General features: G+C 42.6%; 49 protein-coding genes, 1 tRNA gene and 1 pseudogene (1 of these 51 running past the window's edge). 20 read left to right on the top strand and 31 right to left on the bottom strand.

Features of this window, described 5'->3' with window-relative positions; genetic code table 11:
• On the top strand, positions 1-299 hold the 3' end of the coding sequence (locus FWE23_03630) for a CotH kinase family protein (GenBank protein MCL2844528.1). Its footprint begins 1708 nt before the window's first position; only the last 299 of its 2007 coding nucleotides appear in the window; its start codon lies beyond the left edge, outside the window; the stop codon is at positions 297-299.
• A 144-nt stretch (positions 300-443) separates the two neighbouring features.
• On the opposite strand, the gene FWE23_03625 is transcribed toward FWE23_03630, so the two are convergent.
• The 17 genes from FWE23_03625 to FWE23_03545 all read right to left on the bottom strand — a co-directional run bounded on the left by FWE23_03625 (position 444) and on the right by FWE23_03545 (position 20467).
• Positions 444-1670 carry a pyridoxal phosphate-dependent aminotransferase gene (locus tag FWE23_03625; protein ID MCL2844527.1) on the bottom strand — a complete coding sequence of 409 codons (1227 nt, stop codon included), beginning with the start codon at positions 1668-1670 and terminating at the stop codon, positions 444-446.
• 89 nt (positions 1671-1759) lie between these two features.
• Complete coding sequence (locus tag FWE23_03620; GenBank protein ID MCL2844526.1) at positions 1760-2218, bottom strand: GNAT family N-acetyltransferase; 459 nt, start codon at positions 2216-2218, stop codon at positions 1760-1762.
• Positions 2219-2231: 13 nt separating this feature from the next.
• The gene (locus FWE23_03615; GenBank protein MCL2844525.1) at positions 2232-2807 is read right to left on the bottom strand and encodes a hypothetical protein; all 576 of its coding nucleotides are present in this window, start codon (positions 2805-2807) and stop codon (positions 2232-2234) included.
• A 24-nt stretch (positions 2808-2831) separates the two neighbouring features.
• Positions 2832-4319, bottom strand: a complete 1488-nt coding sequence (locus FWE23_03610; GenBank protein MCL2844524.1) for a putative DNA binding domain-containing protein — start codon at positions 4317-4319, stop codon at positions 2832-2834.
• Between the two features lie 335 nt (positions 4320-4654).
• Positions 4655-5260, bottom strand: a complete 606-nt coding sequence (locus FWE23_03605; GenBank protein ID MCL2844523.1) for an Abi family protein — start codon at positions 5258-5260, stop codon at positions 4655-4657.
• Between the two features lie 451 nt (positions 5261-5711).
• Positions 5712-8669, bottom strand: a complete 2958-nt coding sequence (locus tag FWE23_03600; protein MCL2844522.1) for a hypothetical protein — start codon at positions 8667-8669, stop codon at positions 5712-5714.
• A 349-nt stretch (positions 8670-9018) separates the two neighbouring features.
• On the bottom strand, positions 9019-9921 hold the full coding sequence (locus tag FWE23_03595; protein MCL2844521.1) for a hypothetical protein: 903 nt from the start codon (positions 9919-9921) through the stop codon (positions 9019-9021).
• Between the two features lie 163 nt (positions 9922-10084).
• Entirely contained in the window at positions 10085-10786 is a 702-nt protein-coding gene (locus FWE23_03590) for a hypothetical protein (protein MCL2844520.1), read from the bottom strand.
• 329 nt (positions 10787-11115) lie between these two features.
• A complete protein-coding gene (locus tag FWE23_03585) occupies positions 11116-11283 on the bottom strand; it encodes a hypothetical protein (protein ID MCL2844519.1) in 168 nt (55 codons plus the stop codon).
• Between the two features lie 56 nt (positions 11284-11339).
• The gene (locus FWE23_03580) at positions 11340-11570 is read right to left on the bottom strand and encodes a hypothetical protein (GenBank protein MCL2844518.1); all 231 of its coding nucleotides are present in this window, start codon (positions 11568-11570) and stop codon (positions 11340-11342) included.
• Positions 11571-11678: 108 nt separating this feature from the next.
• Positions 11679-13475 carry a translation elongation factor 4 gene (gene lepA / locus FWE23_03575; protein ID MCL2844517.1) on the bottom strand — a complete coding sequence of 599 codons (1797 nt, stop codon included), beginning with the start codon at positions 13473-13475 and terminating at the stop codon, positions 11679-11681.
• An 84-nt stretch (positions 13476-13559) separates the two neighbouring features.
• Positions 13560-14693 (bottom strand): class I SAM-dependent methyltransferase, encoded by a 1134-nt coding sequence (locus tag FWE23_03570; GenBank protein ID MCL2844516.1) that lies wholly within the window; start codon positions 14691-14693, stop codon positions 13560-13562.
• Between the two features lie 30 nt (positions 14694-14723).
• Complete coding sequence (gene greA / locus FWE23_03565) at positions 14724-15191, bottom strand: transcription elongation factor GreA (protein MCL2844515.1); 468 nt, start codon at positions 15189-15191, stop codon at positions 14724-14726.
• A gap of 32 nt (positions 15192-15223) precedes the next feature.
• On the bottom strand, positions 15224-17815 hold the full coding sequence (locus FWE23_03560; protein MCL2844514.1) for an ATP-binding protein: 2592 nt from the start codon (positions 17813-17815) through the stop codon (positions 15224-15226).
• Between the two features lie 131 nt (positions 17816-17946).
• On the bottom strand, positions 17947-18834 hold the full coding sequence (locus tag FWE23_03555) for a hypothetical protein (protein MCL2844513.1): 888 nt from the start codon (positions 18832-18834) through the stop codon (positions 17947-17949).
• Between the two features lie 3 nt (positions 18835-18837).
• Positions 18838-19080, bottom strand: coding sequence for a hypothetical protein (locus FWE23_03550; protein ID MCL2844512.1), 243 nt, complete (start codon positions 19078-19080; stop codon positions 18838-18840).
• A 16-nt stretch (positions 19081-19096) separates the two neighbouring features.
• Positions 19097-20467, bottom strand: a complete 1371-nt coding sequence (locus tag FWE23_03545; protein MCL2844511.1) for an aspartate kinase — start codon at positions 20465-20467, stop codon at positions 19097-19099.
• A gap of 212 nt (positions 20468-20679) precedes the next feature.
• Here FWE23_03545 and FWE23_03540 point away from each other — a divergent pair, with 212 nt between their 5' ends.
• Positions 20680-20859: a hypothetical protein gene (locus FWE23_03540; GenBank protein MCL2844510.1), complete on the top strand. Its 180-nt coding sequence runs from the start codon at positions 20680-20682 to the stop codon at positions 20857-20859.
• Between the two features lie 305 nt (positions 20860-21164).
• On the opposite strand, the gene FWE23_03535 is transcribed toward FWE23_03540, so the two are convergent.
• Positions 21165-21704, bottom strand: coding sequence for a hypothetical protein (locus tag FWE23_03535; protein MCL2844509.1), 540 nt, complete (start codon positions 21702-21704; stop codon positions 21165-21167).
• A gap of 307 nt (positions 21705-22011) precedes the next feature.
• Between FWE23_03535 and FWE23_03530 the strand changes: the two genes are divergently transcribed.
• From FWE23_03530 to FWE23_03520, 3 genes are read left to right on the top strand one after another with little or no spacing between them, the layout of a single operon-like run.
• Positions 22012-22764 carry a hypothetical protein gene (locus FWE23_03530; GenBank protein ID MCL2844508.1) on the top strand — a complete coding sequence of 251 codons (753 nt, stop codon included), beginning with the start codon at positions 22012-22014 and terminating at the stop codon, positions 22762-22764.
• A gap of 4 nt (positions 22765-22768) precedes the next feature.
• On the top strand, positions 22769-24049 hold the full coding sequence (locus tag FWE23_03525; GenBank protein MCL2844507.1) for a peptidylprolyl isomerase: 1281 nt from the start codon (positions 22769-22771) through the stop codon (positions 24047-24049).
• A gap of 5 nt (positions 24050-24054) precedes the next feature.
• Positions 24055-24804 (top strand): class I SAM-dependent methyltransferase, encoded by a 750-nt coding sequence (locus FWE23_03520; protein MCL2844506.1) that lies wholly within the window; start codon positions 24055-24057, stop codon positions 24802-24804.
• Here FWE23_03520 and FWE23_03515 read toward each other — a convergent pair.
• The 3 genes from FWE23_03515 to FWE23_03505 are packed head-to-tail and all read right to left on the bottom strand — an operon-like array spanning position 24787 to position 27069.
• Positions 24787-25518, bottom strand: a complete 732-nt coding sequence (locus FWE23_03515; GenBank protein ID MCL2844505.1) for a polyprenol monophosphomannose synthase — start codon at positions 25516-25518, stop codon at positions 24787-24789. The two genes, FWE23_03520 and FWE23_03515, sit on opposite strands and share 18 nt — an antisense overlap.
• Positions 25508-26554 (bottom strand): UDP-3-O-(3-hydroxymyristoyl)glucosamine N-acyltransferase, encoded by a 1047-nt coding sequence (gene lpxD, locus FWE23_03510; GenBank protein ID MCL2844504.1) that lies wholly within the window; start codon positions 26552-26554, stop codon positions 25508-25510. Before lpxD ends, FWE23_03515 begins: the two co-directional genes overlap by 11 nt.
• Before the next feature lie 2 nt (positions 26555-26556).
• Positions 26557-27069 carry an OmpH family outer membrane protein gene (locus FWE23_03505; GenBank protein MCL2844503.1) on the bottom strand — a complete coding sequence of 171 codons (513 nt, stop codon included), beginning with the start codon at positions 27067-27069 and terminating at the stop codon, positions 26557-26559.
• A 187-nt stretch (positions 27070-27256) separates the two neighbouring features.
• Here FWE23_03505 and FWE23_03500 point away from each other — a divergent pair, with 187 nt between their 5' ends.
• Complete coding sequence (locus tag FWE23_03500) at positions 27257-27643, top strand: T9SS type A sorting domain-containing protein (GenBank protein ID MCL2844502.1); 387 nt, start codon at positions 27257-27259, stop codon at positions 27641-27643.
• 39 nt (positions 27644-27682) lie between these two features.
• Here FWE23_03500 and FWE23_03495 read toward each other — a convergent pair whose 3' ends face one another.
• Both FWE23_03495 and ilvD read right to left on the bottom strand, forming a co-directional pair.
• Positions 27683-28096, bottom strand: coding sequence for an EamA family transporter (locus tag FWE23_03495; GenBank protein MCL2844501.1), 414 nt, complete (start codon positions 28094-28096; stop codon positions 27683-27685).
• Positions 28097-28099: 3 nt separating this feature from the next.
• Entirely contained in the window at positions 28100-29932 is a 1833-nt protein-coding gene (ilvD, locus tag FWE23_03490; protein MCL2844500.1) for a dihydroxy-acid dehydratase, read from the bottom strand.
• A gap of 222 nt (positions 29933-30154) precedes the next feature.
• Here ilvD and FWE23_03485 point away from each other — a divergent pair, with 222 nt between their 5' ends.
• From FWE23_03485 to FWE23_03465, 5 genes and pseudogenes are all read left to right on the top strand, one after another.
• Positions 30155-30460 carry a hypothetical protein gene (locus tag FWE23_03485; GenBank protein ID MCL2844499.1) on the top strand — a complete coding sequence of 102 codons (306 nt, stop codon included), beginning with the start codon at positions 30155-30157 and terminating at the stop codon, positions 30458-30460.
• 146 nt (positions 30461-30606) lie between these two features.
• The gene (locus FWE23_03480) at positions 30607-31482 is read left to right on the top strand and encodes an NAD(+)/NADH kinase (GenBank protein MCL2844498.1); all 876 of its coding nucleotides are present in this window, start codon (positions 30607-30609) and stop codon (positions 31480-31482) included.
• Positions 31483-31485: 3 nt separating this feature from the next.
• Entirely contained in the window at positions 31486-32559 is a 1074-nt protein-coding gene (locus FWE23_03475) for a Fic family protein (GenBank protein ID MCL2844497.1), read from the top strand.
• 151 nt (positions 32560-32710) lie between these two features.
• Positions 32711-34375 (top strand): DNA repair protein RecN, encoded by a 1665-nt coding sequence (recN, locus tag FWE23_03470; protein ID MCL2844496.1) that lies wholly within the window; start codon positions 32711-32713, stop codon positions 34373-34375.
• A gap of 128 nt (positions 34376-34503) precedes the next feature.
• A pseudogene (locus tag FWE23_03465) lies at positions 34504-34584 on the top strand (prepilin-type N-terminal cleavage/methylation domain-containing protein).
• A 437-nt stretch (positions 34585-35021) separates the two neighbouring features.
• Here the strand turns inward: FWE23_03465 and FWE23_03460 are convergent.
• Positions 35022-35663: a PqiC family protein gene (locus tag FWE23_03460; GenBank protein MCL2844495.1), complete on the bottom strand. Its 642-nt coding sequence runs from the start codon at positions 35661-35663 to the stop codon at positions 35022-35024.
• Complete coding sequence (locus FWE23_03455) at positions 35660-36547, bottom strand: MlaD family protein (protein MCL2844494.1); 888 nt, start codon at positions 36545-36547, stop codon at positions 35660-35662. Before FWE23_03455 ends, FWE23_03460 begins: the two co-directional genes overlap by 4 nt.
• Before the next feature lie 96 nt (positions 36548-36643).
• On the opposite strand from FWE23_03455, the gene FWE23_03450 reads away from it, so the two are divergent.
• The 8 genes from FWE23_03450 (at position 36644) to ligA (ending at position 50390) form a co-directional block, all read left to right on the top strand.
• Entirely contained in the window at positions 36644-37576 is a 933-nt protein-coding gene (locus FWE23_03450; protein MCL2844493.1) for a hexose kinase, read from the top strand.
• Position 37577: 1 nt separating this feature from the next.
• Complete coding sequence (locus FWE23_03445) at positions 37578-38825, top strand: hypothetical protein (GenBank protein ID MCL2844492.1); 1248 nt, start codon at positions 37578-37580, stop codon at positions 38823-38825.
• Positions 38816-40654 carry an ABC transporter substrate-binding protein gene (locus tag FWE23_03440; GenBank protein MCL2844491.1) on the top strand — a complete coding sequence of 613 codons (1839 nt, stop codon included), beginning with the start codon at positions 38816-38818 and terminating at the stop codon, positions 40652-40654. Before FWE23_03445 ends, FWE23_03440 begins: the two co-directional genes overlap by 10 nt.
• Before the next feature lie 111 nt (positions 40655-40765).
• Entirely contained in the window at positions 40766-43852 is a 3087-nt protein-coding gene (locus FWE23_03435; protein ID MCL2844490.1) for a hypothetical protein, read from the top strand.
• Between the two features lie 21 nt (positions 43853-43873).
• Positions 43874-45928 (top strand): hypothetical protein, encoded by a 2055-nt coding sequence (locus FWE23_03430; GenBank protein ID MCL2844489.1) that lies wholly within the window; start codon positions 43874-43876, stop codon positions 45926-45928.
• 16 nt (positions 45929-45944) lie between these two features.
• A complete protein-coding gene (locus FWE23_03425; protein ID MCL2844488.1) occupies positions 45945-47879 on the top strand; it encodes a hypothetical protein in 1935 nt (644 codons plus the stop codon).
• A gap of 115 nt (positions 47880-47994) precedes the next feature.
• Complete coding sequence (locus FWE23_03420) at positions 47995-48423, top strand: SoxR reducing system RseC family protein (GenBank protein MCL2844487.1); 429 nt, start codon at positions 47995-47997, stop codon at positions 48421-48423.
• Between the two features lie 5 nt (positions 48424-48428).
• A complete protein-coding gene (ligA, locus tag FWE23_03415) occupies positions 48429-50390 on the top strand; it encodes an NAD-dependent DNA ligase LigA (protein ID MCL2844486.1) in 1962 nt (653 codons plus the stop codon).
• A gap of 115 nt (positions 50391-50505) precedes the next feature.
• Here ligA and FWE23_03410 read toward each other — a convergent pair.
• A tRNA-His gene (locus FWE23_03410) sits at positions 50506-50581 on the bottom strand.
• A 52-nt stretch (positions 50582-50633) separates the two neighbouring features.
• Entirely contained in the window at positions 50634-51467 is an 834-nt protein-coding gene (locus FWE23_03405; protein ID MCL2844485.1) for a hypothetical protein, read from the bottom strand.
• 95 nt (positions 51468-51562) lie between these two features.
• Between FWE23_03405 and FWE23_03400 the strand changes: the two genes are divergently transcribed.
• The gene (locus FWE23_03400) at positions 51563-53071 is read left to right on the top strand and encodes a hypothetical protein (GenBank protein ID MCL2844484.1); all 1509 of its coding nucleotides are present in this window, start codon (positions 51563-51565) and stop codon (positions 53069-53071) included.
• An 86-nt stretch (positions 53072-53157) separates the two neighbouring features.
• On the opposite strand, the gene FWE23_03395 is transcribed toward FWE23_03400, so the two are convergent.
• From FWE23_03395 to FWE23_03380, 4 genes are all read right to left on the bottom strand, one after another.
• Complete coding sequence (locus FWE23_03395; protein ID MCL2844483.1) at positions 53158-54396, bottom strand: DEAD/DEAH box helicase; 1239 nt, start codon at positions 54394-54396, stop codon at positions 53158-53160.
• Positions 54397-54404: 8 nt separating this feature from the next.
• On the bottom strand, positions 54405-55436 hold the full coding sequence (locus tag FWE23_03390) for a right-handed parallel beta-helix repeat-containing protein (protein ID MCL2844482.1): 1032 nt from the start codon (positions 55434-55436) through the stop codon (positions 54405-54407).
• On the bottom strand, positions 55436-56869 hold the full coding sequence (locus FWE23_03385) for a glycosyl hydrolase family 8 (protein ID MCL2844481.1): 1434 nt from the start codon (positions 56867-56869) through the stop codon (positions 55436-55438). Before FWE23_03385 ends, FWE23_03390 begins: the two co-directional genes overlap by 1 nt.
• A partial coding sequence (locus FWE23_03380) for a glycosyl hydrolase family 8 (protein MCL2844480.1) occupies positions 56869-57671 on the bottom strand: 803 nt, incomplete at its 5' end. The genes FWE23_03385 and FWE23_03380, both read right to left, overlap by 1 nt.

The following is a 57671-nucleotide window of genomic DNA, read 5'->3' as shown; positions in this document are numbered from 1 at the left end:
TTTATTTTCATCAACACTCAGCAAACGCTTTTTGGGGACGTTTTTTTGAAGATCCTGTTTTTGTAGCAAGATACAGAGCGCGTTTTACTGAAAAACTTACCGAAATACTTGCCGTCAGCGATTTTATAAAATCGCAAGGACTTGCAATCAGAGCAGGCGTTAAAGAAGATTCCAAAAGATGGATAATGGAATGCGGAAGCGGTTATTGGGAAGGATATGACCCAGACCACGCCCGACAAGTAGAACTTATGGCTGATTGGTGGATAAGGAGGGTAAATTATCTGAATGCACGAATTTAATATAGCTGTTTAATTTTATTGGCTTTACTTAACTTGCTGACCAGTCTAAAAAACACAGGAACAAGAAAAAATCCTTGTCCCTGCTTTTCTATATGCGGCAGACGAGAAAAATATGCTCTCGCCTTGGTGGTGGAGGCTTTCACCTCATTTCTGTCGGTAGGTCGAAAGGAACTCTTTCAGCCTACCGATAGCGTCTTCAAGAACGGGAACTTCGGGCAAAAATACCAACCTGAAATGGTCGGGGGCTATCCAGTTGAAACCTGTGCCGTTTACCAAAAGTACCTTTTTTTCCGTTAAAAAATCCATAACAAATTGCTTGTCGCTTGTTATGTTAAATTTTTTTGTATCAATTTTCGGGAACAAATACAACGCGCCTTTCGCCTTTACGCACGAAATTCCGTCTATTTCGTTCAAAAGTTTTGTTGCGACCGTGTTTTGTTCGTAAAGCCTGCCGCCGGGAACTATAAAATTATCCATTTGATAGTCCGCTTCCAAAGCCGCTTTGCAGGCAAACTGCGCGGGAACGTTAGAACAAAGCCGCATCGAAAGCAAAGTCGTAAGCCCGTCCAAATAGTCGCCCAATTCGCTTTTGTCGCCGCAAACCGCAAGCCAACCGCCGCGAAATCCGCAAGCCAAATGCGTTTTTGAAATCCCGTTAAAAATAAAGCAAGGGTGATCCCCCGCAAATTCGGCAATGCTGTGATGAATTTCGCCGTCATACAAAATTCTGTCGTAAATTTCGTCGGAAAAAATAAGCAATTCGTATTTTCTTGCAATTCCGACAATTTCTCTCAGCACTTTTTCGCTGTAATTTGCACCCGTCGGATTGTTCGGATTTATTATTACAATCGCCCGCGTTTTGGACGTTATTCTCGCCTCAATGTCCGAAACGTCGGGGTTCCAATCGTCTTCTTCGTTGCAGATGTAATGCACTGCCTTTGCTCGCTGTAAATTTACCGCCGCCGTCCAAAGCGGGTAATCGGGCGCGGGCAAAAGCACCTCGTCGCCGCTGTTTAGGAGCGCCTGCATACAGGCAGTTATAAGCTCGCTCGCGCCGTTTCCGATATAAACGTCGTTGCTTGTAAGGTTTTTCGCGCCTCTTTTTATGTGATATTCGGCAATTGTCGCGCGAACTTCTTCCACGCCTTTTGAATGCGAATACGATTGCCCGCCTTCCAAGCCAAGCAAATTGTCTTTCATCGCGTTAAGTAGCGTTTTGTCCGCGTTAAATCCGAAAACTCCGGGGTTTCCGATATTCAGTTTCAGGACTTTATGTCCCTGCGATTCCAATTCGTAAGCCCTGTCCAAAACCGGACCGCGTATTGCGTAGCTTACTCCCGCCATTCTGTCCGAACGAGGTATTATCATAATCTATTTTCCTTGTTTTTTCAACTTATTAAAGGCAAAAATAATATTTGGGCGCTTGTCGTGCGGGCGTTTTTATGTTTTTTCTGCGGTTTTCACAACACTTTTCTCATACAAACGGCATTTTCTGCGCCAAGCACACCGTCTTGGGTGTTTTTGTAGTAATTTTTACGCGTAAGATATTTCTCAAAACCTAAATTTGAATATAAATTTATCGCCGCATTATTGCTTTCACGAACTTCCAAAAACACCTTTTTCGCCCCGTTTTTAAGCGCAAAATCAAGAATTTCGCCAATAATTTTCTTCGCCATTCCGCGATTTCTATGTTCGGGAACAGTCGCCAAATCGTAAATTTCCCATTCGTCCAAAATCGGTTTAACCGAACAAAAACAGGCAACATTCTGCTTTTCGTCGAATTCAACAAAAAACAAAACCCCGCTTTCTGCAAGCGATTTAACGGAATTAACATCCGATTTTTCAAACAACACCTCCCGCTGAATTCGAGCGATTTGCTCGGCTGTTTTGTCGGGAATGGTTTGGGTGAATTTTTCCATTTTTTGCTCCTCTTTACGAAATCATCGTCATTGTTGTTTCAACAAACTCCCAAGCGCCGCTATTGAACCGCCAATTTGTCCGAAACCAATTCGCCGCTCTTGCACCGCGATATTTCATACCGTCAATAATTATTTCATTTTCCCTTTCGGTAATTTTATTTATTGTCAAAAAAACTCCGTTGGGAATACGCATACCGTCAAACAAATTTTCCGCTCTCAAACCGTCTAAATTAGTGTTTTTAACAGGCGCGTGTTTTAATTCTATCCACGCAACAATTGCTTTTTTATCATTATCGTCGGCAAACTCTAATGTGGATAAATCAACGGCAATAAAATCAACATTTTCGTTCAAAGCAGGGTCTTGCTCTAAATAACTGTTAAGCGTAATTTGATAGATTTTTGCCCATTTTGTCAGATTTTCGGCTGTATTATTTGGATTTTCAGCAACATTCTCATTAACGGGTCGGGGACATCCGACAAAAAAAATTGCCGCAACAAAACAAAAAGCTGTGCGCCAGATGTTGCGGTAGGCAATTTTTGCAAGTGTCGCCGTGCCGCCGCCCTGTTTTTGTTGCGCTGTGGTTGTCATATTGAAAATTTCTCCTTTTTGAAATTATCTTTTCAGCACGTAATAGGTATATCGTTTGTCGCCGACTTTTTCAATAAGCTTGTCGTTTATCATTTCTTGAAGTATAACCCTTATGCGCGCTTGGCTGAGATTTAAGCGGGCGGAAAAATCGGAAATTCTTGTTTCCGAATGCCTTTTTATATGCGAAAGAATGAAGCGTTTGCTATCGCTTGTCAATCGCTTGTTTTTTGTGTTTTTATCGCTTGTTTCAATCGCTTGTTTTTTAGCGGTAAGTTGTTTGTTTTCAGGTGTATGCGCGGTTTTTATGTCGCTTGTTTTTTGTGTTTCTATCGCTTGTTTTATGTTAGCTGTTGTAGTTGATAAAGGCTGTTGATGGTCGATAATTTCTTCTTTCGGAAATCGTCTGAATGTTGCCTTGAAAAAGCCTGAAAGTTCAAAAATCGGCTCTGCAACTTCCGCGTTTCGCGCGGCATTTTTTATGCGCATAATGCCCGTTCCCATTTGTTCAATATAATTTATGCGAAAAAGCATACTTGCAAGAAGCGAATTGCGGGAAATGCTTATAGTTCCGAAATTTTCGGGAGTAATTCCTTTGCAAACGCCGCCCGGGCTTACAATATCCACTCGGTCGTCAAAAATTTCGACCATAACTCGCGCGCCTTTTTCAAAATAATCTCTGTGGCAAACGGCGTTTACAACGGCTTCACGAAGCGCGTCTTCGGGCAGTTCAAGGATATTTTGGCGTTGCAACGTTTCTATTTTATAACTTATACGAAGATGTTTTTTCAAAAATATTATTGCATCGTCAACATTGCTGACAATATCGCCGTTTAGCTCTTTTGCGTCTAAAATATACGATTTGTCTGTGCCTTTGTAAAGCGCGCAAACAATTCCCGCGTGGCGAAACTTTACGTCTTCGTCGTTAATCCTGAAAAATAGCGCGCCCGCGTTAGTAAAGCACAACTTGCCGCCGACATTGCCTACGCAATCAAGATTTCTGAGGATAGCTTCTTTGTTGAGTACTTCGCTGATTTGGGCAAGTTTGATATACCGCTTATACGCCGCTTCGTTAAACCTTTCCGAAATCGGCAAGTCTTCTCGAATAATTTCATCGTAGCGAATTCGCCCCTCATTCTGAAAAAACTCTATAATGCTGTCGCGCTCCAATTTTTGCGAATTCGGACCTGAGCGCAAATAAAAACCTTTTGAGCAGGAATAAGGCTTGTGCGCACCTTCAGGAACAGTTATCACAATTATGTTGTCGTGAATATCAATGTTTACTTTTAGGCGCGGCTCAATTTGGTTGACAGTGTCCTGAATTCTCGACCGAGCGACATTGCTGACATCTGTGCCGACAACTTGACCGTTATCATTAACGCCAATAAAAATTCGCCCGCCCGAAGCATTTGCGAATGCACAAACTTCGGCGGACAGCGATTTATCTGCGCTTTCTTTGAATTCAATAGTATAACTTTCGCCCTCGCTGAGGATAACGTCAAAATCTTTAATCATTGGGTGAACTTTCTCCTTTTCAAGATAAAATATACATTCTGCCATAAATAAAAAGAGACAAGGTATTGCCTTGTCTCTACAAAAACTACTAAAATCAGGCGTTTTTTGTGGAAAATGTTTTCATTCCACTATATCAAACGCAAAAAGGCAAGGGTTCTCGATATTTTCGTTAATGGGGGAAATATCAACCGATTTAATTCTTAGTTTTACACCTAACGTTGTTTGCAAGTTATCTAAACGTCCTCCAGCACAGCCCTCGTAATATGACATAAACGGCGCTGTAAATTTTCCTTTAAGAACGTGTTTATAGCACTCATTGCAGGCGAAAGAAACTGTTATAGTGTTGTTGTTCTTGTGAGGAAATGTGTGTATTTTAATATAATTTCCCAAATTTTCAGCATATATCCGTCTGAAATTTCGCCGCTTCGGTTAAAACAAATCGCTTCGTGATGGGCTATTCGGTTGCGGAAATCTCTTATTTCATCTAATTCTTTGTAGATAAATTTGCAGTTTATGCCTTTTTCTTTATTGGGGAATATTTTGAGCAAAGTTTTATTACCCTTAGTAAAATGCGGCTTAAAAAACATATCTGTCCAAAAGCCGAAAGTCAATGCCGCAACAAGTTTATCGTGCGAACAAGAATTTGTCCTATTAAGTTTTTTCTTTTGTTTAGCAATACTATCTTTGTAGTACTCTTCAAAAAAATCACCATTTGCTTGATTTAAAATCCAGTCGTCATCTTCAAAATGATTTTTGTAATGTTCGTTAATTGCATTTCTTAGAGCAACTTCAAACAAATTAAGTATGCCGTAAAAATTTTTAGACATTTCGATATTTAACATATACAGTTCAAGCGCTTTTTGCTCATTTCCGCGGCAAGATTGCTTGTATTTGGTTAATCGAGGTTTTGAAAAGTGTTTTTCATAGTCGTTGTAATTCATTAAATTTCTCCTTTTTTCGGGGAAAATAATATTTTTTTTGCATAAAAATGGTAAAAACCTTGCATTAGTTGTGAGAATTATAGTATATTTATAGAGAGGTGCCTGTTTGTCCCTGTCGAAAGACATACTTTCAGGTGGTGGTCGGGGAGGTCTTAGGCACCTCCCCATTTTATTTTCCGCCGCTTTCACCTCATAATTTTTATACAAAAAAGGAAGTGTGTTTTCATACACTTCCTTAAAAAACGAGCAATTACACAGATTTGCCCTAGGTTAATTTACCGCTTCACATTAATCCTCTGCCTCAATACCGAAACGCCGTCTTCTTGTTTAACATTGAGAATAAACACGCTTAAACCCTTTTTAAGAATTTCACTTTATTGTCGTCGATAAAAAAGAAAACGCCCCGCCAATTTAAGCGGAGCGCGTTCTTTTTAATTGTTGAAAGGTTGTGTTATCTGTTTACGCCAATTCTCGACGAATAGGTAAATCTTCGACCGCCGGCACTTGTTGCTTCGACCACAATCAAATATGTGCCGTTGGCGACAAATCTGCCTGATTGGTTTTGCAAATTCCAGATTACCGTGCAATTAGGAAACGCAAGGCATTGCGTCTCTACATTATGGACGATGTTGCCTGCGGCATCGAAAATTACAATTTTTGCGTCTGCAACATCTTCGTTATCGGGAAGAACGATGTGCAATTCTGCGGATTCCGATACAGGATTTGTAAACAAAATGCCGTGATTGCGCTCGTTTGACCGACGATTGGATGTTATATTTACCGGTGGGCAATTGCAGTTTTCTATCGGTCTGTCGCAACGGTCGCAATATTCTAATTTGTCTATCGGCAAGGTTTCGACGTGAGTAGCATCTAATTTACAAACTCTTCTTAATTGTCCCTCTTCGGTGCGTGTCGGAAGTTTTATCAGCGACCAATTTCCCCAATCGTGATTTGTCGAAATTGCGGGTATGCTTTGTCTGCTTGTTTCTTCGCAATCCGTTCTCGAACAACGACCCGTTAATTCGCCGGCGGCTTTGCAAGTCGGTTGTGTGGTTATTGTCCAATTTGTAAACAAGTGGTCTAATTTCGGCAGCGGTGCACTTTCTACGTGAGTATTATTACGAGAACACACTCGTCTTTTGCTGCCCTCTGCTGCGCAAGTCGCCGCTGTTGTAGTTGTCCACTCGCCCCAAGCGTGCGCGTTGTGATCAATCGCAATCGTTTCTCTTATGTAGTGCCCGCAAGCTCGTGTGCAGGTTTTTGTTCTACTACCCTCTGTTGCGCAAGTTGCTGCAATTACAGTCCAATCGGCAGGCATTGAGCAACCCAACGCTGCAATTGCTTCAATTTCTTCGCCGGCACTGTTGCAACGCTGACAAGTTCTTGCTCTTTTTCTGCTGCCGTCTGCTGCACAAGTCGCCGCAACATCGCCTACCCAATCGCCCGGATTACCCCAAACGCGTAAGTGCGGGAAGCCGTCGTTGGTGTTTGCTGCAATTCCCCAAATGTTCTCGGTATCCCAAGTGTTGAAAGTCGCCGGTGTTTTTAGTTGCTCTGCTGTTCTGAATCCGGAATTTGTAGTGCTTGAGCCGGACCAAGCAACAAATTGGCTCGCCGTGCCTTGAAGAGCGTAAGAATTGGTGATTGTGCCGGAATTTTGTACTGCAAATCCGCCAATTCCTCCCCACGAAGCACTGACTGTTGCGAGAGAATAAGAATTGCTGATTATTCCGTTGTTCACGCTCACAAAACCGCCAATCCATTCGTTTCCGCTTACATTTCCTTTAATATAGCTGTTTTGAATGGTTCCAAAATTTTCTCCTGCCAATCCGCCGACATACCACCCCCAACCGGTAATATTAACTTCAACACCAAGGTTTTTTACAGTTGCTTTCTGTCCGATAGTACCAAAGAATCCCCGCTGCTCACCATTATTGCTAATCTCAAGCCCGCTGACAATTCTGCCGTTACCGTCAAATATGCCGCTAAAAGAACTAGCACTATTTGAATTCCCGATAGAAATCCACTGACCGCCTTCAAGTTCTATGTCGTTTGCAAGGACAATAGTCTGCCCCTCAAAATCTCTTACTCCGCTATTGACAACTGCCGCCAAATTTCTTAAATGTGTTTCGGTGCTTACCGTTATGTTATCTGCGTTCCACATTGTTGCAGGGATAATGCGAGTTTCAGGAGATGTGCCGCATATTCTCTGACAAAGCCTTGTTTCTTGTCCGTTCGTTTCTGCACCTGCAGGGATAACTTGTGCCCAAGCACTCCAATCGTGTCCTGCGGGAATTACTTCTGTTTGTACGATTTGTTCCGAGCAAGTTCTGCAAGTCATTGTTCTTGTTCTGCTTCCGGAGCTGTGGCAAGTGCCGGCTGTTGTGATATTCCAAGTCCCCCAATCGTTCCAGTTATGCTCGCCCGACGGACGCAAACGCGGGAAACCGTCATTTTCGCCTGCACTGATTTGCCAGATACAAACAAAACTCCAATTTGTGTAGGTGGTTTGCGTTTTCATTTGCGCGGCTGTTCTAAGTTCGGTATTTCCTGTAATTGTGCCGTTGTTATGTCCGACAAGTGCAGAGGATGCGCCTTCCAAAGCAAATGAGTTTATAATAGTTCCGTTGTTTTGTCCTGCCAAACCGCCGATTTCCCAACTTCCCGAAACATTTCCGACAGCGTAAGAATTTCTAATAGTGCCGAAATTCTGTCCGACCAATCCGCCGACACTCTGACCGCCGTTTACGTTTACAGAAGAATACGAATTCTCAATTGTGCCGTTGTTATTCCCTACTAATCCGCCGGCATTATTACTCCAAGTGGTTATTGTTCCGGATGTATGGCTATTTCTAATTGTGCCGCTGTTTTGTCCCGCTAAGCCGCCAATATTATCACCCCAATTTTGCATTGTAATATTCACATCAACGCCAAGATTTTTCACCACTCCTTTTTGACCGATACTACCGAAAAACCCTCGATTGCTGTTCCAAACTTGGATAAAAACACCGCTGATAACATTGTTGTTGCCGTCGAATATTCCGTTAAAAGGACGGCTTGAGTTTCCGATAGGTGTCCACGGATTTGCCGAACTGCCGTTAAGATTGATGTTGTTGTCGAGAATAATCGTTTGCCCTTCAAAATTTCTTGTGTCAGAATTCACCAAAGACGCCATCACTCTCAACTGCTCTTCGGTGGTAATTGTAATTTCTGTAGCCGCCCAATCTGTTCCGGTGTTATCATCTATAACACTAAACATTGAAGCGCTTACGGCAGAAGTTCCTGAAACTTGCTGCTCACTGTTTCCTCCGCGAGGACCACGGGGACCAAACCGCGTTGTCTGCCCCCAAACCATACCGACGATAACCAATATCGCCGCCAAAAATTTAAGACTTGTAAATTTGCCCATAAGGCAACCCTCCCTGTATTAAAAAAGTAATTAAACTCAAGCCAAAAACAACGAAAAGGCTGCCCTGCCAGTAAATTCATTGTTTTACTTACTAACAGCGAATGCTCTAATTGATTTTATTAACACAGATAAGAGGTAAGGCAGAACAACCTCATAGGTGTTCTACCTCTCTACTGCGCCGAAAACAACAAAAGAGCAAACAAAATCGGGAACAAAATCCCAAATTTGCCGTTAGTAAGTAAGGGAAAAATAATATTTGGCAGTGATGGAAAGGGGGGAGATGTTCTTTATTTTGTGTTTTTGATTGAAGAGTTTGTGAAAAAAGATTGCCTCAACTTGAATTTTACCGCTATTGCAACTGCTTCCAAGCGATTTCAAAAGCGCCGTCTAAGCCGTGTTCTCTGAAATTGCTTAAAAATGTGTCGCCGAACGCGTTAATTTGACGTTGGGCTTCTTCGCGCATTTGATGAATATCCGCGCTACTCATATTTGCGGCGCTTTCGCCTTCCAAATTCTTTCTTGCTAATTGAGCGGCAAGCATTTGATTGTTCAGCAAATGCCTGAAAGCCGCTTCCGAAGACTGAATATGCTGATTGGAATTGCCGAATTCCTCGCGCACTGCCGCAAAAGCGTTTGTCATTTGTTGCAGGCGGTCAAATAAAGTTGCAGACTGCGATTGAAGTGTAATCGGTCTGTCGGGATTAAGATGAAATTCGGGAGTGCCGACGTGTTCGCGCGCTTCAAGATTATTCGGCACAAAATCAAGTTGGGGAGTGTAGCCGCGCTCAATCAATCCTATTCTTGTGATTTCGGGCGGTATATGCGAAAGCATTTTGCTCAGATGTTCCAATTCCCGTATTGTGGATTGAGCCACGCCCGGAACGCCTTTTGAAGTATCGAGCAATTCTGCGGATCTAAATGCGCTGTCGCCGTTGCCGCCGCTTTCTTTCCAAATACCAAGAGGCGTTATAATCGCACGAAAACTTGTGTTGCCTTGTTCCACCAAAACGGAGCGCATATTAAGATTGCTGTTCAGCAGTACGTTTCTTAAATCCGAACTCATACTCCCGACGGCGTTTCGCGCCTCCGCGCTGAGTTCTATAACGTCCGATTGCGCAGTCGCGGCGTTGCTCGGTTGATACTGCGGCAATGATTTTTCGGTCGCAAAATCTTTTGTGCCGTTTGCGTACGCCCAATTATACGCCGCAAAATGTGAATTAACCGCCGAATTGTTGTTTACATTCCCCGCCACAAAAACCTCCGTGTTAATGTATCGATACAGTTCCCTCTATTGTGCAGTATCGGCAGATTTGTTGAAAACTTGAGGGGGTAAAAAAAGAAGTATCAAGAAAAGAGACGAGATTTTTTCTCGTCTCTGCTATTGCTGGGTTAAAATTGTCTGTTCAAGTCAATCATTAGTCAATAGTAAAATAAGATAACCACCATCGTCCGTTGCTAACTTCTCCTAAGGATACTGTTATGGTGCTGGCAATATCGCCGACGCGTTCTTCTTTTTGGTTAATAATATTCCAACCCTTTTTGAGATTGAGGGTAAAATCATTGGTTGTGATAGTAGCTATTCCGTAATCATAGCCGTCAAATGTTTTGCCTTTGCCTGTTATATTAACGTTTCTGTCAACGTATATATATAACTCAAACTGAACAGTTCCGCCATTTGCTGTTTCTACATCATGCGCTCTCAAAAATTCCACTGCATGTATGTTGCCTCCTACACTAAGCCATAAATCCGCCATCATTGCTTCATCGTTGCTGACAACAATATTGTCATACTCATCTTCTGCCCCTTCAAGCCATTCAAGAATACTTATTAATTGCGAGGTGTTAGGCGTGCCGATAGTGAAATTTAATTGTCCGTTGTTAATATTTCCACTGCCACCTATACCGTCGGGTCGTCCATAAACAACGCGGCTTCCTGTATATTTCACAAGATCTGTCGCCCATACCTGTCCGCTTAATCTCAATTCTGTAAGCCCTGAAAAATCTCCGCCGCCGTTGCCGCCTTTATCGCCATTGCCATTATCCGAACATCCCGCCCAGAACGCCATACCAACCACTACTGCCAAAATCCCAAATAACCGTTTTGTTTGCATTCCCATAATGCAACCCTCCTAATAAAATTGTGAAAAGTTTAAGCAGAAACAACATAAGGCTGTTCTGCCCATATTAAAAATATTTACCACAATTACTGAATATGTTCACCACCTTTGTTCTAGCACACTAAAACCGACAGATGACAGAACAGCCTGAGGGACTGTTTTGCCGGTTTAGCGACAAACAAAACGTAAATCAAAGAACAGTGAAAAGCGGAAATAAATCCGACAATTCAGTAATAGTGGTATCGGGAAAATACGTTATGCTGACAGTGAAGCAGGAAAAATCTTTGGTTTGGGGGAGAAATTTGTTGTTTTTACATTTCAATAAACAATTATTGTTCATAAAAAAATAGCCAGTAATCGCGCGGCGTCAATATTTTAGTGTTTTTGTATTTGGGGAAGGTAAAGTCGTTTGTATTTCCAGTGATAATGAAATCGGCATTGCTTTCATCGGCGAGTTCTACTATTTTGTTGTCGTCTTTGTCCGAAATTATATTCAATTACTATTTTTCTCGGAAAATTATTTTGTATTAAGGCGGACACAAATACATTTGTATCAATTATAACTTTTTGCATTTTTTCTTACTGCCCTGACTTCGTTTGAAATTTCGTCCATTGTCATATTTGAAAGTCCGCATTCTTTGGCATAATATAAACTTTCGTCAAGCAGGCGCTTGGCTATTTTTACTTCTACTATCTCTAAAAGGTCGGTAAAGTTCATTTGAGTTCTGCTGAAACCAAATGCACCATATTCCGTGTCCGAAATCTTTACGTTTAATGTTTGCATTACAATCTCCTTTTTTACAGAAAATAACATTTGCGCAAACAAACCGACGACAAACTTCCAAAACTTTCGGCTTTTTTCTGTTTTGGAAAGTTCGCCAAATTTTCGCTCTTATCCATTATCATCTCTCTTCAACACCGCCAAAAACGCTTTCTGCGGGATTTCTACGCTGCCGATTTGCTTCATTCGTTTTTTGCCCTCTTTTTGCTTTTCGAGGAGTTTGCGTTTTCGGGAAATATCGCCGCCGTAGCATTTTGCGGTTACGTCTTTTCGATACGCTTTTACCGTGCTTCGAGCGATAATTTTGCTTCCGATTGCCGCCTGAATTGCTATTACAAACTGCTGTCTCGGAATTAAATCTTTTAGTTTATCGGTAATAAAACTGCCGTAATGATAGGCTTTGTCTTTGTGAATTATGCACGAAAACGCGTCCACCAATTCGCCGTTTATCAAAATATCCAGTTTGACCATAGCCGATTTTTGATACTCCGACACTTCGTAATCCATAGAAGCATAGCCCGAACTGCAACTTTTGAGACGGTCGAAAAAATCCACAATCAACTCTTGCATCGGGATTTTATAATGAAGCGTAACCCTTGTCGTATCAAGGTATTCCATCGTTTCCATTATGCCGCGTTTTTCGTCGCAGAGCTTCATAATTGCGCCTGTGTAAGTCGTCGGAGTGATTATCTGCACTTTGGCAATCGGCTCTTCAATGTATTCTATTTCGCCGACGGGAGGCAAGTCGCCGGGGCGCTCGATTTCTATAATATCGCCGTTTGATTTCGCTATTTTATACACAACGTTTGGAATTGTCGTAATAATTTCCACGCCAAACTCTCGCGAAAGCCGCTCCTGCGTGATTTCCATATGCAAAAGCCCCAAAAATCCCGTGCGGAAACCAAAGCCCAAAACTTCCGACGATTCGGGAATAAAATTCAGCGAAGAATCGTTGAGCGCAAGTTTTTCCAAAGCGGCGCGCAAAACGTCGTAATCGCCCTTTTCAATAGGATACAAACCCGAAAACACCATCGGTTTTACCACTTTATAGCCGGGAATTGCCGTCGGCGCAGGATTATTCGCAAGCGTAATTGTGTCGCCGATATGAATGTCCGCAAGAGTTTTCAGCGAGGCGATAATGTAGCCGACCTGCCCTGTTTCGAGCTCTTTTGTCGGCACTCTTTTAATCCCGAAAACACCTAATTCTGTGATTTCGTAAATCTGTTCGGTTTTCATAAATTTAATTTTGTCGCCCAACTTTATGCTTCCCTCAAAAACGCGAACGTACGCGATTGCGCCCCTATAACTGTCAAAAACCGAGTCGAAAACCAGCGCTTTTGTGTATGGCTCGTTTTTAGTTCGCGGGACGGGAACTTCTTCGATAACTTTTTCCAGTATTTCCTTAACGCCCATACCGCTTTTTGCGGAACAAGTCAGGATTTCGGAAGGGTCAACGCCGAGCAAATCCGAAATTTGTTGCCCGACCGCCTCGGGATTTGCCGCGGGTAAGTCGATTTTGTTCATAACGGGAATAATTGTCAGGTCGTTTTCCATAGCCAAATAAATGTTCGACAGGGTCTGCGCCTCAATTCCCTGCGAGGCGTCCACGACCAAAATCGCGCCTTCGCAAGCGGCGAGCGAGCGCGAAACTTCGTATGTAAAGTCCACGTGCCCGGGCGTGTCAATAAGATTTATGGTGTATTCTTTGCCGTCTTTGGCAAGAAATTTCATCTGGATAGGATGCGCTTTAATCGTAATTCCGCGCTCTTTTTCCAAGTCCATATCGTCGAGCAACTGATTTTGCATATCACGCTCGGCAATCGTGTTTGTGAGCTGAATAAACCTGTCCGCAAGCGTACTTTTCCCGTGGTCGATGTGAGCGATTATCGAAAAATTTCTAATTAACATATATGTTCTCCAAGTTTTTTCCCTTTTGGGGGACTTTTTTGCAGGGAAAATACGTTATGCCGCAAATAAAAATCTTAAAAAAAACTAATCAACAAAATGTTCCCCAAACAAATTCCTAAAATAGTTGTTTATCAAGATTTCGGCGTTTTTTACGGCGCTCTTTTTCGCCAATTTCGGCAAAAAATCGTATTTTGAAACCGATTTTTCCACAAAACAATCTTTTATTTTCAGAAATTCTTCGTTATTTATGAAAACGTCGCTGTTGCCGAAATAATACGGCAGGTTTTTTATATACTCCTTAAAAACATCGACGTAGCAATAATACGCAAAGTTTTCTTTGGCTACGCGCAAGGAATTTGCGCTTTCTTTTTTCAAAAAAGTCCGCGTTCTTTTTAAGGCGTTTATATCGCGCATTGTGTAAAAGTGTGCAACAGCATTATCTTTGCCGACCGTGCTTGAATTCGGATATTTCGACAAATAATTTCCTATAAAATCGAAATCGTTTATCGCAAATTTTTTGCCGTCTTGGGTTTTGAATTTATATTTTTGCATATACGAATAGTCCATACCGACCGAATTTCTCTCGTAAAATGCAATAATTATCGGAAATTGCGTCGTTTTTGAAGTTTGCGGAAACTCCCCGCTCGAAACAATTACGCCGTCTTTCAGAACATAATTTTTCGTAAAAGCCTTTAGCGCGTTAAAATTTGCTTCTTTAATCAAATAAGATAACGGATGCAAAACGCAAATAAAATCCGCTCGCAATTTATTATACGAAAGCAAAAACGACAAGCCCAAGTCGCGCGTTTTAAGGTCGTCGTCAATTTCGGTTTTGTCGCATTTTATTGTATTTCTTATTTGCGAAGTTCTGTCGTTATACGGCGGATTGCCTATGATAACAAATTTCGAGTTTTCGTTTAAGCCGTATCGCTCTCTGCTGACATTTTTGAGACCGTTTTGCTCTAAAAACTTAGTTTTCTCATTTTGTTTTTGCGCAAAACTCAGCGCTTCGCCGTCGATGTCGGCGCCTATTGCATTTTCGCCTCGCAAAAAACCGCCGTAGCCGCAACTTGTGTCCAAAATCTTGTAATCAGAGAAATTTGCGACATTTTTTTGCACGAGATTATACGCAATATCGACCAAACCCGGCGGCGTGTAAAAACTGCCGAGATTGACCGAAGCTTTAAAATCAAGGTGTTTTACCTCGTGCAAATTCATATCGTAATTTGTAATTCGTAATTGCTTAGCTTACTCAAACGAAACGATTTTTATTTTGTATTTTCCCGCGGGGGCGACAACTTCTACAATATCGCCGCCTTTTTTGCCTAAAAGCGACTGCCCTAAGGGAGATACCACCGAAATTAAGCCGTTCGACGGATTTGCTTCGTCCGCGCCGACAAGCGTGTATTCGTCCTTTTCGTCTTCGTCGTCGATTTCGCAACAGACGACTTTTGAGCCGAAACGGATTTCGTTGCTGCTTCCTTCAACTTCAATGATTTTCGCTTTGGAAATCTGGTCCTGAAGATAACGGATTTTGTCCTGAATTTGCCCTTGTCTTTCGCGCGCGGAATGATACTCCGCATTTTCTTTGAGGTCGCCGTGAGAACGCGCTTCCGCCACTTTTTCGATTATTGCGGGAAGTTCGATTTTTGTATATTTTTCAAGTTCTTTCACGAGATTATCAAATCCGTTTTTAGTCATTGGAACACGAGTCATAGTCTTAGTATCCTTTTTAAATGTTTAAGTTTTTATTTCTGCTTGTCGTCTCTTTTGTCGCGAACATACTTGTTCAACACGGAATTTAATTGACGAGTATCAATCGGCTTGGAGATAAAATCATCAAAACCGTTCGCTAAAAATTCTTCAGCCTGACCTATCAAGGCGTTTGCCGTAAGAGCCACTATCGGTTTTTTGTAGCCAAATTCCCGTATAATTTTTACCGTCTCAATTCCGTCCATATCGGGCATCATGTGATCCATAAATATAATGTCGTATTCTTTGCCCGCTTTTATTTTGGATATTGCGCCTTCTCCGCTCATAACCGTGTCTATCGTTAATCCGTATGGCACCATTAAACCTTCCGCAACCAGCAAATTCGACTCTACGTCATCAACAATTAAGACGTTTCCGTAAGGCATATATTCGCGCACAATATTCAGATTTTTCAGTCGGGAAGGCTCTTTTATACGGAATGTTTGCAAATTCTGCACAACATCCTTACCCAAAACATCCGAGCAATTTGTTGTTTCCTGAGGCAGGCGCACCGTAAATGTCGTTCCCTCAAACGGCTCGCTTTCCACCGTAATTTCGCCGTTCATCATTTTTACCAGACGCCACGTAATGTTCATACCCAAACCCGTTCCCTGAATGCTTCGGTTCGCCTCTAAATTGTAGCGGGAATATTCCGTAGAAAACACCTTGTTTTTCTGCTCTTTGGTCATACCCTGTCCTGTGTCTATTACTTGGAAAACAAGCGTTTTCATATATTTCTTTTTGTCGCTGCATTCTTCAACGTGAACTTTAAGTTTTATGCTTCCTTTTTTGGTGTATTTATAGGCGTTCGACAAAAGATTGTTCAAAATTTGCTTAATACGCAGTTCGTCGCCAAAAAATTCCGCGGGAATGTTTTCGTCCACGTAAAGTTCAAATTCCACGGATTTACTGCCTTGCATCATATTCAAATGCACCGTGTCGTTTATTAAACTTGCAACCTCGTATTTGCTTAAATTCAGTTCCATTTTGTCCGCTTCAATTCTCGACAAATCCAAAATATCGTTAATTATGGCGACCAGCAAATCGCCCGAATTGTAAATTTGAGTGAGCACTTCCTGCGTTTTGGGCGGAAGTTTTTTATCCTGCAAATGAATTTCAGCCATACCCAAAATAGCGTTCATAGGCGTGCGAATTTCGTGGCTCATCATCGCCAAAAACTTACTTTTTGTTTTGTTGGCAATAATCGCCTGCTCTTTTGCCTCAACCAACTCCGTAATATCTATAGAAGTTTGAAGGTGCACCATTTTACCGTTGTACAGCTCTATTAAACAGTCGGTATTCTGATACGTGCGACCCGTAAGTTCGCTTTTTTCTTCCCATCTTACAATGGTGTTCGGGTCTTCTTTAAGTTTATGGCAAGGACACCAATCGCATATTTTATAAACGTCTTTCATAAACACCGAGTAGCACTTTTTCCCGACGACGTCGCCCGTTAAATTGTAGTTCTTTTTCATTATGTCGTTTACAAAAATCAACTCTCCGGTATCAAGGTCGTTAACGTATATCATAGCGCTTACTCCGTTAAGAATATGCCCTAAAACCTGTTCCATTTTTTGGGAATATTCCGCTTCTTTAATTCTGGCGATATATCTGCCCGAAGCGCGCATTAAGGCTACGCTCAGCAATATGGTAAGCAAAAGATTTATAATAATAATAGCCGCCAGCGTGCTCATCATACTGTTGAAATATTCGACGACAGGCACAAATATTCCCAAATGCCAACCGTTGTTCATACGCTGGGAAAATACAAATATTTCCTCTCCCCTGTAATTTTGCGTTCTGAATTCAAAAATTTCGTCATTACCCCAAAAAAGCGCAAAATCGGAGTTAATACTATCGACCGCCGTCCCCAAAAAATTAGGATTAGGATGAGCCAATAAATTCTTATTTTTATCCGTTAAAACACCGTACCCGCTTTTGGCGTCCGCAAAACGTAAATTTATTACATACTCCCCTATTCTTTCAAGTTCCGCAGATACCACCACTACGCCCAAGGAATTGCCTTTATCGTCAAAAATTTGGCGAACGTAAGATATAACGGGCGTTTTCGTTGTATATTCAAGATAAGGGGTAGTCGCAACAGTATTTCCGCCCGCTATAATCGCCGCCTCGTACCACGGGCGCAACCTCGGATTATAGCCCTCGGTCGGAACCCATCCCGTTCCGTCAAGATACGCGCCGTTAAACGGTCCGGCGAATACGTCAAAAACCCCGTAAACGCCTTCAAATCCCGATACTCTCGCTTCATTCAGAGACAAAAACTCCGTCATTTCGGTCATATATTGCAAAATATCATCGGCGTCCGCTCCAAGTTTTATCATACTGCGAATAGTCTGCGAAATACTCTGAAGAGTGGTTTCCACCTCCATTAAATCGGTTTCGATTTTCGCCGCGGTAAGCGACAACGCGCTTTGCGCTTTCTCGTTCAAATTACTGTGGACGATAGTTATAACAAACAAACAACCGCTTGCGCTCATCAAGAAAAAAGCTATCCACACCAAGAGCAACTGCGTTTTTATAGGACGCGCCGAAACTTTCGCTCTGTTAAGTAAATCAGCAAAGGACATTTTCACCTCTCTCAATTAAATATAAAAACACCGCTCAACAAAAATGCCAATGTTATTTTTCACACTATATTAACAATATAATATACTATAAAAAATGCAAAATTGCACAAAAAAACCTTATTAAGTCTTTATTAGTCCCAAAAACAATAAAAATTATACCATTGAAGCGGAGTTTTTCTTGCCTGCTCCCCTATCTGCCCCACAAAATCACGCATAGCACGGTCAATAAACTCCCTGCGTTTTTTTCGGTCTGTGTTTGGAATTTCTATAATGTCGCCCGCGCGAAATGTATAATTTTCTATTTTTTGCCTTGTCATAAAAACGGGAATTATCGGCGTTTGCGTCAAGCAGGCAATTTCAAATATCCCGCGCGGAAACTTTGCTTTTTCGCCCAAAAATTCTATTTCGCCGACGTTTTCGTCAATAAATCTGTCGCCCAACGCCGCGACTATCTCGCCGTTTTGAAGAGCGGCGTTTATTTTCAGCGCGGTTTCTATATGGTTTTCGTCGAGCGTTATTATTTTCACTTTGCGGTTTTTGTCGAAACCGTCGTAAACTTTCTTCATTTTTTCGCCGTCCCGCTCTACCATCAAGATATTTATCGGCGCGTTCAGCCGTTCGCCCAAGATTTCGGAGGCAATCCAAAAATTTCCTATGTGCGACGAGAGCAAAATTACGCCTTTGCCGTTTTTAAGCGAGTTTGATATTCGGTCTTCGTTCTGAGTCTGATATTTTATTTTATCGTTTTTTCCAATCAGCAAGCCCGCTCTGTGAATAATAGTTAAAGAAAACGAGAAAAAATGCGCGTAATAATCGAAAAAGCTTGTTTTTAAGCCCAAGCGCTTGCGAAATTGCCTAATCGCCTTTTTTGCTTTTGCGTTTATTATCGTATAGACAAAACAAACGGGAACAAGTAGTACGTACGCGGGCGCGAAACCGAAGATTTTAATCAGCGCAATAAATATGTTTATCCCGAAACCCCAACCTTCGGTTTTCCCGCTCCATTTTTCGTCCGACATTTTTTACAGCTCAATAGCCTCGTTAATCAGCATAATCGGAATATCGCTTTTTATCGGATAGAGGTATTTTTTGTCCTCGCGAATAAGTCCGTCTTCTATTCTTTCGCTAACAAGTAAGCCGCCGCGATTTTTAAGCTGCTTTGCGCCGATTTTTTTGTTCAAATCGCGAATTATGTCTTTGTCCGCAAATTCAACTTTCTGCTTTGTTTCGGGGCAACATAATATTTTAACTAAATCCTGGTTCATTTCTACCTTCCTTTTTTTATCTAAAAAATCTATCGTAAAGCGCTTCTACCGCTTTTTTCTCGTCAGCGGTGCTTACGCCGAACACAATGCTCAACTCGCTGCTTCCCTGATTAACCACCTTAATATTTACGCCTGATTTCGCAAGAGCCGTTGCCGCGTCGCCCAAAACTCCGATTTTGTTTCGCAAGCCCTCGCCCACAAGCGCGACCAAACTTAAATTTTCTTCTTTTTTAAGGCTGTCGGGTCTCAACTCGCCTTCTATCTTAGCCGTAATACGGTTTATATCGTCCTCGTCAAACTGATTTTGGTTTAAAACTACGGAAATATTATCCACTCCCGACGGGCATTGTTCGTATGAATATCCCAAATCTTCAAAAACTTGCAAAAGTTTGCGCCCAAAACCTTTTTCGCGGTTCATCATAAATTTTTGCAGGTTAAAGGAACAAAATCCGCTTGCCGAAGCAATTCCGACTACGGCGTTTTCTTCATTCGGGTCGCGGTCGGATACTATGCGCGTACCCCCGTTTTCCAGATTATTGGTATTTCTGAGACGAATAGGGATTTTCTTTTTCATAACGGGTTTTACCGCTTCTTCGTGAAAAACGCTGAAGCCCATATACGAAAGTTCCCGCATTTCACGGTAAGTAAGCTCCTCTATTTGCTTGGGATTACTTATGGTTTTGGGATTTGTGCACAAAATCCCGTTTACGTCCGTAAAGTTTTCGTATTCGGAAGCGTTAACGGCGGCGGCGACAAGAGCGCCCGTCAAATCCGAGCCGCCTCTGCTGAAAGTAACAATATCTCCGTCGGCGCTCACTCCGAAAAATCCGGGAAAAATTACGACATATCCGTCGTCTATATGGTCGCGCAGTTTAATCAGGTTAGCGTTTCCTTCGGCTTTAATCAGCGCGTCGCCGAAGTTTGCCGTTACAATTAATTCTATATCCATCGGCGAAACAAATTTTGCGTTAATTCCGACGGTTTTGGCGTAAATCGCAAAGAGTTCCGCATTCAAATCCTCGCCCGAAGCGACAATCGCGTCTCTGTATTTTCCCGAATTGTTTTTGCTCGCCGCAATTCTCTCGTCCAAGCGCGCTAAAACGGCGTCAATGGTTTCGCGCGTAAGTTTAAGCGGCTCGTAAATGTCGTAAAAACGCTGTTTAACGGCGGCGACGTCTTCGGCGATGTTTTCGTCCGCCAAGCTTTTTTTAGTTATCGTAATAAGATAGTCGGTAATTTTTGTCTCAACGCCCTCGGCTTTTCCCGGAGCGGACAAAATAACCGCTTTTCTTTCGGGGTTAAGCTTAAGAATGTTTACAATTTGCTCCATTTTTCGGCTCGTGGCAACCGAGCTTCCGCCAAATTTACAAGCAATAACAGGCATCATTTTCTCCATAAATAACAGTTGTCGATATAACAAACCCTCGAAAATACTATTTATTACGTACATATTACGCAAGAAAATCAAATTTTCGCATTTTTCAGGTAATTTTCAAAAAAAATTACTTTTTTTTAATTTTCCCCTTGACAAGGGGTGTGGTAATTTAGTATTTTGTTTACCGTAATTTTGATATAAAACTGAAAAAGGACAAATTAAAGATGAAACAAAAAGTTGTATTTACGGAATCGACGAACAGAGCGCTGAAAAAAGCGGGCAATAATCTTGCCGTTCTAAGTTTCGCATTCGACTCTCACGTTGGATTCGATGTCCTTAATTGCAAAACTCAATTTGATTATACTCAGCTTGGTGGTTTCACAGGAGTTCATTCCTTCTTTTAGATGAATAATTGTTTCTTTGCCCCCCTAAAATAATATTACCGTCAGAATAGAACTTAAGTAAGCCCATTGCTTAATTTCGATAGGTTTCGGCGGTATGGGCTTTCAAGAACAGCACTGAAATTTTGTTAGATTTTTATTTCAGTGTCTTATGAAAGCCCGAGGCAAAGCAGTGCCGCAACCTCTCTGCTTTGCCTCTTTCTGTATTTTATAATCATAAGTTTCAAATTTATACAAAAAAAACGATAATATCAATATCAAACGATAATATCAATATGAATTTTACACTTTTTATTTTTTTCTGTAGTCTAAAACTTGATTTTCCTGTAATCCAATTCGTAATCCAGCATCTGAGCGACCTCTTCTATGGACAAATTACTTGTTTCCATAACAAGCCCTGCTATCGGTTTTATTAAATTCACAACCTCGTTTACACGCGCGAAAAACACTTCTTGCGGATTTTGTGCGCCTTCCAGATATGAAGGAAGTCCTTTTCGGATTGTTCTTGTCCAAAGAGTTTCGGGAGTGTTATGAAGCAGGATTATATAGGAATTTTTTTGCAACATTTCTTTTGCGGTGTCATTCATAAAAGTACTTCCGCCTGTCGAAAGCAAAACATTTTCAAAATTCTCCATATATTTTATGGCGCGCATCTCTAATTCGCGAAATTTTTCTTCGCCGTGCCGCCTATATATCTCCCTGAAAGAAAGATGCGTACGCTCTTCTGCTTCAAATATTTTCTCTATTTGCTCGTCAAGATCGTAAAACGGAATTTTGCGCAACGACGCAAGCCTGAACCCAATATTACTTTTGCCCGACGATTTTGGTCCCGTTACAATTATTCTCATAATGACATTCTCCACGGATTGCTGTTTGTTTTTTACCGATTTTTTCATTGATTTTATCGGTTTTCATACATAAATATATATTTTCGGCAGACATTTTGCAAATAAAAACGCACTTTTTGTATTTTTTCTTGCATTCTGTCTGTATTTTTTACTATTTTAGTGCGGATTAATGGAGGAAATATTGATGAAACATATTATTTTTTGTTTATTGGCGGCAACATTGTTAATTACATCTTGCCGAGAAGAAACTGTTTCAAATGAGCCTGCAATTATGCAAATAGGCTAAGCGGCTCTGACCGAAAGGGATTTGATAACGGCACTCGGGGAAGATGCAACTCCCGAAGAAAAACTAAACTTCATCAGAGAGTGGTCTAACACGGAACTGACGTATCAGGCAGCACTTGATTTGGGACTTCACAGAGATGAAAACACAAGGCGCATAATTCACGATATGCAACGCAACCTCCTTTCCGTATTATATATACAACAAGCAATCGGCACTGCGAAACCCGTCGAACTTACAATCAGCGATATTCATCAGGAATTCAGAGATAACGCACAATTATACATACGCCAAGAGCCTGTCATTCGAGCCGCAAGAATTGCTCTTCCCAACCTCAGAATGGCGTGGCAAGTAAGAGAAGGACTCAGCGTAGAAAATTTCCGTGCGCGAAGCAATGCCCATTCTTTGGAAGAAACGCCACAGTTTGAAGATATAGTATTTATGCCGCAGTCGGCATTCACGCCCGTTACTTGGAATACGGTTTTCACCACCAGGGTCAACGGATTAACCGCCCCGATAGGAGAAGACGACAGATATTACATCTACTTGATTTTGGCTCGGGAAAACGCAGGAACCCCCGCACTTTTGGAAGAAGTTATAGATTTGATTAAACGCAATCTGCTGACAAGAAAGCAAAACGAAGTTGTCGGAGATATTTTCTCAAGATTGCGCAACCGCACCGATTACACATTCGACAGAGAATTTATGGCAAATTTAGGAAAACATCAAACAGTAAATATCGAAGCGCAACAGCCGCAAGAGCAAGCGGAGGATTAAATAAATGAAAAAAACGATACTTGCGATTTTGTTTCTTGCAACATTGATTTTCGCCTCCGAATTTACGCGCGACCGAGTAATTGCCGTTGTCGGTGATTCCGCGATTTTGTATTCGGAAGTAAGCGTATATACAGATATGAAATTGCAACAAACAGGCGGCGATGCACTAATGAGAAACGTGATTTTCGAGCAAGCGCTTGAAGAACTTATAAACAGCCGAATTTTGGTAGCCCACGCCAATGCCGACACAAATATACACATATCGGATTTTGACGTTTGGGAGCAGGTCGATAACAGGGTAAACCAAATCCTTGCACAACACAGATTGACTATGGACCAATTAGTTATGGTATTGCGCCAACAGGACAATATGAGCTTTGAAGAATTCCGAGAACAAATTTCAATACAAACCCGTCAAGAAATGATACGACAGCAGGTAATGCACCATTATATAGTCGATAGAGATTTGTCTCGCGAAGAAGTCAGAAACTTTTACAATAACTTCAAAGACTCTCTTCCCCAACTCGGCGAAAGTGTGCGCTTGCAAAAAATAGAAATGCAGGTCGGAATTGACTCCGCCGCTCGCCAAAGAGCATTTGACACCATTGTTTATATCCGCCGTCAGATTGTGGAAAGAGGCGAAAGATTTGAGGATATGGCAAGAAGACACTCTCGCGAACCGGGCGCCGAAACAACAGGCGGAGATTTGGGCTTTGTCGCAAGAGGAACACTTGCGTTGGTCAGATTGGAAGCCGCGGCATTTGCGCTTGAGCCGGGCGAAGTAAGCGCGCCAATCGAAACGCGGTTGGGTTGGCATTTGTTGAGGGTAACCGAAAGAAGCGGACAAGGTGTTCGGGTTTTCCACATATTTATTCCTGTAAATCCTAACGAAAAAAACATAGCCCAAGCAATGCAAAGTTTGGATTCAACTGCAAATTCAAAGCCTACGGAAGAACAATTTACGGCGGCGGTTGAAAAATTCAGCACAGACAATATCACAAGATCGTTCGGCGGAGATTTAGGTTGGCAGACAGTCCGAACTCTTGACGCACCCGTCCGAAACAGTTTGCCGAATTTGAATGTCGGAACAGTAGGGCAGGCATTTCGCAGAGAAAACAGCGTTTTTCTCTTCAGAGTAAGCGACTACAACCAAAATCGCACTATGGATTTTGAAAACGACTTCGACGATATTGCCAGATTTGCCTCGCAGATGAACTCTCAAGAAAGATTATTGGAATTAATAACTCGTTGGCGCAACGACGTATTTATTCAGATTTACCGTTAATCCAAATGAACGACGACAAATCTTGCGCACAATACGGAGCGCTCGCACAAATTTACGACAAAGTAATGTCTTTTTTGTCATATAATTCGTGGTTTGATTTAATTTTGAAAATTTGCAGTCAAAACGGTCTAAAAAAAGATGCAAAAATTTTAGAACTCGGCGCAGGAACAGGAACTTTAGGAAAAAAACTCAGCGAGAGCGAGTTTTCTTATCAAGGATGCGACCTATCTTTCGAAATGGCGCAAATCGCAAAAAACAAAGGGCTTGATTTTGTCTGTGCCGACTGCCGAAATTTACCGTTTAACACTAAATTCGACCTCTTACTTTTCCTTTTTGACGGAATAAATTACATTTTTGAGGCGGAAGGTTTTACCCAAACCTTTGAAGAAGCTCACAGAGTTTTAGCAGACGGCGGACTTTTTTTGTTCGACATTACCACGCAAACCAACTCAAAAACTTATTTCACAAACTATCGCGAGGCGCTTTCAGGCGAAGACTTCACTTATATTCGCGAAAGTTATTACGACGAAAAAAACTGTATTCAGCACAACGATTTTGATATTTATCTTCGCCAAGAAGACGGAAATTACGGAAGATTTAAAGAAAAACATCGCCAAAAGGTGCGCAAAGTAGAAGAAATAGCCGCATTTATTCCGAAAAACTTATTTGACACGGTTGGTATCTGGGGAGACTTCGAACAAACTCTATACAATAAAAAAAGCGAACGAGTGCATTTTTTACTTCGTAAAAAGTGATTTAAGGCGCAATTTCCAAAGCAAAGCAAGCGCCTCGCTGACGATTTTTGACGACATTTTTGATACGCCGAGTTCTCTGTCCTTAAAAATAATGGGAATTTCTTTTATTTTCAGCCCTTTTTTCTGCACGTAATAGTTCATTTCCACTTGAAAAGAATAGCCCGAAGAAGCAACGCCGTCTAAGTTTATCGCGCGTAAAGTATCTACGCGGAAACATTTGAAACCGCCCGTGCAGTCCATAATTTTTATTCCTGCGATAAAACGCGCCGCCATATTTCCGAAATAACTCAAAAGCAGACGTTTGAGGGGCCAATTCACCACATTCACTTTTCCGTCGATATAACGCGAGCCGATAACCAAATCCGCAGTTTGCGCCGCTTCTATAAAGTTTGGCAAATAGTCGGGATTGTGCGAAAAGTCGGCGTCCATTTCGAATATCAGGTCGTATTTTTTATCATCTTCAAGCGCCCACTTGAAACCTGCGATATATGCTTTTCCCAAGCCGTCTTTTTTGCAACGGTCGAGAACGAAAATCCCGTCAATATTCTTTGACATATCCTTTGCTATCTGCGAAGTTCCGTCGGGTGAATTGTCGTCAACAATCAAAATATGCGCTTTAGGCAAACGTTTTTTGATTTGCGGAATAATAAGCGGAATATTGTCTCTTTCATTGTAAGTCGGAATAATTATAAGAACTTTTGGCTCAGTTGCCATAAATTTTCTCCCTTAATTCGTCCAGTTCCGTACGAATCTTTTTTATTTCTTTTAGCGTTTCGGGTAAATTTTCTTCAATTTTGTCTATACGACGACGTTTCATAAGGTCTATTGCGGGCGAGCCTGTTATTTTTGACTGTGCGGGATAGCTCTGCTGAATTCCCGCCTGTCCGCCGACAAAACTATCGTCGCCTATTTCTATATGTCCGCCGAAGCCTGCTTGTCCTGCAATCATAACGCGGTTTCCGATTTTGGTGGAGCCTGCAAATCCGACCTGCGCCGCAATTCCGCAACTCTCCCCTATTTCGCAGTTGTGGGCAATCATAATCAAATTATCAACTCTTGCGCCTTTATGGATAATTGTGTCCGCGAAATTTCCTCGGTCTATGGTAGTGTTAGCTCCGATTTCTGCGTCGTCTTCAATTAAAACAGAGCCGAAGCAGGGGATTCTCAAAAATCTTTTGCCGTCAAAGGCGTTGGCAAAGCCCTCGCTTCCGATAACCGCGCCGCTTGCAATAATTACGCGAGAGCCGATTTTTGAGCCGTAGCGAATTATTGCGCCGGATTGAATATGGCAATCGTCGCCGATAATCGTGTTTTTTTCTATGACCACGCGAGCGTCGATTTTCGTTCTTTTGCCGATTTTCACGTTTTCACCGATAACCGTTCCCGCAGCGACAGATACGTCTTCGCTTATCATTGCGGATTTGTCGATTATCGCATCGCAGGAGATTGCTATACATTGCCCGTCAAAAATAGGTTTGTCGTCTTCAAAAAGCTGTGCTGTTATAGCATACGCCCAATATGGGTCTCGAACGATTATTGCAGGTTTTTCACCCAAATCCCAACCTTCTTTTACAAAAACCGCCGCCGCCTTTGAGGATTTGGCGTCTTCAATATAATTGGGCTTAACAATAAACGAAACTTGGCTTTCATTAGCAAGTACAACAGAAGAAATGCCCGAAATTTCGAGCATTTCGTTGATTTTGCCGCAAAGAATGCCGCCTGTCGCGTCTATAATTTGTCTTAATGTCAAAATTATCTTCCTGCGTTAAGCGCTCTTACCACTTGGTCGGTTAAGTCGTAAACAGGTTTTGCAAAAACAATTCCCGCTCTCGCATCAAATATGAAGTCGTAGTTTTCGTCTCTTGCGATTTGGTTAATTATTGTGTTTATTCTTTCTATAATAGGGCGCAAAAGTTCGTTATTTCGCTGAGCCGCCAAGCCTTGCTGTCCGAAATGCTCCTGCAAAAATCTTTGATACGCCATTACGGAATCCTGAATTTCTCTGCGAAGTTCGGTTCTGCGGTCTTCGCTGAGAAGAAGAGCCTGCCTGTTGAGGTTTTCTTCCATTCTGAGGATGTTTTCCTGCATTCTTGTTGCTTCTTGCTCCCATCTTTGATATTCGCGGCGAAGTTCTTCTTCCGCGCGTCTTGTTCCGCTGTATTGGCTCAAAACTTCGTCCGAATTAACAAAACCAATTCTGAGTTGCGCTGAAGCACCGATTGCCAAAAACATAATGATTGCAATTACAAAAGCCATTTTTTTCATAAACGAGTTCTCCTCCGTTTTTTCATTTTTTAAATTTAACGGCACTAATATACTATTTTGGCGACACCAAAATGGGTGAGAATATAACATTTTTTACAAAAAATCGGCATTCACTTGATTTTTTTGTGCTAACCACGCCGCAATATAGTATATTTATCGTGAATAAATAATAAAAAATGGAGATAATATGAAAGCTATTCTGATTTTTTTGATGTTCTTGTTGTGTTTGCCTGTGGCGGCTACAAGTGCGGATAATGCAACGGACAGAAGCGATTTCGGAGTTTTCATTCACGAAAACCCTGCAAACGAAAGAGCTGTTTTCGATATTTTAACCCCTGAACCGACAGACATCAGAGTTTTGATTTACGACAATCAAGGCAATGTCCTTTTCTCTAAAAACGGCTCAACCAAAAGAGTCGGCAATGCAAATCTGCTCCAAATGAAATGGGACTTAAACGGAAGAAACACCAACCGCAGAGTTGCCGCAGGAACATACATAGTCCAAGCAACGGCAAGAAGCACAACTACCGGTCAAATATATCAGTATTTTGCGCAGTTGGGTGTAAGAAGGTAAAAAACATATATAATATGGGCGACCGAGGGTCGCCCTACATCAAAAAATCAACACAAACGTTCCCGCCACTATAAGAATTGCGCCGATTATTTTCTTTACGCTTACTGTTTCTCCCAAAATCACAAACGCTAAAATCATTGTTATGACTATGCTTAATTTGTCTATAGGCACAACTTTTGACACATCACCTATTTGCAATGCCCTGTAGAAAAACAGCCACGAAATTCCTGTTGCAAGCCCTGAAAGTATAAGGAACACCCAGCTTTTTTGAGTTATTGCCGCAACTTCGGCGTGTTTTCCTGTAGCAAAAACTATAATCCAAGCCATTGCTAAAACCACAACTGTTCTGATAGCCACCGCGAGATTTGAATTTACCCCTTCAATGCCGACTTTTGCAAAGATTGCAACAAGCGCGGCAAAAAAGGCAGCAAGTAAAGCATAAACTACCCACATAACTTAATCCACAAATCTCTTTACAGCGCCCTCGTCTGCGCTTACCGCAAAATGAGCGTACATTTTAAGCGAGTCGGACACAAAACGCTCGCGCTTTGGCTTGAACGCGTCTTTTCCTTTGACGCGCTCTTCACATCTGCGTTTATCCAACTCGTCCTGCGACGCTTTCAAATTTATGCTTCTGTTCGGAATTGATATTTCTATAATATCGCCGTCGCGCACAAGTCCTATTGCGCCGCCGCTTGCCGCTTCGGGAGAAATGTGCCCGATGGAAAGCCCGCTTGTTCCGCCCGAAAATCTACCGTCCGTAATAAGCGCGCATTCTTTTCCAAGCCCAATTGATTTTATATACGAGGTCGGATATAGCATTTCCTGCATTCCGGGACCGCCTTTTGGTCCCTCGTAGCGAATTACCACAACGTCGCCCGCAACGATTTTTCCGCTCAAAATTCCCTCGCAAGCCGCCTCTTGGCTATCGAAAACCACTGCTTTGCCCGCGAAATTAAATATGCTTTCGTCAACGCCGGCGGTTTTTACAACGCAGCCGCGCTCGGCAATATTTCCGAACAACACGCACAAACCGCCGTCTTTTGAGTAGGCGCTCGGAACACTGCGAATACAGCCGTTGTCGCGGTCGTCGTCGAGTTCATCGTAGTAGGTTTCCTGCGCGCCCATTTCTATGCAATATTTGTTTGCGGGAGCGGATTTGAAGAATTTTTTCGTAATATCGTCGCAATTCGGCGATTTAATGTCGTATTTATCTATCGCTTCGGCAAGAGTTAAGCAATCGGCTCTCTTTACGCTTGTGTCTAAAAGCCCGCCGCGCGCCAATTCCGCCATAAGCCCAATTACTCCGCCCGCTCTGTGAACGTCTTCGATGTGATATTTTTCGCTGTTCGGCGCTACTTTTGAAATGCACGGAATTTTGCGAGAAAGCACGTCAATATCCGACATTTTGTAGTCCACGCCCGCTTGTTGCGCTATGGCGAGCAAGTGCAGAATTGTGTTTGTGGAGCCGCCCATTGCAATATCAAGCGCCACCGCGTTATTAAATGCCGCTTTACTCGCAATGCTTCTCGGCAAAACGTTTTCGTCGCCGTCGCCGTAGTATTTATTTGCATTTTCGACAATTTGTTTTGCCGCTCTTTTGAAAAGTTCCACGCGGTTTTTATGCGTCGCCAAAAGCGTTCCGTTTCCGGGAAGCCCCAAACCGATTGCTTCCGTAAGACAGTTCATTGAGTTTGCGGTAAACATTCCCGAACAACTTCCGCAAGTCGGACAAGCCGCCGCTTCAACTCCGGCAAGTTCTTCATCGCTGACGTTTCTGTCGCCCGCCATAACCATTGCGTCAATTAAATCGTATTTTCGACCGTTGCCTTTTCCCGCTTCCATTGGTCCGCCGCTTACAAAAATCGTCGGAATATTGAGGCGCATTGCCGCCATAAGCATACCGGGAGCGATTTTGTCGCAGTTCGGAATGCAAATAAGCGCGTCCGCCCTGTGTGCGTTTACCATATATTCTACTGTATCGGCAATTATTTCGCGGCTCGGAAGCGAATACAGCATTCCGCCGTGTCCCATAGCAATACCGTCGCAAATCGCCATAGTGTCAAATTCGGCGGCAAAACAGCCCATTTCTTCTATTTCTTTTTTGACCGTCTGCCCGATTTCGTGTAAATGTACGTGTCCCGGAACAAACTGCGTGAATGAATTTGCTATTGCTATTACAGGTTTTCCGATATGTTTCTTTTTAAGCCCGTTTGCGTGATAAAGCGCTCGCGCTCCCGACATAAGCCGCCCCTGCAAAACAGTATCGCTTCTCAATGGAATTTTCATTTTTTCTCCTTATGGTTCGTTGAATTTCCAAGGAACAAAATACTAAATGCCACAAAATAAAAAATGAAAAAATGAAAATTCACTCCACTTAGCCGCAAACAAATATTATATTACGGACAAAACAAGGTAGTGTTTTCCCGCTATCTTTGTTTAATTTTAATCTTTTTTACGTAGGAGGTTTCGATGGGAAAATTAGCTAAACTACTCGGTATTTTCGTGTGTGTGTGTGTATTGACGCTTGTTGGTTGCTCAAGCAGCGGCGGCGGTGGAGGTGGCGGCGGCGAGTCAATCGTTGGTACTTGGCGAGCGGATTTTGGTGGTGGGTCGTATGACATTGTTATCTTTAATGCGAACAACACCGGAAATTTTCGGGAGTTTGAAAATGGTGAGGTCGTTTGGGAGATGGCTTTTTCTTGGACGCAATCAGGCACAACAGTGACTGTCTCTGCTATGGGGGACAGCAATAGCTTTACTTATGAGGGCGGAAATACTGTCGTTGTTTGGGGTGATACCTTCACAAGACAGTAATTTGTAAATTTAGTAAATATAGGTACACAAACGCAAATTTGTGTGCCTTTTTTTATTTTCTGTATGTATTTTTTATTATTTTCTTTCACAATGCTTAAAAAAATAGTATTTTCACCTCAAAACAGAAAGGAAAATCGGGCAAACTTATGAAATTCAATCAAATAGGCGTTATTGTTTTTAAGAAAAACGCAGACGCTCAAAAACTCATTGAGCGATTGCTTGTTTGGTGCGAAAGCAAGAGAATTTCGCCTGTTTTTCACCCCGAAACGCCTTTTGAATTGGCGCAAATCGCAAAAAACATCGACGAATTTCTCGAAAAATCGCAGATTGTCGCGTCGGTCGGCGGAGACGGCACTTTTATATCGGCGGCGCATAATGTTCGATTTTGCGAAAAGCCGCTTATCGGCATAAACTTGGGAACGGTCGGCTTTTTGTCGGATATTGAAACAGACAACTTGGAGCAAAAACTGCAAAATATTTTGGACGGAAATTACAGAACCGTGCGAAGAATGGTTTTAGAGGTAAAACATTTCAGAGGCGGCAAAATTTTAGGAACATACAATGCCGTAAACGACATATATTTTAACAGATTGAGCATTCCGAAACTTTCATCATTTTCACTAAGCTGCGACGGAGATTTCATTACGGATTACGTCGCCGACGGAATAATTATCGCCTCGCCCAGCGGCTCGACCGCCTATTCGCTTTCGGCGGGCGGACCTATAGTTTTGCCCGATATGAACGCAATAATAATTACGCCGATTTGCCCGCATTCAATAAGCGAAAGACCGATAATTTTGCCGTCGCACAAGCCGCTTAAAATAAAAATCAACAAGAAAAACCCCGAAACCCTGCTTTCAGTTGACGGCTTTGAAAGCGTTAACCTTATGCCCGAAGACGAAATTGTAGTTTCGTGTCTCGATGAAAGCAAAAATCTTGTTCAATTTTCGCAAGAAAGTTATTTCGATTTGCTGAGAAGAAAATTAGGCTGGGGGAATTCTATAAGGAAGATTGAGGAGTGAGGAGTGGATATAAATCTGTTAGAAGAATTCGGCAAATATCAAAAACTTGGCGAGCCAGATAAAAAAGAAAAAGCCGAGATATGGCAAACCGCCATAGGACTTCAGCGAACAGACAACTTAACGCCATCAAAATATCTTATTGAAACGGCTAAAGAAAACATTGACGGCAAGCTCACTATTCACGAAGTTAAAGAGCGAATAAACACATATTACGAAACAAATCCGAACACTCAACCCCAAAAACGAACGGAAGAAGCCGACAAAACATCCGTTCGTATCGCCGAGGTGCTTGGTGAAAAAACGTTTAAGTTCAGCGTTGCCGAATATATTGCTATTCACAAACGTTTGTTTGACGGAATATTGGTAAACGGCGAAGAAATCGCCGGTAAATTTCGCACGGTAAATATAACAAAAAAGCAGGAAATTCTAAACAACGACACGGTTTTATACAGTAGCGCGCATAGTTTGAAAGAAACGCTGGAATACGATTTTGAGCAGGAAAAAAATTTTAATTACAACGGTCTTAATGCCGGCGGCGTTATTGAGCGCATAATGAAATTCACATCGGGAATTTGGCAAATACACCCGTTTCGCGAAGGAAATACGAGAATAACAGCGGTATTTATCGTTAAATACCTCAGAACATTTGGCTTTAACATCAACAACGACTTATTTGCCGAGCATTCCGAGTATTTTCGCAACGCTTTGGTTAGGGCAAATTACAAAAACGTGGAAATAGGCGTTTATCAAAGTTTTGAATATTTGCGTAAATTTTTCGGAAATTTACTTCTTGGCGAAAACAATGTTTTGAATAGTTGCGATATGCAGTTGCCGTTGGCAATTACCAATAAACCACCAGAAAACCACCAGAAAACCACCAGAAAACCACCGGAAAACCACCGGAAAATTATCGACATTTTAACAAACGAGCCCAATATTAGCCGTAGAAATTTGTCTGAACGCTTGGGATTGACTGAAAATCAGACACGAAATATTCTTGATAAATTACGGAATGCGGGAAAAATCAGGCGTATTGGACCGGATAAAGGCGGGCGTTGGGAAATTATAGAGGTATGAAAATAATACCGTTTCTGCGCTAATTTTGTATAAACACTGAATTTTGTCTTTTGTTGTCAAACAATGTTGGCGATTATGTATTTGCGTTTGCGCAAATAGTATTTTTCCATAACAAAAACAGAAAAAATGCAAATTAAGGAAAATGGTATCTATGCTCAACTACCTTAAAATAAACAACCTCGCGCTGATAAAAAACATCGAACTCGAACTCGAAAACGGGTTTTGTGTTTTTACGGGCGAAACGGGCGCGGGAAAATCTATATTGATGGGAGCGATAAGTTTGCTTCTGGGCAGTCGCGCCTCTGCCGAGACTATAAGAAACGGCGAAGCTAACGCAGAAGTTGTCGGTTCGTTTAATTTTGACAAAATTCCCGAAAGCCTGCAGCTTATTCTTGACGAAAATGCTATTTCGGCGGGCGATAAATCTCTTGTGATTAAAAGAATAATTGCGAGCGAATCGTCCAAAAACAAGATTTTGATAAACGGAGAAATCTGCTCGCTTTCAACGCTGAAAGCAATCGGCGAAACTATAATTGACCTGCACGGACAGCACGACCACCAAATGCTTTTGAACGAAGATGCGCCGTATCAGATTATAGATAAAATTAAGGAAATCGCCGCCGAAAAACAGAAGTTTAATGTCTCGTGGGAAAATTATTGCACTGCCGAAAAAAATCTTAACGCGCACATAAAAAAATGCGAAGAATTACAGAAAAAAGAAGATTTTTTGCGCTTTGAATTTGACGCCATAAAAACACTCGAGTTAAAATCGGGCGAAGAAGAGGAGATGGAGCGAGAATTCGCGTTTTTGTCGTCTGTTTCGCAACGTATTCAAACAGCGGCGGGAATTAGCGACATATTAAACGGCAACGAAAACTCTTCGGGAATGATGACAGATACCTCTAATTTGCTTAAATTACTGCAAAATATAGCGGAGACGGACAAATCTTTTGAAAATTGGTCGCAGGAATTAAAGCCGTTTTTGCAAATCCTTAAAGAATTGGAGAAAACCGTAGGTAAATACGAAAGTTCGGCAGAAGATGCTGACCCTGCAAAACTGGACGAATTAAACGAACGAATTGCCAAAATCCAAAAACTAAAAAAGAAATATGCCTGCTCATTTGAAGAACTTTTGCAGAAAAAAGACGACCTGCAACACCAATTGGAAGCAATAGAAAACGGCGATTTTGAAAAAGGCGAATTGGAGAAAAAACTTGCGGCGACAAAAAAAGATTTAGAAACAACCGCTTCAATTCTGAGCGATTTACGAAAGAAAACCTGCAAAAACTTTGACGTTGCAATCACCAACGAAATGGCAAAACTCGGCTTTAACGGCGGGGCATTTTTAACGCAATTCACAAAAAAAGAGAAAATCGACCAAAACGGCGCTGATGAAATAATTTTCACAGTCCGAACAAATTCGGGCGAGCAGTTTTTACCGCTTGCAAAGACGGCTTCGGGCGGTGAAATATCGCGGATAATGCTCGCCGTTAAAACAACTCTCGCCGAAAGCGACACTGTTCCGATAATGATTTTCGACGAAATTGATACGGGGGTTGGCGGCGAAATTGCCTCGGATATTGCAAAAGCAATCAAAAAATTGGCGAAAGACCACCAAATTTTGGTAATTTCTCACCTTCATCAAATTGCCTCGCAGGCGGATTTTCAGTATGCCGTGTACAAAACACACACGGACGGACGAACTGAAACCAAAATCGTAAAATTGAGTAAAGAACAGAGAATTACCGAAATAGCTCGAATGCTCGGCGGTGAAAACGAAACAACAATAAGACACGCAAAAGAACTGTTGAAATGAAATTTATTGTAAGGGCAGGTTTTAAACCTGCCCTTACTTTTTGAGCATTTTAGTTTTTTCTTGACATTTTCCGTATGGCGTTATATTATATTAGTATGCGCAAAACCTCGAATAAGGAGAATTTTTTTATGAACAATAAGGGATTTACATTAGTTGAACTTATGGTAGTTATTACAATTATCGGAATTTTGGCGGCGACGGCTGTTCCAAGAATGACAGTTGCTGTTCACAGAGCAAGAGCGGCGGAAGGGCAACAAATTTTAATGACGATTGCAAATAAGCAACACATATTCAGAGCGGAACACGATTGGTTTATAACGCTCCCAAACAATAACGCGAACATCATAGTTCTACTCGGATTTGACACTCCACCGACTTCAAATTTTTATGATTTCACAGTAGCAACAACAATGGCAGAAGAAGGCGCACAGCAACCGCCTAACAATTTCGCTATAGGAGATCTTGTTTTCGGCGACCAATTTGTCGCAAGAGCTACGTTGCGTCCCGGTGGTATCGGACCTGTACAAGCAGGCAGTATTGCTATTGACCATTTTGACCGCCGCACTACAGACCCTATTAACCCGCCTAATGATATGAACTTTCTTCTTCCGCAATGGAGAGGTGTTGCAGAATAGCCGAATAGCTTTTAATCATCCTGCACGTTTAGAACAAGCCGCTCGTAAAGCACGTTATCGAGGTCTATCATTAAAAGCGAGGCGATGAAAGCCATTACTTCCGAGAGCGTCATTACTACCGAAAGCGGATTTTTGGCGGGAACAATGCGGGTTTGACTGAAAGTTCTTGAATACACGGCATTTCCCGTTCTGAAATCAGTCATAACAAACGAAATCCTTAAATGAGCAAACCACTGATCGCCGCTGTTAAACTCTTCTATTGCCAAAATTGTTCCCGAAAGTTCAAAGTCGGGCGAACGTTCGTCTAAGCGGCGGGTTATTGCGTCAACAAGTCGAACGTCTTCCAAGTGTCTGAAAATCAGGTCGGTTATCATATCGGCGGGGCGGACTGCCCACAAATGGTCGGGATAAAAATCCAAACGGAAAGGGTTTTCGCGAAAAACAATGTTTGGGCGAGCGTATGCTTTTTCTATATCGAACGGACGCAAGCGGATTGTTATAGGATAAGGTGCAGGCGTTCGTCTGTCTTCAAATCTGTCGGGCGTGTAGTTCAGAATGTAAAAATTTCTGTGAAGCGGTCTGCCGCAACCGATTATAACAATAAGCAAAAAAAGCGCCGAAAGTATCGAAATAATTATAGTTTTTTTCTTCATTTTATCCTCCTTGGACGTTGCGTGTTGCCTCGCAAAATAATCGACGGATTTTCGACAAGCATAGCCGAGAGCTCGTTCAGGTTTTCCATTGTTATTCGCAAATCGCTGAGTGTTGCGCCGAAATCTTCGCGGCTTTGAGCAAAAGTTAAGCCGAAATTTTGCGACAATCCGTAAATGATAACCATAGTAGAGTCGAGATTTGCCAAAATGTCGAACAAACTTCCGTCATCCGAAAAACGATTAAGTATCAATTCCGCTGTTTGCGCCATATTGTTTACCCTTATTGTGATGGTATCGAGGCGCAAAATAAAATCGTTGCTGGCGGAATTTAGGTTTGACGTAAATTCGTTTATATTACTGAAAGTCTGAAACAAATCGTTCAGGCTGTCTCTGTTAACTACAGAATTTAAGTTTGACAAAAGTATTTCTATGTTCTCGAGAACGTTTTCCGCCTGCTCGGCAATTGACCCGAAAAACGAAGTGCGAGACGGCACAAGAGAGTGCGGAGGCAAAAGCTTTGCTTCGTTTGTGCCGCCTGTAATTTCTATGTGTCTTAGCCCTGTTATTCCTCCCATTCCCAACTCTATGACCATATCGTCTTTCATAGGAAAATCTTCTTCGACCTCAAAATCCACACGAACTACGCTTAAATTGCGAGGGTCATAACTTATGCGAATTACTTTTCCGATTGGTATGCCGCGAAAACGAACATCCATTCCTCTGGTAAGTCCCGAAAGCGACTCGCTCGTAAATTCGGTGTGGAATTGTACGGTCTGATGCGTAAGCCGAACGCCGATACCGACGACCAACAGAGCGACGATTACGGCAGACGATGCAATAACGAATACGCCGAGGCGAAATTTTTGTGCGGCTGTAATACTCAAACTTTTCTCCTTAATTTATACAATAAAATACATTATTGCTTTTGCCAAATAGTATTTTATCGGCAAAAAAACGAAATTAAACGGAAAAATTTCATTATGATCAGAGCAGTTTTATACAATTCGGCGATAGATGTACATTACAAAATTCCGAAATTCGGAGAACAAACGGATTTTATCGGACTTAACAGCGTCTCTTTTCCTGCGGGAAAGGCAATAAATTTTGCAAAAGCGGCAAAAATTCTCGGTGAAGAAGTAGAGGTATCGGGACTTGTCGGAAGCGGTGATATAACAAGATTTCGTAATTTTTTAGACGACTACAAAATAGCACACGACTTGTTTGAGGTATCGGGAGATACAAGAATAAACACTACAATTTACGAAGAAAAAAGCGGAATTTCGTATCATCTTAACAGCAAAAACAAACCGATTTTAGATGAAGAAATATCGATTTTTAACAAAAAATTGATGGAAAAAATTAATGTCGGCGATTTTTTGGCGTTTTCGGGAAGCGTTCCCGAAGGCTACGACGAAGAAATTTACAGAAAACTCATAGAGGAATGTAAAATAAAAAATGCTAAAGTTGCGCTTGACACAAGAGGAAATCCGCTAAAATACGGGCTTTCGGCGTTGCCTTTTTTAATATCGCCCAACGAAACCGAATTTCAATTTTTGTTCGGCGATGAAGTTAAGGGCTTGCACAATATAATACTTAAAGGAAAACGGCTGATAGAAAGCGGAATTGAAAACGTTTTTATTACTTTGGGCAAAGACGGCGTTGTGGCGCTTAACAAAAACGAGTGTTTCAGATGCCTGCCGCCCGAAATCGAAGAGCCGATAAATTCGGTTGGTTGCGGAGACGCGTTTTTGGCAGGAGCGGTCGTAGGATTTGTACGAGGATTTGATTTCAGTGAAGTTTGCAGAATGGCAACCGCAAGCGGCGCGCTGAATACCTTAACCCACGAGCCGTGTAAAATCAACCGAGACAAGGTTGGAGAAGTTATGGAAAAAGTAAAAATCGAAAGGATTTGATATGAGCGAAAAAGCAGAAAATTGGAACGCGAAGAGTTTTTTAGAAGAAATTACTAAAGAAATTATTCAAAAAGCAGGCGATAAAAAAGTTTTTCTACTTGTTTCGGGCGGAGTGGACTCTACCGTCCTTTTTGCGCTTCTGAACAAAGTTTTAGGACAAGACAGAGTGCTTGGTTTACACGTGGACAGCGGACTTATGCGACAGGGCGAATCGGCGGACATTATAGAATATATGAAGAAAAACGGCTTTGAAAACCTGCATATTTATAACGCGGAAAGCGACTTTTTAGGCAAACTTGCGGGCGTTTTTGCCCCCGAAAAAAAGCGCGAAATCATAGGAAACGAGTTTTTTGAGGTAAAAAGCAAAGCGCAGGCAAAATTATCGCTCAATGCAGACGAATGGCTCGTTGCGCAAGGCACAATTTACCCCGACGTCGTAGAAACAGGCAATAAAAACGAAAACAAAATAAAAACACACCACAACCGTGTGGATATGGTAGTGGAACTCATAGAAAAAGGGCTTGTAATTGAGCCGCTTGTATCGCTTTATAAAAACCAAGTGCGCGAACTCGGCGAACATTTGGGCATTCCGCGCGCGCTTGTATGGAGACACCCGTTCCCCGGTCCGGGACTTGGCGTTAGATGTCTTTGCTCAAACGGAAAAGCAGACGGAGAAATTTCACAAAAAGAAGCAACTGAACTTGAAAAAATCGCCGGAGAAAACGGATTTTCGGCAATTTCTCTGCCAATTCGTTCGGTAGGAATTAAAGACGGCGCTCGTACTTATGCGTACCCTGCTGTGGTTTTCGGAAAATACAGTTATGAAAACTTAGAAAAAGTTGCAAATTCGTTTACATCTCAAATAAATTCGATAAACCGTGTTGTTTTTTCGCTTTATTCCGAGTGCGACGACAAAAAATATTCAGTTAAAGAGGGATATTGCACTAAAGACCGCTTGGATAAACTTCGCGCGGTCGATAAAATTGTTAACAACGCAATAATTTCTTCGGGCGAATACGAAAAAATCTGGCAAATGCCTGTGGTTTTGTTGCCTGTCGTAAATTCCAAAGGAAATGAGACGATAGTTTTGCGCCCGATAATTTCAAAAGATGCTATGACGGCAAAGTTTTTTGATTTGTCGGAGCAGGCAATAAATGAAATAATAAAAAAATCAAGAGAAATTGCAGGGGTAGGCGATATACTGCTGGATATTACTCACAAACCACCGGGGACAATAGAATGGGAATAACAGAAAGGAAAAAAAATATGCGAAAATACGGAACTGCGGCGTTTTTACTTTTGATTGCAGTAGCGATTTCTTCTGCGCTTGACGGCTGTGCCGCCACAGGAAAAGCAAGCACTCAAATTGTTAAAAGTTCGTTTCCGCGCCACGAAACGCTTTATGTCGGAGGATTTCAATGGGACACACCGGGAGATTTTAACCCGCTGTCTATGCGCCCTTCATTTCCTGTTTCGGGTAATATTAACCTTGTTTATGAAACTCTTTTCAGTTTTAATGCGCTGACCAACTCTCTTAGCCCGATTTTGGGAACACGCTACGAGTTTTCAGGGGCTGTTCTGACTGTAGAATTAAACGAAAACGCTCGTTGGAACGACGGAGTGCCGCTCACTGTCGAAGACGTAATTTATACATTTTATCTCCACAAACGATACCCGACCAATTTAAGTTCGCACTGGCGATTTATTGACACCGTTTATACAAGACAGAATTCAATCCGATTCAGAATGAACCGAAACTTCTACAATCCGCTTGTTATGCGGGATATTATCACTTCTACTCAAATTTTGCCGAAACACGTGTTTGAATGGGTTGAAGCGGCGGCGATTATGGACGTAGAAACAAGCGATGCGGAAGTAATTCTTGCCCGCATTCGTCAGAATATGATGAGCAGAAACGTTGTGTCTTCGGGACCGTATAAAATTCATTCTTATGCAGAAAACTTAATAGCCTTGGAAAGAGACGACAATTATTGGGGCAACGAGACTTTGCATAACGGAAGACTTCCCGCGCCGCGATTTATAGTACACCCGACTTACGCCTCAAACGACGACTTTTCCAGAGCATTCGAAGCAGGCTACCTCGATGTGTCGCAGACGTTTTTCGCGCAAAATCGCGCTAATCAAGTAAAGCAAGACATCGACGCCGAAAACGGAATAGGTGCGCTTTATGTTCCGGGAGCGATAACTGCACTTGTAGTGAATTTCGGAGAAGCGTCGGAGCAATTCAGTCCAAACCCTGTTTTACGTTCCGCTGAATTCAGACGAGCTCTCGCTTGGGCAATAAATTACGAAAAAATACGGACTCTCGCACTCGGCGGCAATATTCCCGCAATTTCATCAGGTTTTATTATAAACGAAGGCAATGAAAGTTTATTCTTTAGTGAAGAAGACGTCGAACTTTACAGGATAAATCACAATCTTGATACGGCAAGACAAATTTTAGACGCCGCAGGGTTTACGTTAAGCGAAAACGGCAATTTGTTTGCGCCCGACGGTAAAATCATAGAAAGCATTTCCATAACTTTGCCGCGCGGTTGGACGGATTGGGAGCAGGCGGCTTTAATTATCGTGGAAAATCTGAGAGAAATAGGCGTTCTGGTACAAGTAAATTTAGTAAGAGAACGAGAATATTGGCATAATTTGAGTATGGGATTTTTCGACCTGATTATTTACACGCCTCGTCCCGAACAGAGCGCATCGCTTCCGTGGTCTCGCTTTGACGCAACGCTCAATTCGCAGGACTTGGCGCCGCTGGGTGTTGCTGTGTGGTCAAATCACGGACGTTTTATGAACGAAAGAATTTCGTATTTACTCCGAACAATTCCGCCGATGCGCGACACCTTACAAATGAAAAATGCGTATCGGGAACTAAACAGGCTTTTTATGGCGGAGTTGCCCGTAATACCTATAATGTATCGCCCAAAGCAATTCAAACAGTTTTCGACAGAATATTGGGGAATATCTGAAACAGACGAAACTTCGCGTAGCGCGGCGCTGAATTTAATCACGGCGGGCAATATAAAAGGGCTTTGGGAGATAGCGCCCAAACTCAGATGATTTTTTCAGGTTTTAGGTAAAATAAAAAAAAACGTGCAAACAGCATTGATTTGAATTATATTTAACAGATAATATGAAAGTATGTAAAAACACTCAACATAGGGAGGTTTTTTGAGTAAATGGGGTAAAAAGATTTCTGTCGGAGTAGGAACCTTGCTTTTATTTAGCATTCCGCTTCTTGCTTCGGTAGATATATTGTTGGCGGCGCACGAAACAGACAGCGCCAGAATAGAGGCGCTCGAACGTCGCCTGCCGTATATGGAAGCCAAAGTCGCTTCCACGTTGAGAGATGGGGCATCTTCGCCCGTTTCGTTTTCGGGAATGTTGCAATTACGTCCGCAGTTTCACAGTTTTTCGGGATTGGCGGATTCTTCGTGGCTTAATCTTGCACAACAAGGTTTTGTGTTTAACACCGACCAACCGCTTATCAGGCTCGGAATGGTGGTCTCCCCCGGCAGAAATTCTACTGCTTGGGCAACGATGGGCTTCAGAGCGTCATTTCCCGGTGTAAATTCATATCAGTTTTTAAATCCGAGAGACCCAAATAACCACGCAAACGACATAAGGGGCAATTGGTTTTATGACTTTCAACACCACAGCAGTGGCTCTTCGGGGCGCGGAGTTACGGTTTATGAAGATATGAACGCAGGATTTGCCATTCGTACAACACCCGCAAGTTTTATGCTTCGTATGGGAAGTATGAATTGGCTCGAAGCATCGCCGCTTTCTATTTGGGGCGGAACAAGAAGAGCGTTTGCGTGGGAATATCTTCCTTACGAAATTGAAGGACCAATTGCACAGCGTTTCAGCAATAACATTGCAAGCTTGGAGCAGGTCGGACGAGGCGTTTGGAACAGAAGACCTTTCCAAGGTATTGACCTTTCTGTTATCGACTTACCTTGGGGACTTCGCGGATTTTTCCTTTATGGCGTAGGAAGCCCGTTCGACAGAATGCACCGCTACCATATAGATATGGCTGTTGACAGAGGATATGCGGGTGATAACGCAGGAGCAGTCGGCTCAATTATTGAAGCGGGTATCGGCGACCAATATCGTCAATTTCTTTTTTATCGCTTAAGTAAACGTATGCAAGACCAAGATATTACTTTCGGAATAAACAACGGATTTATGATTTCGAGAACCGACGTTGTAGGTGCGGGATATTGGTTCGGCGCTTCGTTTAATCAAAAGTTCGACATAGGACGTTTACGTTCGGATTGGGAAAATACGGCTACTGGAGAAACCGTCAGAATAGAACATCAAACCGACCTTGAAAGAGTTCGCGATTGGAACGCGGCAGACAGAAATATTTTATCGCTCGGTGAAGGTTTTATTGTTGAGCCGAATATTTTGAGCGCAGACGTAAGAGGAAGTATCGGCAGTAATTTCAGATTTATGCTTGACGTCGGCGCTTCTTGGGTCGATACACATTTCATAAGAATTGACCCCGACTCGTATGGCACCTTAGCGCGAAGAAACGACCCGGCATTTAACATATTCGCAGACCCTGCCGTCGGAGGTGATGGACGTTCGGGAACGCAATACAATCCGGGAAGAATTTTAGACACAAGAACATCAACAAGTGCGCCTCAACTTGCCGTTTACGGAACAGGAACATATAATTTCCCCGCAATTCAGACAAGTTTGGAATTGTTTTTTGCGCAAGACAACTTTTATTCGCCGTTCTCTTTTGTAAACAGCACTGACGCATTTTGGGCTTTCGGTTCAAATATGCTCGGCTCGGGCGCATTTCTTAACACAGAAGCGTCTCCTTACTCAAAAAATATGCGTTCTATGAAACTTACACTTGTTCCCGAAACACCTGATTGGCACGGATTTTTGAAGTTCGGATACCAGATAAATTCGCAGAATACCGCATCTCGCGACCTTTTGGCGCTCCCCTACCGTCTTAACGGCAGAACGCTTCAGCAAGCGCTTTCTCCTTGGTACAGCAAATGGGGCTTGGGAACGCTTACGGAAGGACACGAGTTCAGAAACAACCAAGGCGGCTTCAGTACCAACGAGGGTATGGCAAGAATAGGTACATTTGCAAAACACAGAGTAAACCGTATGGGCGACCAAAGTTTCACACAACCCAACGCTCCGCATATAGGCGGTTTACGTGGCGACTTTGACGGAATAGTAGAAACATTTGTTCCGTTCGATAATCCTCACGATGTAATATTTAACTACTTTGCAGGAAGCACGGACATCAGCAACTTCCGCGATTTGAGAAGTATTTGGAACAGCGGCGGCGACATTTGGGGCGACCTTATGCGTGTCAGAGGAAGGCGCTTTGAGGGAGCGAGCGGAAACATCGGCGGACCCAATACTGCAAACACAGGTCGATTTGAAAATATGATAGTGAGAGGAATAAATGCCGCAAACAGCGGAGATGGCGTCAGAATAGTTAACGGAAGAGACACTTCGTTTGTTCGTTTTGCAGTAGATGACCTTGGAAATTTGTTAGTTGACCCAATCGGAGAAGGTACCAGCGGAATTCTCAGAACTTTCAATGCAGACGGCAGTTTCCGAAGTGATACGGAAGTTTCCGTTGTAAGCGAAACAGGGTTTGTTCCCGTATCTCAAAAGAGAAGTTTTGATTTCAGCGTAGATTTTGCTCGCAACATTGCAAGATACGTCGGATACCAAAACGACCTGTATATTTCGCTTTATTACCAAATAAACGGCATAACACGTAATTTTCAGCCGATGGCATTTATGTCCGACGAAAGCAACGACGTTTTGCTTCTTTCGCACTACTTCAGAACCGAGCCTACAATCGGTCTTACCAACAGATTTTTCATAACCACAATGTTCGGATTTGAAGCGTGGAGAAGCGGAAAAACTTGGATAGGCGAGTATGCATATATGGGCGGAGCTTTAAACGGACAACCGAATAACGGCGGACTTATAAACGTTGCAAACGACGCTTGGATAGAAGCCGCCGACAATTTTACAGGCGCTACCCATTACACGCTAACAGGAGTTAAACGCAGTAATCTTGCGACCAACGACATTGCTTGGGGTGTAGGTTTTAATTGGGATATTGTTCGCAGAGTATCTTTACACGGAAGATATTCTTGGTTAAGACATATTGATAAAAATATTTCGTATGTTGATGCAAACGGTAATACACAGCGTCCAAACGATTTCACGGGTAATGTTGTTTCACTTGAATTAAAAGCGTTTTTCTAATAGAAAAGGGGTTATAGAATTATGAGAAAATTAAAGTTTATTTGTACCGTCATTTTAGCATTCGGAATGTTTGCGGCGGTTTTGGCTCAGGCTGAGCCGATTAGAGGAAGTATTAGCGAGCGCCTCGACTCTATTGAAGCGCAGACGCGAAATATCAATGCAAAAGCGGGTATTCATTTCGGCGGGAATTTTTATTCCAGAGCGCTTATGTCAACGCTCAGCGGAAATGCTACGAAAGATGAGACCGCAAGCACTCACGAAGCATTGCTTTTTACGGGACTTGACTTGAATATTACGGCGCGTCCGATTGACATTATTTCGGGAACGGCGATAATCAGAATGCACCACGATTGGCGTAATATGTTCGGCGCAACCGCAAATCCGCTCACTCTTCGCTGGATAAGCATAGATGGAAACGCAGGGGATTTTTTCCTTTATAATGCAGGAGATTTCAGACAAAGATACACACCTCTTACTCTTTGGGTGCCTGAGCCTGAAATTATGTTTGAGCCGACGGTTTTTGCTCGTCAAAGAGAAATTACTATGGGCGAGGAATTTTTGGGCAACAACGAGAGAGTGTTGCAAGGTTTCAATTTTAACTTTGGCGCATCTATAGCGCCCGCCTTGCAGGAACTTCGCATTGGCGGTTTTGCAACACGACTTCGTGAAGCAGACAAAGAAAGACCTGCTCTTACGGGCGGCGCTCCTATACAAGTTTCGACAGCAAGAAACCTTATGGACAGATACGCAGTTGCAACAAACTTGGATTTGGTATTTGTTCCCGGAACTAATTTAGGCGGAACATTTATGCACATCGGCGACGCGAAAAAGACAGGCTTCGGCGGCGAATTGCAAGCCGCTCTTAATGCGACAAGCAATACGGTTTTCAGTGTTCGCGGCGGATTAGGCAGTGAACTTTTTGCAGGAATTGACCCTCGCGTTGCAAAATTCGGTTTGAGCGCAGAACTTGCAGGCTCAGATTACACTCAGTGGTCATCTTTTAACGACGCAGGCGCACACGTGCTTACAAGAGCGGACGGAACTCAAATGGTGATTACTAACATAGAAAGACCGACGCAAGAAAATCTATGGAATGAGCTTACCGACGCTCAAAAAGACAGACATATAGGTTCTCAATCAGCAACAGCATTTAGAGGCGGATTAGACGGAGATATTAAGTTCGGTGCAAACGGTGTTAATTTCGATTTTGGTTTTATTGCAAATCAGCGTAATTTCAGAAACGAAATGGCTCAAAGCCCTGCAATGTTTAACCGCTCTGTTCTTCACAGCGACAATCCGAATTACTTCAACACTTTTGACGCATTGTATGTAAGCGCGTTTACATATATGCCGGGTGAAGGACACGCAGGAACAAAACAGCCGATGAGAAAAGGCGCTTGGACAAGAAGCACGCTTACATCTGCAGAGCTTGAAGAAGCATTTGAAACAGAGTTGATTGAGACTTTAATAAGCGGAGCAATGCATTTCGGACAAGCAACTCCAAACAGAACAGGACTTCTTGCAAACGTCGGTTTTGACTTTTTAGACAGAGCGATTTTGGTAAGCGGTTTACTTAATATCCTTGAAGAAACAAGCGGAGAACAACAAGAAAACGTTATTGTAAAACAGCAATTCACGGAATTTGGCGGCGGTTTATCTCTTGATGTTGCTAAATTCGGTCATTGGTGGGCGCACCCCTTTATTCTTTCGGGAAGTATTAAACACACAGCTGTTGATGACTTCTTAAACATAAGAGGTGCGACAAACGATATTTCTTTTATAAACAGCGGATTGTATTGGCAGTTTTGGAGAAGAGCCGCGCTTATGGGTGGTTATCAGTTTATAAGAAGCGAGTCTTTAATTGATCCGATAGCCCCCGACGAAACACACAGAATAACCCAATCACAGTGGGCGGCAGGTTTTGAATTTATCATTGCCGAAGGCGGTGTGTTAAACGCAACTGTCGGACAAGTGAATGTAAAACACCATTCTAAAGATATTGATGACTTCTTGAGATTAACACAAAACAATTCGAGCGCACTTCGCTTTGATTTGAATTTGTCCGTGAAATTCTAAACGGGAGAATTTGTAAATGATGAAAAAACAAAAATTATCATTCTTGGCGTCAGTGCTTCTTCTTTGCGCGGTTTCTATGGTTTGTGCGCAAATCAGACCGCTTCCCGAAGTGGTCGCCGCAAGAGAAGCGCGCGAACAAAGAATGGCAGAGCAAAAGCAGGAAACAAACGAGTTTGTTTTCTTCAGAGAGAACTTCGCTTCAGGCGGATATTCGTATGTTTACGGCGGAAATACCCGTATATTTATTCCTGAAGAATCAGGGCATATCGGAGAAGTCGCCGTTGTATTTGAACTCGACCCCGCCGATTATGCAGGCGGTGCAATAGTTCTTTGGGGAACGCATTTTGACTTGACCGAAGTATTTCCGACAGGCGCGCTCGAATTTTGGATTAAGGGCGCAACAGGCGGCGAAATAGGTCGCGTGGGTCTTGCGGACGACGAAATGGTGGACGGCATTAAAACGCAAGTCGGCGTGGACTTTAACAGATACGGTGGTATTCACCCGTTTTGGACACACATGTCAATTCCTTTGTCGTCGCTCGGCAGACGCGGGCAGTTCTGGGATCCGCGCACTCAGTCGCTTGTCAATAACCCTTTCAAATGGGGCAACGTAAAAGAATTTATTATTACGACTTCCAAAGGCGCAAACAGACAGTTTAAGGTGTGGCTCGATGACATTCGCATTGTTCCCGACCGCTTCCCCGAACCCGCTAATCTTTGGGAACCGTATTGGGACGAGCGTGAAGAAATTATCGCTCCAGCTCCCACACGTCCGGGTGCAGACGTAGTAGAAACAGCTGTTCTTTGGGAAAAAGATTTCAGCGCGCCGATGAGAGGCGTTGCCTACGGCGGAAGAACTGTTTTTGCGCAGAAAAACACAACCGATACGACAGGCGCAAGCCCGCACGTTTTGGCGGTTTATCTTGACGGAAACGAATTTTCGGGCGTAACCTTTAACTGGGGACGTTCAACCGACCTTACGCAACTTCGCGACAACGGCGGCGGCTTAGGTTTTTGGGCGAAAGCAGTACCCGGAGTTACACAGCTTATCATAGGTCTTGTTGACGACAGAGGCAACAGAAGCGTTACAACTTCACAGGTCGCAAACAGCTTCGGAACGCTCGACACAAATTGGAATTACATAATGATACCGCTCCAAGAATTTGCCGACGAAGGCAGTTGGTGGGATGAAAGCATAAACAGAACGCGCCCCGGTCTGGTTGATTGGAGCCGAATTGTCGGCGTTACGGTATCGAGCAACAGATTTGTAAACCGCGTTATGCTCGACGACCCGATAAGAGTGTTCTTCTCGCGTTTTGCATACCTCGAAAATGTCCCCGGTTTTGTTGACCCGAATATTTTCTGGGATAATTTCCGCTCCAACGCTCCCGATATGATGGTAGCCGACTTTGAAACAACAAACGACCCTGCCGAGTGGATAGTGATACGCGGCGCAACTTCGCTTTTGCAAGTAAATGCAGTTCCGCAATTAGTCAGAGAACTGCGCCCAAGATTTGGACGTTGGCAAATGGCGCTTGATTGGACTTTGGACGACTGGGCGATGGCAAACTTCAAAATCGGTCGCAGAAACTTGCCTTATGTCAGCGATTGGACAAAGCATTCGGCAGTTGCATTCGACATTCATTCGGCTCTTCCAAACGGCGAAAGAATTGACGTGAAAATCGTCGATGCAGGTCGCGAAGAATGGCTTGCAACGGTTAATATAAACAACGGTTGGAACGAAGTGATTGTTCCTTTCAGAAACTTCCGTCAATCGTTTAACCAGCCCGCAGACGCTGTCTTGAACAGAGTGCTCGACCTTGAAAAAGTTATGGAATTCGGCTTCAACCCGATGGATATAATGACTTCAAGCCGAACGATTATCGACAACCTCAGAGTAACTCAAGAGCCTGCAGATAAACGGACGACAGTCAGAAGAATTACTTTCTGAGAAAATTGAAAGTTAAATAATAAAAAGGGCGGATAGAAATATTCGCTCTTTTTATTTGAAAATGATAGGTGCCCTGTCGCCAAATAGTATTTTTGTATGATTTTAAGGAGAAATAATGTTCAAAATTTCATCAAGAGCAGGCAAAGTTTTACTTGTAGAAAGAGACAGAGTTAAAGTAGATTTGTTTTCAAAAAATCTGCCGTCCGAGTGTGCCTCAAGAGGTTGCGGGGCGTGTAAAACAAATTCGCCTCAAATCGAAAAATATTATCCCAAATCTTTTTTTTATGACGGAGTTTTGGTCGGCGACCTCATAAAAGTCGAAACTCGTCTAATAGAAGACGGTTTTGCCGCGGCAATTTTATTTTTAACTCCGATTTTTTTTGCGACAATCGCGTATTACTTGGCAACTTTATACGGAATGTCCGGTGAAAGTTTAGCGGCGATTGTCTCTTCAATTTTGGGCGGAATATTTGGTTTCGCCGTTGTTGTCGTTTTCGATAAAATATTTTCTAAATTAAATCCGCCACAAATTTTTAAGGAGTAAGCAAAATGTCGTGTGATAGATTAAACGAACTTTACAATAAAATTAACGAATGCGATTTATCGTATTACGGCAAAGGAATTTCATTCATTTCGGATTTTGAGTACGACAAACTTTACAAAGAAATGCTTGATTTGGAAGAAAAATTCCCACTGTTCGTCAGCCCAAATTCACCAAGCGCAAGAGTTGGAAACGACTTAACAGGCGGATTTGTAAAAGCAGCGCATAAATACCCGATGATGAGCATAGACAATTCCTACGATGAAGACGAAGTCCGACAATGGCTGAACCGCCTCTACGAATTGTGCAAAACAGAAGAAATTTCTGTATGCGGCGAAATGAAAATTGACGGCGTTTCCTGTTCGCTCATTTACGAAGACGGCAAACTCGTACGGGCATTAACACGCGGCGACGGACAAAAAGGCGACGACATTACAGCAAACGTTCGCGCAATAAAAAGTATACCACTCGAAATAAAAGGCAACGGTAATTTTGAAATTCGCGGCGAAATGTATATGAAATTCGACGATTTTGAAGCATTGAACAGGCAGATGGAAGAAGAAGGGAAACCGCCTTTCGCAAATCCCCGAAATACCACTTCGGGAACAATGAAATCCCTTTCTCCCAAAGAAGTAGCAAAGCGCAAAATTTCTTTTTTTGCGTATTATCTGCTTGACGGCTCAGTTTTCGACACCCAAGTAGAGCATTTGCAAAAATTATCGGAATTCGGTTTTTCTGTCGTCGAACACAGCGCCGCGCTCAAAAATTACGACGAAATAATAGGTTTCATCAACGATTATCGCGAAAAACGGAAGCATTTTAATTATCCGATAGACGGAATTGTATTTAAGTTGAACGAATTAAACCTTTACGAAAAGGTCGGAAAAACCTCAAAATCGCCAAGGTGGGCTATGGCGTTTAAGTACGAAGCCGAGCAAGCGCAAACAAAAATCACAAGCATTGATTTGCAGGTCGGTCGCACAGGAGTAATTACGCCTGTCGCACGATTTGAGGCGATTGAACTTTCGGGAACGCGGGTCAGCAACGCTTCTTTGCACAATTTTGACGAAATAGAGCGGCTTGAAGTCGATGTAGGCGCGGTAGTCAAAGTAGAAAAAAGCGGTGAAATTATTCCGAAGGTAATAGAAGTCGTGCAGAAAACAGGAACAGTTTTTGCAACACCGAAAATTTGCCCTGCTTGCGCTTGCGAATTAGTGAAAATTGACGACGAAGTGGCTATTCGTTGCCTAAACCGAGATTGCCCTGCAAAAAAAGCGGCACATTTTGAGTGGTTTGTTTCCAAACACGCTATGAATATCGACGGAATGGGACCTGCGGTAATTGAGCAACTTTTAAACAAAAACTTGGTGAGCGACTTTGCGGACATATTTGCCCTTAATCAAGACAATTTCCTTAAGCTCGAAGGATTTAAGGAAAAGTTGGCGAAAAATGTGTATTCGGCAATTCAATCAGCAAAAAACGCTGGGCTTTCACGCGTACTTTCGGCGGTTGGTATTCCGCTTGTGGGCAACCAAACAGCAAAACTTATAGCGCAAAATTTCAGAAATTACGAAAATCTGCAAAACGCAAAAACAGATGACTTACTGAAAATAGATATGATAGGCGAAGAAATTGCAAAATCCGTCGTCGAATTTTTTGCAGACGAAAAAAACCGACAACTTTTCAGAAAATTAGCGGAATGCGGCGTTGTGCTTGAAGAAGAGGTTGCGCAAAATTCCGGGAAACTGAACGGAAAAACAATCGTTTTGACTGGAACGCTGAGCAAATTCACTCGCGATGAAGCGACGGCAATCCTCGAAAAGCACGGTGCAAAAGTCGCGGGAAGTGTAAGCAAAAAAACAGCACTGGTTGTTGCAGGCGAAAACGCAGGAAGCAAGCTCGACAAAGCGCAAGAACTCGGAATTGAAGTAAAAGGCGAGGAATATTTGGAGGAATTAACTGCCGAATAACCCGTAGGGGCGTATTGCATACGCCCGATTTCTGTCGGCGGTTTGGGCATGCAATACGCCCCTACATATATACAAAACAAATAAGGGCAGGTTTAAAACCTGCCCTTACGTTTTATGGGGTGAATGACGGGACTCGAACCCGCAACTACCAGAATCACAATCTGGTGCTCTAACCATTGAACTACACTCACCGTCAAATTCTATCGCTAAAATAGTTTTTCGCAAGCACCTTTGTCAAGAGGTTTATTGCAAAATCAAATTTCCCCACGTTGCAGGTGCGTGGCGCGACGCTTTTGCAGGATACGCAAATCCTGTTCCGTGCACCATAAATCCGAAACGTCTGCCCGCTTCAAACAGCATACCCAAGTCGTGCCAAGGTATAAATACGAGTTTTCCGTTTGCAATGCTGTGCACTCTCATATCGCCTTCCCAATCGCGAACTCTGTATTGAATTGCCATAGTTCTTTGCTCTATGCTTCTTTCGGGAAACAAAAACTCTAAGGTTTGTTGCTCGGCGTTGTATCTTACTATGCGATTTGCAAAAGCCAAAAATGCGGTTTTACTGTTTGCAGGGTCGAGCGACACGGTTAAATCGCCTCTCGAAGTATTAATTCCGACAAAAAGACCGTTTCTGTTGTATGCAAACCTATATATGTCGTCGGCGCCGAGCGGAAAATTATTTACGTCATCGTTAAAGAGAGAAATTGTGTCGGCGGTTTCCAAAAGCGGTGTTCTTATAAGCCCGTAAGGTCCGTAAACTCGTGTGTTGCCGCCGATTTTCTCCTGCACCCACAAAGCGCTTTGCCCAACAGTCTCTCTTCTTATTCCCGAAAACATCAATGTCCATTCAGCCTCGTTCGCTCTGCGCGATTGAGTTGAAAGCACAGTCATTCTGCCGTTTTCATCCCTATGCTGTAATTCGTAATTCACTATTTTACCCGAATCTGCATCATTTACTCCCACGCTGAATTCAAGGGTATCTCGTCTGAAAGAGGACCAAGCGTCCGGGGAATATAATTCGGCGAAACTCGTCGCCACAAACGAAAGCGCCATTGCGATAATCAAATACTTCTGCATATTTTCACTCCTTAATTTGAAAACTTTTCGCCAACAAAATAATAAATGCCAAACATTTATAGGAAGACAAAAACAAAAAACCTTGCATTTGCTCTATGAAAAATAGTATTTTGGGTCTTATGAAGCGCATAAATTTCTCAAATTATGTCAGACAACTACCTTCAAATATGGTTTTAGAATATTTGAGCGACATAGGCTCATCCAAAATTTTAACGAACGGCGTTTACGAAAAAATCACGAAAAAATTCTGCGAAGAAAATTACATCGAACAGACTTTACAAAGCGTTTCAGCGAACGAAAGAGCAGAGATTTTTCAAGTTTATATTTGCGGCGACTTTGGAAAAAAAATCTCATCGCAATCCTTAAAAACCAAAGTTTTGAAAACATTTTTGGCTTTTGAAGGCATAGACGAAAACTCCGATACCCTCTTTGGATTTCCCGACTTATCGCCGCTTATAGCCCGATATTTCGCTCAAAATTTAAGCGTTTGCGAAGAATTAAGCCGCCCTTTGTATTTTTCTTCGACGCTTTTAAGCGATTTTGCTATAATTCTGGATATGTTTCAAAACTCGGAAAGCAAAATTTGCACAGACAAAACCTACTCTCAAAGATGGACGGAATTACTGAAAGAGCGGTGCGGAATAGGAAAATTACTGACAACACACGAAGAACTAGATAAAATTTTGGATTTTGTTTTGGTTTTGTCAAAGTCATTGGGCGCAAAATTCAGCGATACCGACTCAAAACTGACACTTCTTTCAAGCGCAGAGCAATTGTTGAACAGAGCTATAGAAGAAACAAATAAAGATTTGCCGAAAATCATTGCAAATTTCTCAAAATGTATAGATTTTCAATTTTTGCGCTCGCTTGTCGGCAAAAACGAAGGACAAATAAAGCTTGATATTACGGAAATGGGCGAAATTGCCAAAACAATTGATTTTTCGCTGAAATTTTTCCATTGGTGCGGTCTTATTGAATTAGCAAGCAACGACGAAAAACAAAGCAAAAACGTACGAGTTTTCCAAATAAAAACAAGTGATTTCACATCGTTTGAAAATGGACATATTTTGCCTGATTTCAACGTTTATATTCCTATAGGCGTAAATCCTAAACACTTGAGCAAAATTTTGTATTCTACCAAAATCTGCTCGGTTGATGTCATATATCGCGGAAAAATTGACAAGCAACGACTTGAAAAAGCATTGGTAAACGGTATTGAAGAGCGTGAAATAACAGAAATTTTGCAGGAATGGAAAGTCCCGCAATCGCTTTTAACGACCATTCAGGAATGGATACATTCTTTCAACCGAGCTTTTGCGGATTTGCCTTATATTGCATTCAGAAATGATGTTGCGGCGGTCATTGCAAGCCACGAGCAACTTAAAGAAAAATTATCACCGATAGATGGATATACATTTTTCAAAGTAAAAGAGGGTGAGGAGAATTCGGTTTTTGAAACGCTCGGAAAAATCGGCTTTGACTTGCGAAAAATTGCCGAAAAAAATACCCTCCCACTCGAAGAAGACGAGGATGAAGACGACATTCCCTGCAAATTTAATAAAAACCCGCAATTTCATATAAAGCAAGAGTATATTTTAGTGTAGGGGCGTATTGCATACGCCCAATTATTTGCAACCGTTTTATCATTTACGTGTTGTTTTTACAGGGCGTATGCAATACGCCCCTACAGTTATTTACGACGTTTCTTCCTTATTGCGGCGGCAGTCGCCTCTTCCGATAAAATCATTTGTTGCAGAGTTTTGTTATCGTTCAACGCGCAAATTTCCGCTTTTTGTCTTGTTTCTTCGTTTACCGAAACCCTGTTTATTTCATAGCCCGTATAATTTTCTATATCTTTAAGCAAAGTCTCTTCTTCTTCACAGCAAAAGGAAATCGCCTCTCCCCTTTTGTCCCCGCGACCCGTGCGACCAATTCGATGGACGTAATTTTCGGCAACTTCGGGCAAGTCATAATTTATTACATTGCTGACGTTGGGAATATCAATTCCTCGCGCTGAAATATCTGTTGCTATAAGTATTTTAAAGCGATTTTCGCGAAAATCTTCGAGATTTTTCTCCCGTTCGGTTTGTGCAAGCCCGCTGTGAAAAATTGTGCAGGCAACATTGTTTTTCTCCAAGAATTTTTGTACGCGTTCCACTCTCAGTTTTGTTCGCGCAAAACAGATGATTTTTGCAGACGAATTTTCCACAATAAAGTCAAGCAGATAAAATCTTTTTTCTTCCTGTTTCACAAATAAAACGCCGTGTTTTACGTTTTTTGAAACAGGGTCTTTGGGCGAAACTTGTATTCGTATTGCGTCGCCTTTCACTTGCGAGTATGCCAATTTTTTTATTTCGTCATCGATTGTCGCCGAAAAGAACATTGTTTGATGCCGCTGTTTCAGCATTTTTTTTATATATTCCAAATCGTCATAAAAACCCAGTTTCAGCATCTTGTCCGCTTCGTCCAAAACGAAATATCGCACTGCCAAAACGTCGATTATTCCCTGCGAAATAAGGTCGAACATTCTCCCCGGAGTGGCAATCAGCACATCTATTCCTTTTTGGAGTTTTGCCGCTTGTTTCTCTTGCTCAACGCCGCCGTAAAGGGCGAAACTGACAAGGTTGGTATGCTTTGCAAGTTTTGAAAAAACGCTTCCCGTCTGCTTCGCAAGCTCCCTTGTAGGGCACATTACAATACATTTTATTCCATCGGAACGTTTGTTTTTTTTGTGTCTGTCGATAAGGTCTATCAAAGGAATTGCGAACGCCGCGGTTTTCCCGGTGCCGGTTTGCGCAACCGCCAAAACATCCTCGCCCGCCAAAATCGACGGAATACATTTGTATTGAATATCGGTTGGTTTTTTAAATCCCGAGTTTTCGAGATTTCTCTTAATTTCATCAGAGATTTTATATTCGTCGAATTTCATAATGCTCCTTAAAAACGAAGGGTTTCGGGACCGCCCCAAATTCCCAAATCGGGAAGACTTCCGTCGATTTCACGAAACACTCTGTCGCTCACCCCTGCATCGATTGCAGGCGAAAACGGCGACAAAAAGAAACGTCTGCGTACGTCGTCCGCGCTAATGCTTTCCATAATATTGTAGGAGGCGGCTCTTCTTTCGGCTCTTCTGCCCTCTTTTCTTACTGCCGCTTCGGCAAACGACCCAAGAAATATCGGCTCCATAACCATATTTCCCTTAAAATCAGTGGAATCGCCGTTTGAATTTACTCTGTCGTTTCTGCCGAACAAGGGGTCAGTCAAAGAAAAATCCCGCCCGTTATCGAAAAGCAAATTGTGCCTGAAATCAATTCGGGCGTGGCTGTCGCCCCAAAGTCCTGTCATATTATTGTTTACCAAAATGGAATTGTAGATAAGCGGATTGGAATTGTAAACTCGAATTCCCGTCAAAAAATTTTGGGAGAAAACGCTGTGCGCTATACGAGCAGTGGAACGGTCTTCTACGCGAACGCCGATATTGTTAAACGTAAAAAGAACGTTTCTGATAAGCGGCTGTCCGCCGATAACACGAATTCCGTGCGCCGCCGAAGAAATTGTCGCGTATCCGATAACCATATCCTGCGTTCTTGCCGACCTTATTACTATTCCGTACCAATGCGTAAATTGATTTCCCTCTTCAACGTTCAGCCCTCTGAAAACAATGGGACGCGTCGGTGTTCCAAGCGCGTGTAAAGCTCCAAAAACTTTTATTGACACGGTTTGCGAGTCAAGGTTGTCCAACTGCTCTATGCCTTCGGGAATTCTTATGGGACGTTCTATCAAGACTTCTACGCCAGCCTCAATTACAAGGCGCGCTTGAGGCGCTACAACAACGTCGTTGGTAAGAATATACGGACTATTTTCCGCTCTCCACCAAGTATTTGTAGTTATTACTTCCCCGTCGATAACCGTACGGGCAAAGCAAACGCTGACTACAAAAAACGTCGCTAAAACACTAATTTTTGCCATTATGGTATCCACCAATTTCCTGTTATGAGAAGCATATTCAAAAGTTGAATCGCCATAGCATATTCATTATTTGCCACGCTTACGCCGCTGATAGCATTGTAAGCACTGCTCACAAAACTTTGATTGCCGCTTGCCGCCGCTGCTGAAGCAAATGGTGCCGCAAATATCGGCGACCAAGAAGTGTATCCTGCGCAACCGGGACGAACAAAACTATCGAGCTGGCAACTAGTAGAAATAGCGGTAGTAATTACATCGCCCTCTAGCGTGTACCCTGAAGCGGTCATACCTCCTATTCCGAAATGACTTGTTATCCGAGAAAGTTGATTTTTCGCAGCAGGCGTTCCGTGGTGTAAGTAATCTTTTGCTATAAACCAAGGAGTTCTGGCAGCATTCATTGCGAACCGTCCCCAATTATGTTCGCCACTTACCAACGCTTCAAAATGAGAGGGCCAATTCTCATTTCCGGCATCATTACGGTCAGGTATTGAATCGCCTGGAAGTATCCGTCCTCCAAAATTAAAACGGTTTTCGTTGCTAACCGCTCTTGCGAGATTAACGCCTATAATAAAATCAGGCATAAGACCTGTTATCGGGTGGGACACTTGCCCTAAAAGCGCATAAACCGTATCAGCCGCCGCAAGCCAAAAACCTGCGTCATCAACTTCGGCAAACGCTCTAAAATGCGACGGTCGCCAATCCGAAGTTCTTGAAGTTGTATTAGTAGCGGTAGCAGAAGGTTGACGATTGCCCCAATCCCAGCTATGCCAGTCGCCGAGTTTGGTTCTGTGTGTAGCATTATTCAGGTGCATTGTCGATTCTCTAAGCCCTCTGATAACATTTCGAGCGTCATTCAAATACGATTGCTCCCCCCATTGCCTATAAGCCAAAAGAAGTGCATAAGCCATATCCAAGCAACCGTCGGTAGCAGCATTGCTTCTGCCTGTATTTGTGCTTAAATCTGAGGCATATACCGTCCAAGACATCAAGCGATTATCCGCAGTCGAAGGATTTGTTCTTCTTAATCTGTTAAGTCCATCAAAAATTTCTTTTTCATCGCCAAAGCCTTCCGAACCTGCCATTAACGCAAAAATAAGCATTGCATATCCGTGTGCTTCCGAAATTGTAACAGTTCCTGTCCCGCTTGTTCCTGTAGCGTTTATAAAATGCAGTATTTGACCGTTGCTTCCTTGCGCGGATCCCAAATATCTGTCTCTGTATCTGCGATACACGGCAATAACATCACTATTCATTAACTCTTGCGTTCTGTTCGGTCTTATGCCGTTTATAGAGAACAGACCTGCTTGCGGAAAAGGCTTTAACGCCGTTGTATCCGTCGGAAGTTTTGGTCTTTCAACGGGAACCAACGGATCCTCGACGCAACCGAGAAAAAACAGCGTTGCCGCTAAAAATGCCGCTAAATAGATTTTTTTCATTATGGAGCCCTCCAATTTCCTGTGATTAAAAATAAACTTAAAAGTCTAAGTGAATTGTTGTAAAAACCTCTCGTATCTCGTTCTATAAGATGGTCGTAAGTTCTGTTTAAAAATTGCTGGTTTGCAACGTCGCCAATCATTCCGGCTGTAAAAGGTCCTACAAATGCTATAGACGCTCTTCGGTCAGGATCAACGGGATTTCCGTCTAATCTGTAAATCGACCGTATGTCTTCGGGATCGCCGTTTGTAGCGCCTCTCAACCAAGCGCTTATTCGATTGATTTGCGTTTGGGCAGCAGGCGTTCCGTTATGAGCCCAATCGAGTGCAAGTCGCCAAGGCACTCGGCAAGAATTATACGAATAATTGTAATAATTGTGTTCGCCTGCAACAGCCGCTTCGTGCGTACCCGCTACTACTCTTGCGGGATTGTCTATAACAAAATCAGGCATAAGTCCCGTATTTCCGTCGGAAACTTGAGACAAAAGCGTATAAACTTCATCTGCCGCCGCCCACCAAAAATTATCGCCCGTTGCTCGGTAAAACGCTCTAAAATGTCCGGGCATCCAGTCCGATGGTCGCGAAGTTGTTCTGTCCGACAATGTCGCTTGCCCCCATCTGCCGTGCCAGTCGCCTAAATTTGTTCGATGTTGATTGCCGGGCGCTCTGTGAAAGTTCAAACTTTTTATCGAGCCGATAATATCAACAGCGTCGCTTTTATATTGCGGATCGCCCCATCGTCTATAAGCTAAAAGGAGCGCGTATGCCATATCCATATCGCCGTCGGTTGCCGAATTGCTTCTGC

This window comes from Chitinivibrionia bacterium (genome assembly GCA_009779925.1).
Lineage (GTDB): Bacteria > Fibrobacterota > Chitinivibrionia > Chitinivibrionales > Chitinivibrionaceae > WRFX01.
Note: the sequence above shows the minus strand (reverse complement) of the source record. Positions and strands in the feature narration are given on the sequence as shown.

Coding starts and splice junctions, on each gene's coding strand:
- FWE23_03590 (MCL2844520.1), bottom strand. CDS start 10,786: ATGGGAATGCAAACAAAACGGTTATTTGGGATTTTGGCAGTAGTGGTT.
- FWE23_03540 (MCL2844510.1), top strand. CDS start 20,680: ATGAAACAAAAAGTTGTATTTACGGAATCGACGAACAGAGCGCTGAAA.
- FWE23_03560 (MCL2844514.1), bottom strand. CDS start 17,815: ATGTCCTTTGCTGATTTACTTAACAGAGCGAAAGTTTCGGCGCGTCCT.
- FWE23_03570 (MCL2844516.1), bottom strand. CDS start 14,693: ATGAATTTGCACGAGGTAAAACACCTTGATTTTAAAGCTTCGGTCAAT.
- FWE23_03460 (MCL2844495.1), bottom strand. CDS start 35,663: ATGAAGAAAAAAACTATAATTATTTCGATACTTTCGGCGCTTTTTTTG.
- FWE23_03620 (MCL2844526.1), bottom strand. CDS start 2,218: ATGGAAAAATTCACCCAAACCATTCCCGACAAAACAGCCGAGCAAATC.
- FWE23_03500 (MCL2844502.1), top strand. CDS start 27,257: ATGAAAGCTATTCTGATTTTTTTGATGTTCTTGTTGTGTTTGCCTGTG.
- greA (MCL2844515.1), bottom strand. CDS start 15,191: ATGACTCGTGTTCCAATGACTAAAAACGGATTTGATAATCTCGTGAAA.
- FWE23_03405 (MCL2844485.1), bottom strand. CDS start 51,467: ATGCAGAAGTATTTGATTATCGCAATGGCGCTTTCGTTTGTGGCGACG.
- FWE23_03610 (MCL2844524.1), bottom strand. CDS start 4,319: ATGATTAAAGATTTTGACGTTATCCTCAGCGAGGGCGAAAGTTATACT.
- FWE23_03495 (MCL2844501.1), bottom strand. CDS start 28,096: ATGTGGGTAGTTTATGCTTTACTTGCTGCCTTTTTTGCCGCGCTTGTT.
- FWE23_03505 (MCL2844503.1), bottom strand. CDS start 27,069: ATGAAAAAAATGGCTTTTGTAATTGCAATCATTATGTTTTTGGCAATC.
- FWE23_03555 (MCL2844513.1), bottom strand. CDS start 18,834: ATGTCGGACGAAAAATGGAGCGGGAAAACCGAAGGTTGGGGTTTCGGG.
- FWE23_03430 (MCL2844489.1), top strand. CDS start 43,874: ATGAGAAAATTAAAGTTTATTTGTACCGTCATTTTAGCATTCGGAATG.
- FWE23_03425 (MCL2844488.1), top strand. CDS start 45,945: ATGATGAAAAAACAAAAATTATCATTCTTGGCGTCAGTGCTTCTTCTT.
- FWE23_03385 (MCL2844481.1), bottom strand. CDS start 56,869: ATGAAAAAAATCTATTTAGCGGCATTTTTAGCGGCAACGCTGTTTTTT.
- FWE23_03420 (MCL2844487.1), top strand. CDS start 47,995: ATGTTCAAAATTTCATCAAGAGCAGGCAAAGTTTTACTTGTAGAAAGA.
- lepA (MCL2844517.1), bottom strand. CDS start 13,475: ATGTTAATTAGAAATTTTTCGATAATCGCTCACATCGACCACGGGAAA.
- FWE23_03605 (MCL2844523.1), bottom strand. CDS start 5,260: ATGAATTACAACGACTATGAAAAACACTTTTCAAAACCTCGATTAACC.
- FWE23_03445 (MCL2844492.1), top strand. CDS start 37,578: ATGAGCGAAAAAGCAGAAAATTGGAACGCGAAGAGTTTTTTAGAAGAA.
- FWE23_03550 (MCL2844512.1), bottom strand. CDS start 19,080: ATGAACCAGGATTTAGTTAAAATATTATGTTGCCCCGAAACAAAGCAG.
- FWE23_03400 (MCL2844484.1), top strand. CDS start 51,563: ATGAAAAATAGTATTTTGGGTCTTATGAAGCGCATAAATTTCTCAAAT.
- FWE23_03545 (MCL2844511.1), bottom strand. CDS start 20,467: ATGATGCCTGTTATTGCTTGTAAATTTGGCGGAAGCTCGGTTGCCACG.
- FWE23_03440 (MCL2844491.1), top strand. CDS start 38,816: ATGGGAATAACAGAAAGGAAAAAAAATATGCGAAAATACGGAACTGCG.
- FWE23_03600 (MCL2844522.1), bottom strand. CDS start 8,669: ATGGGCAAATTTACAAGTCTTAAATTTTTGGCGGCGATATTGGTTATC.
- FWE23_03580 (MCL2844518.1), bottom strand. CDS start 11,570: ATGCAAACATTAAACGTAAAGATTTCGGACACGGAATATGGTGCATTT.
- FWE23_03450 (MCL2844493.1), top strand. CDS start 36,644: ATGATCAGAGCAGTTTTATACAATTCGGCGATAGATGTACATTACAAA.
- FWE23_03395 (MCL2844483.1), bottom strand. CDS start 54,396: ATGAAATTCGACGAATATAAAATCTCTGATGAAATTAAGAGAAATCTC.
- FWE23_03390 (MCL2844482.1), bottom strand. CDS start 55,436: ATGGCAAAAATTAGTGTTTTAGCGACGTTTTTTGTAGTCAGCGTTTGC.
- FWE23_03515 (MCL2844505.1), bottom strand. CDS start 25,518: ATGGCAACTGAGCCAAAAGTTCTTATAATTATTCCGACTTACAATGAA.
- recN (MCL2844496.1), top strand. CDS start 32,711: ATGCTCAACTACCTTAAAATAAACAACCTCGCGCTGATAAAAAACATC.
- FWE23_03535 (MCL2844509.1), bottom strand. CDS start 21,704: ATGAGAATAATTGTAACGGGACCAAAATCGTCGGGCAAAAGTAATATT.
- ilvD (MCL2844500.1), bottom strand. CDS start 29,932: ATGAAAATTCCATTGAGAAGCGATACTGTTTTGCAGGGGCGGCTTATG.
- FWE23_03615 (MCL2844525.1), bottom strand. CDS start 2,807: ATGACAACCACAGCGCAACAAAAACAGGGCGGCGGCACGGCGACACTT.
- FWE23_03525 (MCL2844507.1), top strand. CDS start 22,769: ATGAAAAAAACGATACTTGCGATTTTGTTTCTTGCAACATTGATTTTC.
- ligA (MCL2844486.1), top strand. CDS start 48,429: ATGTCGTGTGATAGATTAAACGAACTTTACAATAAAATTAACGAATGC.
- FWE23_03520 (MCL2844506.1), top strand. CDS start 24,055: ATGAACGACGACAAATCTTGCGCACAATACGGAGCGCTCGCACAAATT.
- FWE23_03480 (MCL2844498.1), top strand. CDS start 30,607: ATGAAATTCAATCAAATAGGCGTTATTGTTTTTAAGAAAAACGCAGAC.